The following is a 56,033-nucleotide window of genomic DNA, read 5'->3' on the forward strand; positions in this document are numbered from 1 at the left end:
CCATGCCGCTAATCAAATAAAGGGAGACCTTCCGCTTCTTTGCAACCTCCCAGATGTGAAGTTCACCCCAGGCCTTCCTTTCAACCCGCCCAAGGCTTCGATCCATACCCGCTGCTTCCAGCCATTGGGCGACGTTCGCTTCGGCGTTGCGCGGATTGACAACCTTGTCACCAGTTCCTTGCCAAATGCTCATGGGCGGCCACGACGAACCTTGGTCGGACAGATCTTCTACAAGGCTTCCCCAGCCGGCCACAGGGACTGGTGCTCCGGATTTCATTGCCCGGAGGGCGGACATTGCATCGCGGACTGAGCCGAACGGCATGCCCGCCACAATTGCCGCGCCTGCAAACAATGCCGGATAGTGGGCGACAAGCGCCGCGGTCATGGCGCCCCCAGCGGAAAGCCCAACAATGAATACACGTCGTCGATCGACCCCGTAGCGGCTACATGCTTGCTCGATCATCTGCCTGATGGACAGAACTTCCCCGCGGTCTCGGGCGACAGCGCTCGGCCGAAACCAGTTGAAGCAGCCGTTCGGATTGTTGCTGCCTGTCTGTTGGGGATACAGGAGAACGAAGCCCCGTTCGGTCGCATAGCGAGAGAACCCGCTGGCAGCGTCCAGGCTTTCGGGTGTCTGATTGCAGCCGTGAGGCACGACGACAAGCGGCGGCTTTTTCCGCAACTTTGTGGGCGCGAACAGCTTCATCACGAGCCCTGCGGGATTGCTTTCGCACATTGCAATAGTCTGAAGTGTGGTCCTCCGCGAAGGGGGCGATTTGTGACCCGATGGTCCTAGCATTGCGTTGACCAGTTTGCTGATGCTGCGATGGACCCTGAATGACTTCCGAAGCGATTTATGAATAGCGGGCCTCATTGTGTGACGGCCTCCACTTTTGGCTGTAGTGCTGGTTCTGACCACGCGGTCGGAAAACCGCTTCTCACTCGATAGCAGCAGCTAAGGGAATGTGGCGTCCTCGTGCACGAGGGTGCATCGTCTGTCAGCATCTTTTCGACTTCCTGCGAAGTTTCGTGAATGTGGGTCTATCATTCGTTCGTGACATCAACCCCCGGACGCCGTCGCCTTGCCAGGCCGGGCTCATGCGCACTGAAATCCGAGCCGCTAATGATAAAGACCTGTGCGCTCCAATCTGTACCCAACGAGAACGCAATCCAGGCGGCACGCCTTCCTGGCGCTGATTTTCGCAAACACCTGGCTGCCTCGCGCATTCAGCCAGACCGCAATCCCAAAAGACCAACTTTCGTGGAACACTTCGCGGAATTTGCCGTTCTCTTTGAGGATAGCAAGGAGAAAGAGTGATGGACTGGAATCGAGTTGAAGGTAACTGGAAGCAGGTTAAAGGGAAGGTCAAGGAACAGTGGGGGAAGCTCACGGACGATGATCTCGACGTGATCGCCGGTAAGAGATATCAGTTGGAGGGCAAGATCCAGGAGCGCTACGGCTACGAAAAGGATCAAACCAGAAAAGACATCGACGATTGGTATGGACGTCAGACCTGGTAAACCTTGCTGCAACCGCAGCGACCGCGACGCCCTGGAGGTTGCTCCAGGGCAACTCGGGGATTGTGAGTACCGCCGGCTGGCTTCTCCAATCAATTGGAGCCGTGGTCGGCAGGCCATGTACCACTTCGGGCGCAATCCAATCGCCGGCGGGGATAGGATGACACGGCGTTTCGGCGGGACTTCAAGACCCTTTCCTAAAGAAATGACCGCTTTCACACCTCCGGCCGATTGGCCGAAAAATTCCAGCAATCTTTGCGTTGGAGGAGCTGGCAGCTCGAACCCGCCTCGATCGGGGCAGGCACGCTGAAGGAACGCCGAAGGGATCCTGTGCGGCTGATCCGCCTCTTCGGCAGGGCCTTCGGATGTCATGTGGGTCTCGCTCAGATTCACTGTAGGCCTGGTGCCGGCCACCCGTATGAGTAGAGGAAATTTTCAATGGCTTTACCGCGAAGGTCGGAGATGACCAACAAACTTTTGCAGATCCTTCCCGAAGCGGATTACGCGGGGATCTCAACCGACCTTGAATACATTGAACTTGCAAGAGGTACGGTCCTTGCAACTGCGGGACGCCCGATCGACCATATCTACTTCCTGACGTCGGGTATCGGGTCGATCATTGCAACGACGCCTGAGGGGAACCGGGCCGAGGCAGGGATTTTTGGCTATGACGGTTACGTTCCAACGTCCGCGGTCGCTCGCGCGGATGACAGCCCGCATGATGTGGTCGTCCAACTAAAATCGGAGGCCTATCGTATGACTTACGCCCAGTTTCGGCGCCTGATGGACGACAACCGCAATTTCGTCAGGGTGATGATCCGCTCGATCGAAGCCTTCTCCGTCCAATTGACCTACACGGCGATTTCAAATGCGATACATGACGTTACCGAGCGGCTGGCGCGTTGGTTGCTCATGTGTCACGACCGTGTGGAAGGCAACGAGATTGGCCTTACCCACGAGTTCATCTCCTTGATGCTGGCGGTCCGACGCCCCAGCGTGACGACGTCATTGCATGTTCTTGAGGGCAACGGGTTCATCAGGTCCGAACGAGGAAATATAATCGTTCGCAATAGAGCGGCGATGGAAGATTTTGCGCATGACGCTTACGGCAAGCCGGAAGCGGAGTATCGCCGACTGATGAAGGATCTATTCTGAGCATTGGCATGCTTTCTAGACTGCATACGAGTGGATCGGCTTAGATGTCGCCAATAAGCCTTCGATATTCCTCCTCCGGCTTGCCGTACGCATCGCCGGCAAATTCTTCCATCCCCCGTCGGTCCCGGATGGTAATTCGGCCGCGCTCCGAGAGGATGAATTTCCTGCCTTCCAGAACGTGAAGCGCCGTCGTCACGCTTGGCCGCCGGACCCCGAGCATCAGCGAGATAAAATCATGTGTCAGCGCGATCTCGTCGCCATCGACACGATCATGCGACATGAGCAGCCAGCGCGCCAGCCTCGTATCGATCTGACAGTTGACATTGGACAGCGCCGTATAGGAGATCTGCGAAGCGAACGTTTGGATGAACCGTGCTAACAGGTTGGCAAATGTGGGGTTCCGCGACAGCGCGGTCAAATTAGCGTCCAGGCTCATCCGGTAACCCCACCCCGCGACCTGCATGAGAACTTCATGAACACTGATCGTGCCGCCCACACCCGCAGACGTCGGCGAAAATCCTTCGCGGCCAAACATGCCGGCCTCGGGCTGGTGCCGACCCGACGACACCGTAATCACCGAGCCAATTCCCGAACAGAGAAAATAGACATGGTCTATCGGCTTGTTGGCCTCTACGACGACAAATCCCTGTCTGAGGTCGATCGGTTCAAGCATGGATGCGATGCTGCGGAATTCCTGATCAGGCAGGCGGGCCAGAAGCCGATTTTGCATTGTCGATTGATCGGGAAGGGCCATCGAAACTCAAGGGTACGCTTTACGTGAGGAAGCGAGTCGTTGCCGTCCCACTGAAGAATGTCGGCTATATAACATCCTGTTGTTGTGCGTGTTCTTGGGTACGGTGGCGGACCGTTTTCGTACGCGTGAGCTTTCGAAGGGAAACTTGGGGGCACAGACAGGCAATTTGGAACAACGCTTCGCAGCGATGCGTGAGGGCGCAGGGAACAACTATTGCCTCACGCCAGTTTAGATAGGTCGGTCCGATTCGAATGTATCAAGCGATGCTTCTTCGGGTCGGGATTCATGACAATCGCCTCCCGCAAGAGCGGTGTTTCGCAAAGGTGGCACGATGCAGGGATCACAGAACCGGGACGGCTGGATGTCTTTGGAAGACGACGACTTGCAGACCCGCAACCCGCCGTCACGCGCACGATTTGAAGAGGCTGGCTTGGAGTCCGCACTCTCCTATTCCCAGGAGGAGCTCGCGCGACTGCGCGTTGAAGTCGACGAGATCGCGCATATCCTGGAAATGGGAAGGGCCATCGAGCAAAAACCGTCTGCCGGGCCACGCCTGGTCTCTGGTGGCATCCTCCTTGCCTTGATTTTATTGGTGTATTCGACCCGTTGAGGCCCGAAGTTTTCGCACCGGTTTGCAACCCCTGTCTTGGTCACCCTCTTCTGTCCCCGAGAGCGCTCGCCGACGTCATCGCAAGATGTGGCTGGTTCACGACGCTGTCGCAGTGGGCTTCGTGGAAGGGCCACCTCCGTCGCGTACCGCCATTGATCGGTACGATGGCAGACCAAATCGCAGGGTGCCCAATAGTTAGTGTACAATCAGTATCGGGCCGGATTTCATCTGCAGGACTGCTTTGAGAGATCATTTGGGCTCCTGCCGTAAAAGCGGAGGGCTAGTCATGTTTCAATATTTGACGACGCTGGAGGAAGGCGACTTGGCCGCTATCCTCGATGCTGTGCAAGCTTGGTGCCGGGCTCACCAGGTAGACGTGGAAACTTCGGAGGGTCACAGTGTCCTGGCGGCGGCGATAGACCAGGTGCAAGCAACCGGAAGCTCGACTGACCTGCGTTCGACGCTGTTCGATGTTCTGGATGCCAGGGCCAGGTCGATCGAGGAAGCATCAGATCACATAAGCTCTCAGGACCAGCAGTGAGGGCGGCGATAGCGGTAGCGCAACCTTCAGGTCGAGAACATGCGTTCGTGGAGCAGACAGTGCGCATTATCAAGATGGTCTGTCGCCTCTTCGTCACGCAATTGTAAACGCCATTCAGCAGATGGCCAATCCTTCTATCGCTTTAACAGCAGCGTGATCGGTAGATGCTTCGCCCTGCCTGCCTGTGTCGGCAAACACGCAAAATAGCGTTTCGCTCGGGGCCTTCCGCAACGAGCTCTATTCCCAGCGCCTCCAGACTTGGCTTTGCTTTGGCCAGGATGTTTCGATCTTAAAATTCGCTCGCCTGTTCGACTGGAACGAGGAAAAACGAGCGGTACGCTGGGGCAGTTTCAAAGAACGCATCGGATGGGGCCGATCGAAGAGCACCGCCCATGGAGCGACACAAGTTCCGGTCCCGTATCGTTGAGAGATCGAAAGGGCTGCGATGGGAGATCTCTCCATGCTGACAAGCTCCCGCTCACTTGAACGGCTTCGGCAGCGCCGGGAACTTTGTGTGCGAGAGGTCGTTTTATCCTGAGATACCAAGCAGGAGTATCCTTCCATGACCAACCTCGACAATAATCGCTCGGGTGCCCTAGTCGCAAACAGCGCTAGGAGTTCGCTGACAGCTCTCTTCGATCGTCGAAGCGAGGCTGAAGCGGCCATCGAACGGCTTGAGAAAGCGGGTGTTGCCGATGTACGACTGTTGCCGGGCTACGAGGCCGAGGGGACGCCAGTCGCTCCAGACAGCACCGGCTTCTGGGTGAAGCTCGGAGACTGGCTTTTCCCAGATGACGACCGGTCGCTCTATGCCGAGGGTCTTCGTCGCGGCGGCTTTCTCGTTTCTGCCTCCGTTGACGAAAAGACCTATGAAACAGCGCACGAGATTCTCGATGACGAAGGCGCCATCGACCTGGACGAGCGGGCCGACCTTTGGAGGACAGAGGGCTGGGGTGCGCGTGAACAACAGGCCGCTGCATCTCGCGAAGATGTATTCGATATTGACGCAGCCACGGGCACGGCGACCGGCGATGGACGATACGTTCGCAAGACCGAGCCGACCTCTTCGGGAGTGCGTTCATATGAACTGCGCGAGGAACTCCCTGATGATATCGTGGATGACGTGCTTCCGACCGGTCACCAGCGGACTGTTGATGAACGCCACGATCCGCGCGAACATAGGACAGACCAGAGCCAGGAACTCGATGATCTGCGACAGAAGCAGAGCTTTCCCGGCGGTCGGTAAGCACGACGTTCAGCTCGACGCCAATAGGCTTGCCGTGTCTCGTCGCAGCTTTTCGCGTTTGAGCAGTTGGGCCGCAAATGCAGCATGCCAACGCCTTCGTGGTCGACTTGGCGACGTCGTCGCAGGACGCCCATGAAGATCGCGACCTACAACGTCAACGGCATCAATGGCCGATTGGCAATCCTCCTTCGATGGTTGGCAGAGGACGACCCCGATGTGGTGTGCCTTCAGGAACTGAAAACCGAGGACGCGAATTTCCCGATCCGGGAAATCGAGAGGTCTGGATATGGCGCGATATGGCATGGCCAGAAGAGCTGGAACGGCGTTGCGATCCTGGCGCGCGAGACTACACCGATCTTGACCAGGCGGGGGCTGCCAGAAGGGCCGGACGACAGCCACAGCCGCTACATCGAGGCCGTGGTAAACGGCATCCTCATCGGGTGCATTTACCTTCCCAATGGCAATCCGGCGCCCGGACCCAAATTCGACTACAAGCTTCGATGGTTCCGTCGGCTCCATCACTATGCGGCCGAACTCCTGGCACTCGAGGTCCCAGCCGTCCTTGCTGGCGATTTCAATGTCATGCCGAACGAGCTCGACGTATATAATCCTGCGCGTTGGCGAGATGACGCACTCTTCCGACCCGAGGCCCGCAGTGCCTATGCCAAGCTCGTCGCGCAGGGATGGACCGATGCCGTTCGCCATCTCCATCCAGGCGAGCGCATCTACACCTTCTGGAAATACTGGCGTAACTCCTTTGAGCGGGACGCTGGACTGCGAATTGATCATCTCCTGCTGTCGCCCGACCTCGCGCCGATGCTTCGCAGCGCAACCGTGCGCCGGGAGCCTCGAGGCTGGCCGCGCACGAGCGATCACGCGCCCGTCCTCATCGAACTCGACCTGGGGTGAGACGACGACGGACGGGCCCCCATGGGCAACCCCCTCCGGCGTTCAGCGAACGTCCAGTGCGGCGGACACTCAGACGGGTCGCGGGTACTGTCTGAGGAAGCACCAGGGCGGTCGAGCGCTTTTTGAGCCAACGATTAGCGGGTCGTTGCGCAGTCACCCTCCCCTCGCGTCCCGGACCGCCGCCAATTGTCAAGGACGGCTTGCCTCGCAATCCGCTACGCCCTAGTTCTCGCGGTGCTGGTTTCGGCGGCCTGACCGCAGCGCCAGTTTTCCGACAGGGCGCCCAATCTGAACATCGAGTGCTGGTAATGCGTTGGGAAAGATGGCGTTGCCAAGTTGGAGGAAAGATTGACCGGTAATGAACGACGCTTTGCACTCAGGAAACGTACGCAGACGGCACACGAGCGTTTGGACGCCGTTGTCGGGGGATTCGATACGATTGACGACTATCGGCGCTATCTGATCGGACTGAGCGCGTTCCGAGCCGCGATGGATGGAGCCTTGCGGCGTGTCGCCTGGCCCGCGGGCTGGTCGTGGCGGCCAACAGCGCTTGCGCGATCGCTTGCCGGCGATGCCATCGATCTTGGGTTACCTGCCATTCAACAGATTCGCTGCGATATGGACCTGAATGACCGTAGCGTCCTTCTCGGCGCACTCTACGTCCTTGAAGGCTCCACGCTTGGCGCGCGGCTGCTCCGGCAGCGGGCCGCAAAAATCGGCCTTGACGAGGATTTCGGCGCGCGCCATCTCGCCACTATGTCAAATGATATAGCGCATTGGCACTCGTTTCTCGTACTCTTAGACGAAACTGCGGACTTTGACGTCGAGCGAGCAGCCGCGACAGCCAATGCCGTCTTTGCCCTCGCGATACAATGCTTTGAAAGTGAACTGCTCTTTGTCCAATAAACATGTCGATCTTAATACTTGCGACCGTGAGCCAATCCACATCCCAGGCAGCATTCAGTCTCATGGATGCCTGATCGCATGCGACAGCAACCTGACAAGGGTCGAAAGGGCGTCCGAAAACGCGCCGATGATTCTGGGGCACGACGCCAACCCGGTCGGGCGCAGCGTCGCGGACGTGGTTGGACATAAACTGTTGCACGACCTGCGAAACGCCTTGATGACATCTTCGACCGCGTCGCGACCTGCCCTGCTGCTGGACATGACATGTAACGGGCATGCCTTCGACATCGCCATCCATCATTACAAGTCCACCGTCATCATCGAGTTCGAGCCGGCCCCGGCGGTAGGCCAGCCGCTGCATATCGCGCGCGAGATGATCGGCCGCATCAGCGACATCGCCGACGTCGATCGCCTTGTGCAGCGAGCGTGCCGGATCGTTGCCGGCGCAACCGGCTACGACCGCGTGATGATCTATCGCTTTGAGCAGGATGGCTCGGGCAAGGTCGTTTCCGAGACAAAACGCGCCGACCTCGAGAGCTTTCTCGGCCAGTATTTTCCGGCGAGCGATATTCCGCAGCAGGCGCGAATGCTCTATCTGAAGAATACGATACGCATCATAGCCGATGCCAGCGGCGAGCGCGTACCGGTCAATCCCGTGCTGGACGCATCAGGCGAACCGCTTGATCTGAGCTTCGCGCATTTGCGCAGCGTTTCGCCGATCCACTGCGAGTATTTACGCAATATGGGCGTGGCTGCCTCCATGTCGATCTCGATCATCCTGGACGGTAAGCTGTGGGGGCTGATCGCCTGCCATCACTACTCGCCGCGTGCCCTGCCCATGGCGCAACGCGTGGCGATGGAGGTGTTTGGCGAATTCTTCTCGCTGCATCTCAAGTCCCTGAAGGAGCGCCGGCGCGTTGCCGCGGTTGCCGGCACCCGGGAGGCCCTTGACCGTTTCCTGATCCTTTCGTCTCATCACGATGATGTCGGCGAATTGTTGCGCCAGAGCCTACGGGAATTCTCCCGCCTCCTGCCGAATGACGGTCTTGGGCTGATGTTCGACGGACAGTGGACCGGTCTTGGCGTTACCCCGCCGGACAACGAAATTCCCCTCCTTCTCGATTTCATCGGCACCGTCAGCGAAGGCCGGATATGGGCAACCCATGCATTGTCCCAGAGGTTGCCCGCAGCCGGCGCCTATGGCGACCGTGTGTCCGGCCTGCTCGCCATTCCGCTCTCGCAAACGGGCTCGGATTGCCTTCTAGTATTCCGGAGAGAACTCGTGCAGACCCTGGACTGGGCGGGTAATCCCGACAAGACTTATGAGACAGGCCCCCTTGGTGATCGGCTTACCCCACGCAAGAGCTTCGCGATCTGGAAGGAAACGGTAAAGGGTCAGTCCCAGGCCTGGACGGAGGCTGAGCGGGAAATTGCGGAAATAGTACGGGTTTCCATCGTCGAGATCGTGCTGCGCCAAAATGAACTGATGGCCGGCGAACGGCACAAGTCCGAGGTGCGGCAGCGCATGCTGAACCAGGAGCTCAGCCATCGCGTCAAAAACATCCTGGCCGTCATCAAGTCGCTCGTGAAAAGCCCGCAGCATCACAAGAGCACGCTGGAGGACTACGTCGCCACCCTGCAGGGCCGTATCGAGGCCCTTTCGGTTGCCCACGATCAGGTCGTTCGGGGCGATGGCGGCGGCATTTTGGCTGATCTGCTGGAGGCTGAACTTCAGCCCTATAGGGTGAAAGCATCGACCGTCCGCCTTTCCGGGCCGCCGGTCTGGCTCGACAGCCGCGCTTTCTCCGTCATGGCGCTGGTCGTTCACGAGCTCGCCACCAATGCCGCCAAATATGGCGCCCTCTCCGTGGCCACGGGCGCGGTGGAAATCGCCTGGACGATGGTCGGGGAAACTGCTTGCGAAATCCGGTGGCTCGAGCACGGCGGCCCCATCGTACATGTTCCGTCCCGCAACGGCTTTGGCAGTGCCCTGATCGAGCGGAGCGTTCCCTACGATCTGAATGGCGAGAGTTCGATACGTTTCGAACCCGCTGGACTGGAAGCAACTTTTAAGATCCCGGCGCCGCATATCAAACTCGCCGCCTCAAGCCCAGCCGCAAGAGCAGGCATGACGGACTATACCGCGCGGACGAATAGGCTCGGTGCAATTGATCCGTCGATACTCATTGTCGAGGACCAGATCCTCATCGCCCTCGATCTGGAGGGAATGCTTGCCGATGCAGGCCTTTTGAAGGTCGCTACCACCAGTTCCGTCAAACAGGCAATAGCGCAGATCGAAATCAGTCCGCCGGACCTTGCCGTCCTCGACATCAACCTCGGCCAGACGAACTCCTTCGCGGTCGCCGAGGAGCTGCGCAAGAGGGGAACGCCGTTTGTGTTTGCAACCGGATACGGAGAAGGGGCGGACCTTCCGCAAGAACTGGCAGGCGTTCCGATCGTTCGCAAACCCTTCAGCCGAGACGCAGTCGTCGGAGCGCTCTCATCGCTGATGGACAATCGACGTTCGGGCTCGAAAGGGACATTGTGAGCTGACGACAAGCCGCGCGCCCGCAGACGGAGGGGCAAGTGGGGGTGTGGCGACTGCGAACCGCACACGAAACAGTGTCTGGTGCTACCAAAATCCCGGATTCGCACTTTCGAGGCTATCGATGCCTGCTTCTGCATCCCGTCGCTCGTGCGGCAACCGCTTGATCGCGGTCCCATCCCTTTGATCGCCCGCTGTGTTAAATAAATCGTACGGCAGGCCATCCAATTTGCGCCAGCGCCCGTATCAGCCAGACTGTTATCAGATCACAGCCGCAGCCAGTCCCGTGCATGAAGCACTCGCATCGACAGGAAACAATTTGCGGATGCCCCGAATGGCGGTTTGGCAAATCAAGGAGGTCCCCTTGCAAAGGATCGCTATTGTGCTTGCAGTTTTCATCATATGCCCCGGGTGCTCCACCGAGAGCGCATCCACCGCACGATCGGTTGCAGTCCAAAATGCTTCTGCTGATAAAAACTCGGCTGAAAGAGAAGGATGTCGCAGCAAGCCAAATTTTGAAGGGATGCTGCGCACGCTATGTTACTAGTGTCGGAGGATCACTACCACAGGCCGTTTGAACCTCATCTTGACGTGATGGGTTGTGTTACGTCGGAGAAAGCCGACGTAACAGAGATGGTGATGGCGACATGCGTCATAGCAGACGTTAGCTTCATGTGGCTCTTGCTGCACCCCTTGCGACCAATGAAACCGAAGTGTCCTCGGCCCTCCCCAGTCTCTGCGGGCCCGGAACATCCACGATGTCTCAGGGGAGGCTCAGGTCCAAACCCAGCATCCTGCTAAGGACGAATGCCAAGAGCCCGACGCCGAGAAGCAATAGCGCGAAGGCTGCGGCCATCTTGCCGCCCGTGCGTAGCACCGCGCCTGTCTTTGCCTTCCCCCGTTGATCGTAGTGCCACTTGATGGCGAAATACATGCCCGTGCTTAATACGAGAGCCTTGAACGTAACGAAGACTATAGGGACCCAATCCATAACAAAGATCCTGATTGCATCAGCTCCGCGCCTTATGATCCTGTTTTGGGCACACGCATACGACTTGTTATGCAATGCTGATATGTTATCGCAGGTGGGGTTCGGGGCTGCAGGGGTTCGGGCATGGCCGCATGTCTAGTCGGCATTGGAGCAATGCTCTTTCTCCTGGTCGTTAATGGCCTGTTCGTTCGTATCCATCAGGCTCTCACGCCGCCGGGCAGATGATTTCGGCTGATCCGCCATGATGCGTTCGAGCCCTTCTCGATCGCATTGCCCGAGGAGGAGGAGTTGCCGGACGCCGCCATGCGAGGTCCTGGATCGCGACGAGAAACGCCTCCAGGCTCCCGACGCGTCTTTCGATCGAGCTGGTGACACCCTCGCCGCTTCCGTCGGTATGGAACATTCCCCCGTCGTCGATGACGCCCGCGGGGGAAACGTTTAATCAACACTGAAACACGACACAGACCCAACTAGAGGTCAGGGAGGCGCGTGCAAGAATGTTCGATCGGAGCAACCGTATTGTCGCCTTGACGGTCTGGCGCAGATGTCACGATCCCAGTGCGGCGAAGGACACCGTGACGGGCTTGTTACGAAAGCACCAAATGCTGACCGGATCTTTTTGCGCGACGCAAGGTCAGCATTTGGAGAACATTCCTCCAAGCCCATCTGTCGTCTTCACCCGACTGGCTGTCGAGCCGGCCAGCACACCGAGCCCCGGGCCAGACATCGCCTCGACTTCAGATACCGTATCGGCGGTCAAGTTCCCCGAGCGCGGCCTGGACCTCATCGATCGTGACCGGTACCGGCGTTCCGGGAATCCGACGCAGAGCAGGCTTGGATTCGATGGCATAGAGGTCCGACGCCCAAGCCGCCAGTATTGCACGTTTGTCATGGGCGGACAGCGAATGCAGGTTGACAACGTCGAGTGGCCGCCGGAACCGGACGTTTGAGGGCAGCAGAACGGCCGGCCCCTTTGCTGCAACATCGTTGACGACCCGCGTTAAAACGTCGTTCATCATCGCCACACCTCAGCGCACGTGAGGATCTCGGTCACGTCCCAATCGAGAGGCCGCAACAACCCCTGTGTCAGGCGCGAGCAGATCATGCCTTTCGGCGAAGACAGTGAAGAGACTCCTTGCGGTCTCCGCCTCGATTTCACCACGCAGCGCCGCAGAACACGCCTTCAGGGCGATCGAATGGGCGGTATCTCTCGACGAAGAAGGCCACTCGCACAAATAGCGGTATGCGTCGAGGACAGAGCGGATCTCCGCCGGAAAGCCAAGACCGACGAGAATCGATACGGGTTTTCTGAACATATCGGGTTTCATGACACTCTCCTTTCCAACCCGGACTGTTGGCGGGCGCCGCGGCCACGGCGCCCCCTTGACCGCAGCTATGCTGCCTTGTGCGCCTTGATCTGCGCAGGGGATGTAGGCTTTTCGACTAGCGTCGCGCTCTTGATCAGAATCTTGCGAGCCTTCATCTCCTCTGGAATTTCTCGAACGAGCTCGATCGACAGCAACCCGTTGCTGAGATCAGCACCATCTACCCTGACGTGGTCGGCCAGCTCGAAGCGGTGCTCGAACGGGCGATAGGCGATACCGCGATGCAGATAGGCTTCAGCTTGCCCTTCAGGCTTCTTGCCGGCCACAGTCAGGAGATTGGACTGGAAAGTGATGTCGATGTCATCTCGCGTGAAACCGGCAACAGCGATCAATATCCGGTAGTTGTCGTCACCGGTCTTGACGATGTCATATGGTGGCCAATCGTTGGTCGAGCGAGCCCGCTGGGCGTTTTCCAAAAGGTCAAAGACCCGGTCGAAACCGACACTCGAGCGGAACAACGGTGCGTAGTCATAAGATGTTGCCATAGCCATATCCTCCTTGAAGCAACATGGGTACGGAGCGCCGAAAGTTGGCGCTTCCAGCGTAGCCAGCCCCGTCCACAGCGGCCGGCGGGAAACGATTTGGTTTTGGAAATCCCGGTTTCAAGACCGCCCAGAAAAAATTTTTGCGTAGCCTCGACGGGCGTTTAATCGCAGAAAGTGACTTGCCAGAACCGGAGTGAGGTGGCGGTCTAGAGGAAGAAGAGAAAGTTCTGCCACATGTCGTTTCAGACCCCATTCAGTGTCGGTGAATTTCGCCGGCAGATCTTCTCGGCGACGAGGTCCCAGCCGTCGAACGGGTTTGTGAGACCCGATGGGACGAGATGTCTCATCTGCATCTCGTGACGACTGGAGGGCGACGCGAAAACTTTTGGCCGCCAGCGGACATCAGCACAGTCAAATTTGTTTTATTGCTACTTTTCAAACGGTTACCGGAGCAGAGAGCGGACTGATAATTTTTTTCTTCTCGCCTCTTGAAATCGAAAAATCGCAAAAATAAATTTTCGCCGCGAACGCTCGATCGAGGTTCGCACCCGCCGGGACCTCGTGGGGCCCGGTCAGGGATCAACGTCATCTTTTTTGTCCAACGGAGGAAAACATGTCGTTCCGACCGCTTCATGACCGCATTCTTGTCCGCCGCGTCGCATCTGAGGAAAAGACCAAAGGCGGCATCATCATTCCAGACACTGCCAAGGAGAAGCCGCAGGAGGGCGAGGTCATCGCCGTCGGCCCCGGCGCGCGCAATGATGCCGGCCAGATCCAGGCGCTCGACGTCAAGGCTGGCGATCGCATCCTTTTCGGCAAATGGTCCGGGACCGAGATCAGGATCAACGGCGAAGATCTGCTGATCATGAAGGAAAGCGACGTCATGGGCATCATCGAGGCCCGGATCGATCAGAAAAAGGCCGCCTGAACAGGCCGCGATCACCAACGATCAGTCAACAATAGCTGCCTATTGAGGAGTTAAGGAAATGGCTGCGAAAGAAGTCAAGTTTCATAGTGACGCCCGGGAACGCATGTTGCGTGGGGTTGATGTGCTTGCAAATGCCGTGAAGGTTACGCTTGGTCCGAAAGGACGCAATGTCGTGATCGACAAGTCCTTCGGTGCGCCGCGCATCACCAAGGACGGTGTGTCGGTCGCCAAGGAAATCGAGCTGGAAGACAAGTTCGAGAACATGGGAGCTCAGATGCTGCGCGAGGTGGCATCGAAGACCAACGATCTGGCTGGCGACGGCACGACGACCGCAACGGTGCTTGCCCAGGCAATCGTCAAGGAAGGCGCCAAGGCGGTGGCCTCGGGGATGAACCCGATGGACCTGAAGCGTGGCATCGACCTTGGTGTCGATGCTGTGGTCAACGAACTCAAGGCCCGCGCACGCAAGATTACCAGCAACTCGGAGATCGCCCAGGTCGGCACCATTTCGGCCAATGGCGACGAAGAGATCGGCCGCTATCTCGCCAAAGCGATGGAAAAGGTCGGCAACGAGGGCGTCATCACCGTCGAGGAGGCCAAGACCGCTGAAACCGAACTCGAAGTCGTGGAGGGCATGCAGTTCGACCGCGGCTATCTCAGCCCGTACTTCGTCACCAATGCCGAGAAGATGCGCGTCGAGTTCGAGGACCCCTATATCCTCATCCACGAGAAGAAGCTGTCCAACCTCCAGTCGATGCTTCCGGTTCTCGAAGCCGTGGTGCAGTCGGGCAAGCCGCTCCTCATCATCGCTGAAGACGTCGAAGGCGAAGCTCTTGCAACGCTCGTCGTCAACAAACTGCGTGGCGGCCTGAAGATTGCTGCCGTCAAGGCTCCGGGCTTCGGCGATCGCCGCAAGGCCATGCTGGAAGACATCGCCATCCTGACGGGCGGCACGGTCATTTCCGAGGACCTCGGCATCAAGCTCGAGAACGTGACGCTGAACATGCTTGGCCGCGCCAGAAAGGTAGCGATCGAGAAGGAGAACACGACGATCATCGATGGCGTCGGCTCCAAGGCCGAGATCGACGGTCGCGTCGCCCAGATCCGAGCCCAGATCGAGGAGACCACCTCCGACTACGATCGCGAGAAGCTGCAGGAGCGCCTTGCCAAGCTTGCTGGCGGTGTCGCCGTCATCCGTGTCGGCGGCTCGACGGAAGTCGAGGTCAAGGAGAAGAAGGATCGCGTCGACGACGCTCTGCATGCCACGCGTGCCGCCGTCGAGGAGGGCATTCTTCCAGGAGGCGGTGTTGCGCTGCTGCGTGCGGTCACCGCACTCGACAATCTTGATACGGCCAACCAGGACCAGCGTGTCGGCATCGACATCGTGCGGCGCGCTATCGAATCCCCGGTGCGCCAGATCGCCGAGAACGCCGGCGCGGAGGGGTCGATTGTCGTCGGCAAGCTGCGCGAGAAAACCGACTTCGCCTACGGATGGAACGCGCAAAGCGGGGAATATGGCGATCTCTACGCCCAGGGCGTGATCGATCCCGCCAAGGTCGTCCGGACCGCACTTCAGGATGCAGCGTCGGTGGCCGGCCTACTGGTGACGACCGAAGCCATGATCGCAGAAAAACCCAGGAAGGACGCCGCACCGGCAATCCCCGCCGGCGCCGGCATGGACTTCTAAGGCAATCGAGCGGCCCCGCCCTGACTAAAGAGCGGGGCCGCACAGCAAGACGAATGATGAGTACGATATCGTTTCCCTCAAAGGACGAGGCGCGGCTATGTGCCAGTGTGGTGAGGAATATAGCCAGTGACCTGAACCTTTCAGGTGATCCTGCCTCGGTCGGCAAGCTGACCGTCGTCGTCGCCCGGCTCTTCAACAGCGGACTGCGCACCCACGAAGAACTGATGTCGGCCGCGATGCAATCGAGCGACTTGCCGGGCAGGCAGTTTAAGGCAGGGTTGCAACGCTAGCTCAGGAAATTGCGGTTCGCAGACCTCACGGCTCTGCGAACCGTGGGGTCTCCTTCTCTCACGCTTTTTGGAGTCCATGCCGGGTGAAGGGCTTCTCCTGCTTGACCGAGCCGTGCCGTCTCTGGGTTGCGTTAAGCCTCGCAATTATGAGGCCAGCACGACGGGACAGATCGCCATACAGCGTCAGCCACGTATCACCCTGCTGTCCGCTTCACGCGGATCGCCGCAGCGATGAACACGCGTGACAAACCGTGGTAGAGCGGCTCGTGGGAGAGAAGTTGTGACGTCACATAGCTGATCATAGACACCGCCATGATCGGGATCACCGCATGGTGATCGCCGGTCATTTCGAGAATGATGACGAAGGCCGTCATTGGCGCCTGTACCACGCCTGAGAAATATCCCGCCATGCCCGGAATGGCTGCAAGTCCGATGCTGCTACCGAGCCAACCGTGCTGCCGAGGCCAGCGCCAACAGCGAGCGATGGGGCAAAGTGCCGCCGGGTAGAGACGGTGACGGTAATGGACTTCATGAAATTGCTTAAATTGCTCGAGGAGCTTCTCTATGAGATGGTGTCGTGGCTTGTCTTTTATCGGATCACGATGTGGCGTTCGAGCGTCGGCCCCTTCCGGATGATGCAATATGCTGATGACGAGCTCGCCGATCGTCCTGAATCTCCTTCTTACCCTTCTGATCGCACATGCGGTTTCCAGCGCCCTTCCCTCGATTTATGCGGACGCAGCCCTTCCCGCGCTCCTTTCATCAACCGCCAATCTCCTGCTGCACGTGGCGTGATTTCCGGCGTCTTGCCCTTGGTAATGGCCGTCACGCTGGTGAAGAGGAAGAAAATCAGATTGACCAGGGAGACATTGCGACCTCCTTTCTACAGCCAGTGTTATGTTGCATCGCTTTTCGTGCTGTTCGCGGGCTTCGGTTTGGACCTTATCCTCATTCCTCATCAATCTGGTTTGGCGGCGGGGATCGGGGTGGTTGCAGTCGCTACGATCTGGTATGGCCTGGCTCAGGTCCGATGGTTCAGGTACGATCTGGCCATTAGCACCGCTGCGGGTGTGGTGCTGTTCGTTGGCAGGCTTTTAGTCGCGATTCTTGTGATCATTGCCTTGGCTTTGGTAATTGCCTGGCACTGAGAAACTGGAAACGAGGGCGATCGGCTGCGGCGCCACCCAAGCCGTCCAGTGGACGAGACCTGATGACACCGCCCAAAGCAATGCTATACTTGGGTAGCCAACCGAAATTCTTCGATCTCGACGCAGAGAGCGTCCCGCGCCAAGACGAACGGTCTTGGCCCTGACTTCCTACTAATATCATCAAGCGCGATCATCATCCGCTTTTCCGCATCGTCCAGCCGTCCCAATGCTGCGGAAATTTCACTGTCGGTCGCCACTCAACCTCGTAGCCAGCAAGATCATAGCCCTTCAGAGCGCGTGTCCGCTTCAGAAGTCGTGCCACTTGTCGATCCAGTTCTTATCGAGAGCCCATGTCGCAGCCACCCTAGAATCTTCAGGTTGAAGGTACCGCAGGTGTTTGCTAGCAAGATCCCAGCGACCTTTTCGAACGACAGTCCAGTCCCGATAACCGTCGGCACGGGGCAATCCTCTACAGCATGCGATCCGGGGCCTCTTCCCGAACGCATTTTGCAGCAACGCTTTGCGTGGCTGCTAACCCGCCGGCCTCCTATCTATGCAATCACTACATCCCCTTGGAACGGTCATTATGAATTGACACAAAGACGAATGAGCCATGACAGGACGGCTCCGACAATACGGAAGGGGTTTGCCCGCGTATCCTGTACCGCGACCGTGACGGAGGCGAGGTCCTCCCGCTCCTGGCTTTCAAGTCTTCGGCGATGCTTGTCGAGCGCATTGACGACAGTACACAAGTTTGTGGCCGTCCGCTCATCCAATCCCTGAAGCGGGCGCCCCATATGCTCGGCAGGCCAGCCGGTGAAGACATCCGACACCATCCAGCTACCTTCGACCTCGCAACGCATCGCGAACCGGTCCGTCTCGCGAGCCATGAACGTGTATGACCTGGCCATTGAGCGTTCTCTAGCAGAAATCGGTTGTGGCGTCACGATTGAGATCGCCATTTCGGGATGTGTACGCGCGTCGTATCAGTCGTCTGGGGGACTTCGCTTCTGACAGGGGATCTGGCTCAACCCGGCCAGTGTTTGTTGGACGAGGCCGGTGGGATCACGCTGCAGGCCGGCTTGGACAAGTCCTTCAGCAGGATCTCCCATGCCCTTGATTTCTTGGAGCGAGACTGGCCGATGCGCTCGAATGGTTGTCACGACGCCGCAGTATCAACCTGCCGTCGCGCTTGAAAGGTCGCGACCTAGGCCAATCGCAAGCTCACGCCTCGGGTTAGGGAGAAATTCGAACGACTCGTAAAGATGGTGGTCGCTGGCCGCCGACACGAGAAGCTGCGACGCAACACAAATGCAGCTCCTCGCAATTTATACGTCCCGGTATCTCATCCCCGTGACATTCAAGAAAATACTAGAACATCGTAAACAGATTGCTGTCGCGTTCGAAGGCTCTTGGGAGGAGCGGCCCAGTGCAGGTCGAAGACGTGAACCGATCATTCAAGTTGACTTCATCGCGCGATTGCCGCTGCGCGCTCATGGTCAACAGCAATGGCACACCCTGCGGCTCCATAGTCCTAACCACGACGCGGGCCTTGATTTCTTTCGTCGCCGGGTCTCTTTCTTACCTCGATAGACCAGGTGCCGCGCAACGCACCGGAAAACGTTACGTCGGAGAATGTCGGTTTCTCGGCCGCAGTGGAAGCAGCCGTGATGACCGCGCTTTGCCGCCAGTCAACTCTCCTCACCCGGTTTCGCGCGATTTACTGTCGCAGCAAAGCCGGGATTTTTGTACTGGTATAGCAGCGTCTCGTCGTTAGCTGCTCGGTCAAAAAGGCTAACGCCATGGAAAACGAGTTTCAGTCTTTGTCGGAGCAGCCCTCAGCATCCTCGTGCCAGGAATGTTATGAGATACCACTATCCCGGGCTGGAAGATGCCGAATGAACTCGAAGGCAGCAACACAGCCAACACGACGACGATCGATGAGCTCGAGCGAGCCATCGCCGACGCACATGGAGCGGCCTTCAACCCACAACAACCGTGAACTGATGGTCAAGTCCGGGCACTCCTGCGCAGATACTGGCCCTGTCCCAGGGTGCCCGCCAAAGCGCCGCCGCTGACGATCGCCCTGCCCCTGAGCATCGTAAGGACCGGCCACCCAATGACCTCTAGCCCCTCATAAGGCGTGTAATCTGCACCATGGTGCAAAATGTCGTTCGTGATCGTCACGTTCCTGTGCGGGTCCCAGAGAGCAATATCAGCGTCAGAACCAATGGCAATAGTGCCCTTCTGGGGATAAAGCCCATACTGTTTGGCATGGTTTGTCGACGAGAGCGCCACGAAGCGATTGATATCAATGCGGCCTTTGCTCACCCCTTCCGAAAACAGGATGGGGAGCCGAGTTTCCACTCCAGGGATACCGTTTGGAATCCAACGATAGTGCCGTTTTCCCTTCTCGTTCAACTTGCCGCAGTCGTCCTCATATCTGAAAGGGCAATGGTCGGACGAGAAAAGCTCAAAAGTACCGCTCTGCAGCCCTTCCCAACAGGCCTCCTGACTTTCCTTGTCGCGCGGTGGCGGGGAGCAAACGAACTTCGCGCCCTCAAGTTCCGCGGCATCGAGATCATCGGCGGTCAGAAGAAGATACTGCGGGCAGGTCTCGCCCGCGACCTTGCCGCCCCGCTTGCGTGCGCGCTCGATCTCTTCCATCGCCTGCCGGTTCGACACATGCACAATTACAATCGGCGTACCGACGATCTCGGCAAGCGAAAGCGCACGGTGGGTCGCTTCGCGTTCAGCCGCCGCCGGTCGGCTGAGGGCATGAAACTTCGGTGCGAAATCGCCGTTTTGCTCGTGATTGCCGATCAGGTAGCGGATCGCGTCTTCGTTCTCGCAGTGAACCATTACCAACGCGCCGGACTGTCTGGCGCTGTCCAGCGTATCGAGGATCTGGTCATCCCTGAGACGAAGATTTTCATAGGTCATGAAGACCTTCAGCGACGTGTATCCATCCTCGACGAGAGCAGGCAATTCCTGGCCCAGCACGTATGGCGTCGGGTCGGTAACGACGAGGTGAAACGAAACATCGATATAGCATTCGCCCTCGGCCTTGGCATGATAGGCCTTGAGAGATTGGCGCAGCGTAGTCCCCTTCTCCTGCATGCAGAAGGTCAGTAGAGTCGTGTTGCCTCCGAAAGCTGCCGAGCGCGTGCCGCTCGCAAAATCGTCGGCCATCACAATGCCGTCGCCAGACGGCTGGGCGAGATGGACGTGACTGTCGATCCCGCCCGGCATGACATAAAGACCGGAAGCGTCGATGATTTCGTCAGCGTCATCAAGAGACGTTGCAAGCGCGGTGATCTTCCCGTCGCGAATGCCGACATCGCTCTTGAAGGTGTCGCTGGCGGTAACGACGGTGCCATTCTTGATGATCGTGTCGAAATTCATTCAGGCAGCGCCCCGTTTCTGGTCGGCATCATTGCTGCCGAGTATTTCGTCAAGCGCGGCGATCAGACGGTCGACCTCGCCAATGGTGTTATAGTGAACCATGGAGACGCGCACGGCGCCGTTATATTGCGGCAGACCGACATGATCACCGAGGCGCCGCGCATGAAAGTCACCGAACCGGATCGCAATCTTGTAGGCGTCCATCGCCTTGCAAATATCTTCCGAATTGCGGCCTTCGATAACAAAGCTGATTGTCGGTATGCGCCTTCCATCCCTGTTCGCCGTCTCCCCGATGATCCGGCAGTCGTTGCGGCTGCGCAGGTAGGAAAGCAGGCGATCGGTCAGGGCATTCTCCTGCACGGTGATCGCCTCAAAGGCAGCAAGGATCAACTGGCGTTGCGAACCAGTTCCACCCGATTTCTTGCCTAGCTCGCACAAGTAGTCGACGATCCCCGTCACGGCGTAGGCCAATTCGTAGTTCGGATTGCCCGGCTCAAGCTTGCCGGGCACCTTATCGCGTCCGTAGAAGAAATGATAAAGCGGATCGAGCTCCAGAAGGCAATCGTACTTCCCATACATCATCGCGTAGTGGGGACCGTAGGTCTTGTAGAAGCTGAAGACGTAGTAGTCGACGCCCATAGCTTGGACATCGACCGCGCGGTGCGGTGCGTAGGCCACGGCGTCGACGCAGATGCGAGCGCCATGAGCGTGGGCGACAGCGGCGATCTCGGCAATCGGGTTGATCGCTCCAAGGATATTGGACACGTGCGTCACGCAGACAAGTTTGGTTCTCGCCGTCAGAAGTGGCTTGAGATCGGCGAGGTCGAGCTGGTAGGTCGTGGTGTCAAGCGGCCAGAACTTGATGACCACGCCCATGTCGCGCAGGCCGTCCCAGGGCCCAATGTTGGACTCGTGGTCCGAGATCGTCACGATGATCTCGTCCCCTGCTGAGAGTTGGCTGCGCATGGAACGGGCGAGGTTTTGAAGCAGCACCGTCGTGGAGCTGCCGAAGACGATCTCCTCCGGCCGGGAGGCGTTGACAAGGTGCAACGCTGCAATCCGGCTTTCCATCAACGCCCTGGCAGCCTGCTGCGAGACGTCGTAACTTCCCCCGATCTGGACGTTCTTGTCGTAGAGAAATGTGTTTATCCGCTCGACGGCATGCTTGAGAATCTGGGAGCCGCCGGCGTTGTCGAAAAACACCCAGCCGTGCTCAAGCCCAGGGAACTGGCTCCGTACGAAATCGATGTCGAGTTGGCGTTGCGTTTCCATGGATCCTCCGAAAAACTTTGTCTTTTCTTGTCAATGATTGAGAACGGCGCGCAGGAAGCTCTTCGTGCGTTCCTCGCGCGGATTGTCGAAAATCTCGGTTGGCGTGCCGACTTCGACAATTCGGCCGCTGTCCATGAAAATCACCCGGTCCGCGACCTGACGAGCGAAACCCATTTCATGGGTCACGACGATCATCGTCACGCCGGTGCCGGCAAGCTTGCGCATGACGTCAAGGACTTCCCCCACCATTTCGGGATCAAGCGCGGATGTCGGCTCGTCGAACAGCAGGACGCGAGGTTCCATGGCGAGTGCACGAGCAATCGCTACACGCTGCTGCTGGCCACCCGACAGTTGTTCGGGATACTTGTCGGCCTGCGCGGTGATGCCAACACGGGCAAGCAGTTCCCTCGCCTTTCGGGCCGCTTCCTCGGGCGGCGTGCCGCGCACGCGCATCGGTGCGATCATGATGTTCTTCAAGACGCTCAGATGCGGGAACAGATTGAAGGACTGGAACACCATGCCGACTTCGGCGCGAACCTGGGGAAGGTTTTTACCCCGCTCGACCTTGATGCCATCAACCTCGATCCGGCTTTGGCTCGAGAAGCTTTCGAGGTGATTGATACAACGGATCAGGGTCGACTTGCCCGAGCCAGACGGGCCGATTACACAGACCACCTCACCTTCGGCAATCGCCAGATCGATGCCGTGAAGCACCTGGAAATCACCATAGAACTTGTCCAGGTTCTGAATGTTCACGATGGTCTTCATCTGCGCCTCCCTGCACTGAAGCGTTTTTCGAGATGGGCGACGACGGTCACCATCGGCCACAGGAACGCGATATAGATGACCGCAGCGCCGATCAGTGGCGACGGGTTGGCCGCCAGCGCCTGCGCTTGTGTTGCCTGCTTCAGGAGATCGGGCATCGCCACCACGGACGCGAGCGCCGTATCCTTCATCACGTTGATGCAGTTGTTGGTGAGTGGCGGTATTACGATCTTGATCGCCTGGGGCAGAATGATCTCCACCATCATGTGACGATAGGACAGGCCAAGCGCCTCGGAAGCCTCAAACTGTCCACGAGGAATGGCCTCGATTCCGGCCCGGAATATCTCCGCGGTGTAGGCCGTCGAGACCATCATGAGGGCGCTCACCGCCGAGACGAACGGCGAAAGCCGGATGCCCACGAATGGCAGTGCGTAGTAGATGACGATCAGCAGCACGAGCAGCGGAATGGACCTGAAGATGTCGATGTAGATCTTCGCCAGGGTCTGCGCCCACAGCGGGCCGTACAACCGAAGCAAAGCAAGGACCAGGCCACCGACAAGGCCGCCAACGATGCTGACGACGCCCAGCTCAAGCGTCACCCAGAGTCCGGAAAGCATCAGCGGAAACGACCGTTCCAGCACCGCCACATTGAAGAAAGTCGAGAATATGTCCATGAAATCACCAGGCTGGCGTTACGGGACGGATGGCAGGCGCCCTGGCCTGCCATCCGCAACCTTGGCCAACCGACTTACTTTGCCGTAGGCATATCTGCGACCTTGACCGTGGTGGTCGTGTCTTCGGCTTTCGCACCGAACCACGTCTGGTGAAGTTTGGCGATAAAGCCTTCACCCTTCAGCTTCGTGATCACGTCGTTGACCTCCTTTGCGAGAGGGTCACCCTTGTTGAACATGATCGAATATTTCTCACCAGTGGGGATGCGTTCAACGACCTTGATGTCGGGCTTGTCCTTGACGTAGTACTGGAGCGCCGGGATGTCGCTGATGTAACCATCGACACGACCTGCAGCGAGATCGAGCATGGCCGGCTGAAGGCCCTCGAAGCGCCGAATCTCACCGAGACTGTATTTGGCAGTGTTGTTGGTTGCCCACATGTCGCCGGTCGAGCCCGTATCGACGCCCACGACCTTGCCGCTCATCCCCTTCAGATCCTTGATGCCACTTGACGCCATGACGGTGAGCGACTGATCGCTGTCGTAGTAGGGTTGAGCGAAGCTCACCGACTCGAGGCGTTTGTCCGTTATGGTGATCGACGAGACCGCCATGTTGATGCGGCCGGACTGCACGGCCGAAAAGAGCCCGTTGAACGGGATGTTCACAAACTCCACTGACTTATTGAGGCGCTTTGCGATCTCGGTGACGAGGTCGACTTCGAATCCGACGGTCTTGCCGGTTTCGTCCTGAAATTCCCATGGGACATTGCCGATATTGGCGCCAACGGTGAGATCGGCCGCGTGGGAGGCCACTCCCACCAGCGCCATAACGCCCGAGAGTATGACAGTCTTCAAAATCGAAAAACGACGCATTGTAGGTTCCCCTTGTTTTGTCGCGCGCATTTTTGCTATTGGTCTAACCGGTCTGACCAGTCAGGCCAAATCAAGCACGGTCTATTGAAATATGCAAGCGACTGATGATTAAAATGCGATACGAGCCAACGCGGGCCTCATTCCGCTGAAAGACGACAGCATGCTGAACAGGACACTGGTGCCGCAATCTGCGGCGCGGCTGATACAGGACATGATCCAGAGCGGTGAACTCGCCGCCGGCCAGAAGTTCCCGTCGCAGCGCGAATTCTCGACAAGGCTCGGCATCAGTCGTGCCTCGCTGCGCGAAGCATTGCTGACGCTGGAGACGCTGGGTTTGATAAAAACGGAAGCCGGACGCGGGACATTCGTTGCCGACCGGGCCAGGACTTCCAGGAACGATATGGCGCCCTGGCGCTACTCCAGCAGCTACTCGGTGTTTGATGTCTTCCAGACACGCATCATGCTTGAGGGCAGCATCGCGTCCCTGGCAGCCGGCCGCCTGACCGGCAATCAGCTGCAGGCGATGGAGGCGGCTACGAAACAGATGGAAGAGTGCTGGGCAAAACAGGATCTGCTTGCAAATGTCGAAGCGGACCTCGAGTTTCACGCGATCATCGCGTCGGCATGCAGCAATGCGATGATGCGGGCGCTATACGACGTAATCCGCGCGCAATTGACCGAGACGCAGCGCCAGCCCATCCCAATCACCGAGCCAGCGCGCATGCAAGCTTCGATCGCGGAGCATCGGCGGATCATCTCAGCCCTTCGCGACAACGATCCAGAGCGCGCCCGCAAGGAAATGGAAACTCACGTTCTGAATACGGCACGCTGTGCCGGCCTCAACCCCTGAGGCTTCCACCAAGGAGCCTCGCGCATTCATACCCGAAAGGCCCGACCGGATAATCCGGCGCCCGGCGGTGAAAACAGATCGATTTTATTATCAGTGCCTTACCGATGATATTTAACTTCGACTATCATTCGTGGATACAGATCAATGGCGTTGATCATATGCCAAGAAGGGGCTGAATGAGCCGCAGAAGACGGCTGCTGAACCGCAATGGAGCGTCCGTCACAGCCAGGCAGATGCAATCCTGATCTTTTCCTGCACGCGGCGTGTGCAGCACGTCAGCGTCTGCCATCTCCACATCACCGCGCCCGAAAGTGGAGATCTCGTCCGAAAAGCTTCCGGACAATACGAGCGTCAGCTCATTGCCGGCGTGAGTGTGCTCTGGAACGGGCTGTCCGGCGGGGATCTTAAGCAATCGCACCGTGGTGGTCATGTCGTCCGTTCGCACGATCATCTGCGCGGCACCGCCACTTCCGAGGCGACGCCAGTTCAACCCACCGGCTCGATCAACATAGGATCGAAGAGGTTCAGGCAAGAGATCGTCGGCAGGTTTGGGCCGGAGCGGCACGATGTTATCAATCTCGCCGGCATCTATGCGGCGCTTGAGCTGTTGCCAGCTCTCGTCGAGGTCTTCGACGTCAACAGCCTCTTCCTCGAGAAAATGGCCGCCTAGCGCCTCGAAAACACCAAGACGTTCCCGGCATGACGGACACAAGGCCAGATGGGTAGCGACGCCTATGCTCCATCCTTCACCCAGCTGTCCCGCAGCGTAGCGCATCAGCATCTCGTCTTCGATGTGATGACGGATCATTTGCTTGTTTCCTGCAGCGCCCATCTTAGCTTCTCGCATGCCAATCGTATCCTCGACTTCACAGTGCCCAAGGGTATCCCCAATGCCGAGGAGATTGCCGCATGCGGCATCTCCTCAAAATACGACATCCGTAGCACAGCCAGATACTCTTCCTTCAGTTTGCCGAGTGCCTCCGTCAGTGCAGCAGTGTTCTCGGCGGCGATCATCAGTTCGTCGGCGGGTCGCTCAGCGTCAGGAACGAACGCGGGATCGTTTTCATCGAACTGAGGGGCCCGGCGCCGCAGGGAATCGATGTACAAGTTGCGGGCGATCGTGAAGATCCAGGTAGAAACCTGTCCCTTCTGTGGGTCGAATTGATCCGCCTTGCGCCAGACCGACAACATCACTTCCTGCGAGAGCTCGTCGGCGGCCACGACGTTCTTCGTCAATTTGCGCATGTGCGATCTAAGTCGCGGCAAGAAGTGCATATACAGGGCCTCGAACGCGACCACGTCTCTCGCTGTCGCCACAGCTGACATCAACGCCTTCAGTTCAAGCTGTCTCTCCGTCGGATCACTGAATTCCATCGATTTAGTTCGCTTCCTCACGCTTATGCGAGGCAGACGCGCCTTTACCGCTCCAGCAAACATCTTGGTCACTTCGTTACGAGTTCGGTCGAATGCCTATACGTGGGTCGACGGGGTTCGGATCAAAATTCGCCCCGCTTGCCGACCTGATACACCTGCAATAACGGTCTTGCCCGCGTCAGAGTTCGCTCGGCGCTCGTTTGAACTGCCGTTCTCCGGACAGGGCACCGCCCCTCGCGCGAACACAAGCGCATCGCCGGTGCTCTCGGAACAAGCGGCTTGTTCGGCGAGATTGCGGCGCCCTAGCTGCGACAAACGCAGGTACCACGTAGTTGAAGCCAAAGTTTCCTGATTGGCCGTTCAAGCGCTCAGGGATATCCAACAAGCCGAAACGCGATGACGCGGACGACGGTACGCCGTGGAAACGCCGCATCTCGCAGCAATCCGACCGTCTAGTCAGACGATTGCAGTACCGACCTTTGAACGCGAGACTGCTGAATAACCGCCTGGACTTGATCGATGGGCACTGGCCTCCCAAGTAGATATCCCTGACCAATATCGCAGCCGAGTTCCTGGAGACGTTGAAGCTGGGTCTGCTTTTCGATCCCTTCGGCCGTGATCTTCACACTTAAGCCCGTTCCCAGCGAGATGATCGCCCTGACGAGCTTCTCCTGCTTTTCACTGCTCTCGAACGTTGCCACGAAGCTTTTGTCGATCTTGATCTTGTCGAACTGATAGTTGGACAACTGCGAAAGACTGGAAAATCCCGTGCCGAAGTCGTCCAAGGCGATCCTTATCCCCGCCTCTGTCAGACCGTCGAGCACCTCTCGCGCCGTTTCCGTATCCTGTATCAACGCGCTTTCCGTCACTTCCAGCTCGACGCGATGGGTGGGAAGGCCGACCTCCCCCATGATGTTCAAAAGACGGAGGCCGAGCAGCCGGTCACTGAGTTGCACAGGCGAAATGTTGAAAGAAAGTGCGATGTTCGACGGCCACGACAAGGCGTCGTGACATGCCGTCCGGAACAGGTGATCGGTGATTGCGACGATGAGGCCCGCGTCTTCGGCAACGGGTATGAATTTGCTGGGAGGAACATACGTCCCGGCTTCCGTTTCCCATCTGGCGAGTGCCTCGAAACCGACGATTTCCCTTGTGTTCAAGTCCACGAGCGGCTGGTAGTGAGGACGGATCAATCCATCATTGAGCGCATTCTTCAAGGCGGATTCCATTTTGACGCGCGCCACCAAATCCTGCTGCATTGACGAAGCAAAGATCCTTGCGTTGTTCCGGCCCGCTTTCTTGGCCGCGTACATTGCGCAATCCGCATATTGGAGAACGGCGTTCAAATCGTCACTGTCTTCGGGGTAACGCGCGATGCCAACGCTAGCGCCCATATCAAGTGTCGCCCCGTTGGTAGCGATGGGTTTGCTGATACTTTCGATGATGTGCTGCCCCACAGCAACCAGATCCTGAGCTCCGTGCCTCGTGGTTACAACGGCAAACTCGTCCCCTCCCAGGCGATAGACCTCACCTCCTGGGAAGATGTTCGACAACCTGTCGGCAACCGTTCGCAATGCCTGATCGCCGTAGCCGTGTCCAAAAAGATCATTGATCTTCTTGAAGCCATCAAGGTCGATGCTGAACACCGTATGCCGCGTATTCACACCACCAGACGTCGGACGTGCCGAAATTGCGTCAAGCAATCGCCGATTTGGAAGTTCGGTCAGGGGGTCGTGGCAGGCAATCCAGTCGACGTTCTTCTCCGCCGCAATTCGCCGCTCGATCTCCGTCGCCATGTCCTTAATCCTGATCAAGGAGTAGATAAGACCAAGCACGCCAGCAATGCTGAACGCCGTGAAGACCTCGTCCAGGTTATATTCCTCATAAGATATGAAGAAGCGATCGAGCGCTTCATGGCTGTTGAAATACAGGGCCAGTCCAAAGAGAAGAACGAAAAGCCCAGACCAGAGGAGGAGTTCAAATTGGGCACGGTTATGCTTGATCAAAGGAAGTGCGTCTCCACAGGACAGGACGGGCTTCATGCCTGGGTGACGGGCTCCATCGCCCTCCAGTGAGCAGAGTAACAATTTCTTGTTATCAGGCCATTAAGGCAGATGTTACTAAGCGATTGTTTAAATTGGATTTTTTCACGCTGTCGTTGTGATCGAGACGAAGCCCTGCACAGCGGTTGCAGCTGCTTTCGGCAGCAGTCCTCCCTGGGCAGATTGCCCTTGGCTTGACGCCTGCCAGTTGATCCAGGCGCAGCCGAGCTTTGATCCCTGCTGAGCCAGCCGGTCAGACCAGATAGAAGCATTTTACGAAAATCCGAGTTCGGCGCGGCTGGAAAAGCGGTTACCGGCCAATTCCGCTTTCGATATCTGATCCAGCCGTTTGGCCAAATCGGTGCCCGTGTGGACATTGGCACAATTCGTAGACGCGTCGCCTCGACACGTCGCCGAGGCGACTCGACAAGCCAAGGCGAACCGGTGCGAGGGCATCAAGAAGCCTGGCTGATTTCGGTTGCCAAGTTATGGCCCTTCTTCTGGCAATGAATTTTTATCTTTTCGCCAATCTTCATCTTGTGAAGATAATTGGATGTCGCGAAGAGGTAGGCATGCACAGGATCGAGGTGTGTATCGATCGAATCGCGCCTACCGAGTAGGCGGCGAACGCTGCAGGCGCGCTGAGCGGAAGAGCTGTCGAGATGGCTATATAGAATACGTGTTTCGCGACGTTTTCTCCATTGCGAGAGCGGCATGATTGCCGAGCAACACGCACAGGTTCCTTCCAATTGTCCTCGAGAACATTGAGCTACATCAAACATCAGCGATCTCGTTCATCGCCACCTCTCAATCGCCCAGTCCAACGTCGTTCAGGTCCGAGCGGTCCGTGATGAAAGCGTGGCAAGCTCTACCACGATTGAGCACTCACCTTCGGTCGCTTGCAATTGGGACCTGCTGACGGGCCGAATGACACTTCATGCATGCCGCGCGTTAGCCCCCGGAACATCCCTGTTAATCTTGTCGGATCACCAGATCCTCAAGAAACGCCCGATATCAACAATCGTGTCCTACGGTCCCACAAACGCCTCCAACCGGGCGCTCGATCTCTGAAAGCGAACTGAAAGCTTGGCCGGCATAAGAAGGAGGCGGCATCGTGGAGGAGACGCGATCACCGTAAATCGGAAACGATGCGGATATTCAATTTGGAGGAAACCTGATGCGTTCTTCGCGCAGCCTATTTTACACCGTCGCTTTTTCCACATTTGTTGCCGCGGCGTCGCTTGCCTCGCATGCAGCGCAAGCCGCCGACAAGATCACCATCATGGTCGGTGGATACGAGAAGCAGATCTATCTCCCGGCAAAGCTCGCTGAATCGCTTGGCTACTTCAAGGATGAAGGCCTCGACGTCGAGTTGTTGAACGAGGCCGCAGGGGTTGATGCCGAAAACCAGCTTCTCGCCGGAGCCGTACAAGGGGTCGTCGGCTTTTACGATCACTGCGTCGACCTGCAGGCCAAGGGCAAGTTTGTCGAATCCATCGTTCAGTTCAGCCAAGCTCCGGGCGAAGTGGAAATGGTCTCGTCCAAGCACCCGGAGATCAAATCGCCTGCCGATTTCAAGGGCAAGACCCTCGGCGTCACCGGCCTTGGCTCGTCGACCAACTTTCTCACGCTCTTCATGGCATCCAAGGCCGGGTTGCAGCCTGGCGACGTCGTGACCGTCCCGGTTGGTGCCGGCGGCACCTTCATCGCCGCCATGCAGCAGGATCAGATCCAGGCGGGCATGACGACCGAGCCGACGATCTCGCGGCTGATCAAAACAGGAGAAGCGAGCGTTCTCGTCGACATGCGTACCGTCGATGCGACCCGCAAGGCGCTTGGCGGCACCTATCCTGCCGCTTCCCTCTACATGGAAACCTCCTGGGTAGACGCCCACAAGGACGAAGCCCAGAAACTTGCCAACGCCTTCGTGAAGACGCTCAAGTTCATCAACACGCATTCGGCGGCCGAAATCGCCGACAAGATGCCGAAGGACTTCTACGTTGGCGACAAGGACGGCTACATCAAGGCGCTCGATGAGGGCAAGGGCATGTTTACGCCTGGTGGCGTGATGCCGGAAGATGGCCCGAAGACGGTTCTCGCCGTGCTGTCCGAGTTCTCCAAGAACGTCAAGGGCAAGCAGATCGACCTTACGAAAACCTATACGACGGAGTTCGTCAAGAACGCCAAGTAAGGCCATCGTGCCGCTTCCGATTGGACGTGGAGGCGGCACGGATCGATCCATGGGCACTGCGTGCACGCGCCCGAAAAGCACGCCTTCAGGTATTCAAATGGTACAGGATAACAACGCAATCCCGGCGATCGAACTGATCAACGTCAGCCGCCGCTTTGTCTCGCCGACAGGCAAGTCGCTGACTGCGTTACGTGATTTCAACATGACGGTTGGGCGCGGCGAATTCGTGGCCGTCGTCGGACCGACGGGATGCGGCAAGTCGACGACGCTTAATCTGGTGACGGGTCTGGCACGGCCGAGCGCCGGGGAAGTCCGACTGATGGGAGGACCGATCACCGGGATCGACCCACGCGTCGGTTTCGCGTTCCAGACCGACGCTCTCTTCCCCTGGAAGAGCGTGATCGACAACGTCATGGCAGGTCCGCTTTTTCGCGGCAAGAGCAGGGCCGAGGCAGAGAGAAGCGCGCGAGACTGGCTCGCACGTGTAGGCCTGTCGAAGTTTCAGCATCACTACCCACACCAGCTTTCGGGCGGAATGCGAAAGCGAGTTTCACTGGCTCAGACGTTCATCAACGAGCCGGAAATCCTCCTCATGGACGAGCCCTTTTCGGCGCTCGACGTCCAGACCCGTACCGTCATGCATGAGGAACTTCTGAAGTTGTGGGCCGAACGAAAGGCCTCCGTGGTCTTTGTCACGCATGATCTCGAAGAGGCAGTCGCACTTGCCGACAAGGTCTATGTGCTCACGGCGGGGCCGGCGACGGTCAAGTCGGTCTATACGATCGATCTGCCCCGTCCTCGCGTCGTGTCCGAAATCCGCTACGAGCAGCATTTCATCGATTACTGCAAGACGATCTGGGAAGATCTTCGCGAGGAGGTGGAGACAAGCTACCGCCGCGCGAGCGAAGCAGCCTGAGGAGGAGACATCATGGCGAACACAACCCTTTCGGCCGGTTCGGCCACCATGTTCCGTCCGGGTACTTCGGATGCGGAGATCGAGACATCCGCAATGAGGGCGATCCGCCGGCGCAGCCTGATGGTGCGCTTCTGGCAGATTGCGATCCTGGTCGTCGGTATCGGCACGTGGGAGCTCGCCTCCAACATGAACTGGATCGATCCGTTCTTTTATTCAAGCCCGAGCGGGGTCGTCCTGCGTCTTTATGAGTGGGCGACAGAAGGAACCACGGAAGGCTCCCTCTGGTACAATCTTTGGGTGACGATGGAAGAAGCGCTCATCGGCTTTTTCGCCGGCTCCATCGCGGGTGTCTTCGTTGGGATCGGCCTCGGCCGCAACCGCTTCCTCTCCGACATCTTCTCGGTCTACATCAAGGCGATCAACTCCATTCCGCGCGTTGTGCTCGCGCCGATCTTCATCATGATCATGGGGCTTGGGCTGCCATCCAAGGTGGCGCTCGCGTTCATCATGGTATTTTTCGTCGTCTTCGCGAATGCCTTTCAGGGGGTACGCGAGGCTGACCGCAATCTGATCGCCAACGCCCGCATCCTCGGTGCTTCCGACTGGCAGGTCACGCGAACGGTTGTGATCCCTTCGGCCATGAGCTGGATTTTCGCCAGCCTGCACGTTTCGTTCGGCTTTGCCATTATCGGCGCGATTGTCGGTGAATTCGTCGGCGCCCGCTTTGGGATCGGCCAGTTGATATCCATCGCCAAGGGCACGTTCGATGCCGCTGGCATGTTTGCGGCCATTCTTCTCGTCATGGTCGTGACCCTGGTCGCAGAATTTATCATGACCCTCATTGAGAACCGCCTGGCCAAATGGCGTCCCCAGCAGCACATGGACAGCCAGTAACTCGGTCCACGTCCTCCCAAGACTGACCAATGATAAAAGGCTGGGCTTACTGCCCGGCCTTTTATCATTTTGACCGGAGTGTCAGCCGCCAGCTCCAGCCAGCGGCAGACGCACGGTAACAAGCAGGCCCCCTCCCGGAGCGTCAGAAAGAGAGACCGAGCCGCCGGAGCCGTCGACAACTTCGCGAACGATCGACAGTCCCAGACCACTTCCCTCGCTCTCCGTTCCGATAACCCGATAGAACCGTTCGAATACGTGCTGCCGCTCGGCCAGCGGAATGCCCGGCCCATTATCTTCGACCGTGAGAACAGCCATGCCCTCGTTCTTGTGAACGGCAACCGTCACCTGCCCGTTGGCCAGGCAATAGCGAATCGCGTTGTCGACGAGATTGACCAGCATCTCCCGCAACATCGTTCCGTCGCCCGCGACCAGGACAGGCCCATCCGTTTCCAGTCCAACATCGATATGACGCCGCAGCGCTTCCTCTGCCTGGGCAGCCAGAATGTCGCTGGCGGCAGTGGCAAGATCGATCAGGTCGTGACGCGGCCTGCGGCTCCCGGGCTCGGCGCGCGACAGGGTCAGAAGCTGGCTGGCCAGGCGTGACGTCTGGCGCGTGCTCGAACGAAGGGCTTGCAGCGCCTCGTCACGTCGTGCGGTGTCGGGTTCACGCGCAGCAAAACTCGCCTGCATCTGGATCAGGGCCAGGGGGGTTCGCAACTGATGGGCGGCGTTGGAGACGAAGCGCCGTTGCGCGGCCATCTGGTTCTGTACGCGTTCCATATGATCGTTGAGCGCATGAACGAGCGGCCGCAACTCCGTCTGGACCATCTGTGGCGGCAAGGGATCCAGGCGATCGCGTCCGCGCTCCCGTACCGCGTCACGCAACCGAAGCGCTGGCGCAAGACCGCGCTGCAGACCGATAATGGTGACGAGACCTGCGAAAAAAACCAGTATGAACTGCTTGGAAAAATCGGAGAGCCAGAGCTGACGCCGTAACGCGTGCTGGCTCCCGTGGGTTACGGCAACGGTTACGGAAATCGCACCGTCATCTGGCAGGCCGACGACGGGATGATCGAGCGTGATGGCTCGCACGCCGTCGGCACGGAAAATCAGGTCTTCTCCGGTCCGCTGCCTTGCCGGCAAGGGTAGATCAGGAAATCCGCTGATGAGAGTGCCCCATGCGGTTCTCACCTGGTAGAAAACCCTGTCACCAAAGCCGGTGTCGAACATTTCCAGCGCAGCCGGGGGAACATCAACCTGGGCGTTGCCGCCGTCGTCAACACTAACGGCTTCTGCGATAACGCGGGCCGAGGACAGGAGCGTCCTGTCGGTGACGAGCTTCGAGGTCGCATCCGCGGTCTTGAAGCTGTCGTAGAGATTGAAGCAGATTGCTCCAACCAGTGTCAGCACGACCCAGCCGAGCAGCTGCACCCTCAGGCTCTGGCTGAGACGAACGGCGCCAGTTCGTACTTTTTCCAACAGACTATTGGGCATGTCGAAGCAGATAGCCGAGCCCGCGCAAGGTTGCGATTTGCGCAGTACTGCCCTCCAGTTTCTTGCGAAGACGATGGACATAGATCTCGATGGAACTCGGATCGGCATCGTCGTCAAACCCGAAGACACTGTCGGAGAGCGCAGCCTTCGAGACTGTTGTCCCTGCCTTCATGACGAGATGCTGCAGGACCGCATATTCCCTTGGCGTCAATTGCAGGGCGTTGCCGGCAACGAAGAACTGTTTCGTACCCCCGGAAAAACGCAGATCACCAACGACGATCTCGGACGATGCCCTGTCCTGTCCACGCCGCACTACCGCTCGCAACCTGGCTTCGAGTTCGGTGATTTCGAAGGGCTTGGCAAGGTAATCGTCGGCGCCGCTGTCCAGGCCGGTCACCCTGCCGTCAAGGCTCGCGTTTGCTGTCAGGATGATCACCGGAACCTTGTTGCCTGACTGCCGCAGACGCTTCAGCAGGGTCAGGCCATCGAGCTTTGGGAGGGAGAGGTCGAGAACCACGGCAGCATATTCGGCTACCTTGAGCAGGTGATCGGCGTCCTCGCCGTCATGGGCGATATCGACCACATATTGCGCTTGCCGCAGGGCTCTTCCAAGCCATGCCGCGAGATCCTTGTTGTCCTCCACCACGAGCAGTCTCATCCATATTTCTTAGCATGCTCGAAGCGCTCCTAGGAAGCGTCGCAAAGATATCATTGATGCTCGGTCGACCGTTCGTCGCACAACGACCGCCACGCGACCGGAACACAATCGGAAGGAGTCAGAGCCTGCCGGTCACAGCAATCCGATAGAATTTACCGCGAGAGGCCATCGACGGTGGACGTGGTACCAGGCAAAAGATCAAAAAATCAGATATTGCCTCACTTATTTAACGTGCCATGCGAGCTTGAGATATGCCAGCCCCTATTGAACCCATCGCCGATCTCGGCCTGATCAACTCGGCTCTCAAGATCCTCTGCCGCGAAGCTGGCATCGAACGGGATCGGCGCGAGGTCTTGCAGGTGGCGACCTTGCTGATGTCGCTCTGGAAGCAAGGCGTTCGCGACCAGGAAACCATGGTTGAGCTCGCCAGAAGGGCCCTTGCCGAAGTGGCGCCACCGGCCAGTCCTGGGATGCGCGAAGATGCCAGCCCCGACCCCTGCTGAAATCAGCCGGCCGCTCTCCGATCCGGTCACGAGTCCTCGTCTCATAACTGCGATTGCGACGCCAGTCAGCGCGCCGCGCGTACCATGGACTTTGCAATCTCGACGATGTCGTCGCGTGATGCGGTCGGATCTTCCCTGTTCCAGGCAATGCCAAGCCCGATCCTGAATTCGATCCCCCTCACCTTCTTCAACACGAAGATGCGGTTGGGAATGTCCTTCGTCCATTCCGGCGCAAAGCCGATACCGAGACCGGCGGAGACGAGTGACACGAGCGAATAGGTGTCATCGCAGCTATAGGCGATGTTTTTCGTCAGATCGTATTCCTCAAACTTCTCATTGAAATAGCGCTCCGTGAAGGAAAGGTTCTGACGATTGAAGGCAATGATCTTCTGGTCGCGCAGATCCTCGATCGAGATCTCGTCGCGAAGAGCCAGTGGACTGCTCTCTGCCACGGCCAGTAGGTACTTCTCATGGGCAACCGAGAAAAAGCGCAGCGAGCCGATGTTTTCGACGGGGCGGATGAAGCCAAGATTGATCTGCCCTGTCTCCAGACCACGGATGATGTCGCTGGTATTGCCCGAGGCGATATGGATGCGGACATCTGGAAACTTGTGGGCGATCTTGCCCAGGAACACCGGCAGCATGCCCATGGTGGCGGGATAGACCGTTCCGATCTTGATCTGGCGAATCCGACTGCCGCCTGCGGCCCGTGTCAGTTCTGCGGTCAGGTCTATCTCGCTCAAAATCCGGACCGCCCGATCATAGAAGGTGGCCCCTGCCCTCGTCAGCTCGACCCGGCGGGTCGAGCGGATGAACAGCGGGCAGCCCAGTTCCTTTTCCAGCGCCATGACATGATTGCTCAAAGCCGGCTGGGCAATGCACATCTTCGCCGCCGCACGACCGAAGTGCAGTTCCTCGGCAACGGCTTTGAATAGTGATAGCTGGCGAAGTTCCACGTACCCTCCACCTGAAAATGACCGGACTACAGTCTGCGATTCACGGCAAGATTGCTTTCATAGTTTTATATTACGTGGTTTCATAGAATGTCAAATGTTGTGTTCGTCCCCTATGGATGCACGGCAAAGAGTTTCTTTGAACCTCAGACGCTTGCGGGTTGCCAAGGGCATCTCGCAAGACGATCTCGCGCTGGCCGCCGAGATCGAGCGATCGTATGCTGGTCATCTTGAGCGTGGCGGGAAGAACCCCACCGTTTTGACACTCCAAAAGATTTCAGCGGCGTTATCCTGTGACATTTCGGAGCTTTTCGCTCCAATTCCTGACGATACTGAGCCGGTTGAACCCCTGCGAAGCGGGCGCCGACCACCCTTGCGACGATGACCACCCCGAGTTTCGGGCGGCTTTGTATTTCCAGATACCGACCGCGTCATGTTTGACCATCCGTTCAAATGGGACAAGCCGCCGAGGCATCAGGAAAAGCCGATAACGACCTTCGGCCAGAACTCAAATCAAGAGGCTCTGTAGAATGCCATGCGCCGAGGTTGATGGCATTGTAAATGAAAGAGACCGTGCTGAACGCCCACACCCAGCGATGGCAAGGCCACGTGCAGCTGAATCCAAACAGAACGTTTGACGAAGCCCAGACGACCCCCGGTGGCGTTAGCGGTCCAGTGTTCAGGAAGACATTGGTCTCGATGCTGGAGCGGGCCCGACCGATTTCATTCGATGCCTGCGGTCGTGAGTTAGGGTCCCATTTTTTTGGAAAATGCCCTGTGAAAGCAGAGATCCGAGCCAACAAGTTTTCTTGTCCTCTTGGACAGTGGCGAACGCGTAAGTGCTGCCAAGCTACGCGACAACAATCGGCGCGGTTGAGCGGCAAGGCGGCCCACGTCGGCAGATTAGATCGCAATGACTTATTGTGATGCACGTATCCCGTTTATTATGTAATGCAAACTTAATATGTTCGCATGTACGCTTTGGTTGTTCTCACCCAGCTCAAGCTAGCTCAAGGGGTAGTGCAGATGAAGCGCATGAGGCATCTTCTTTTCAACACCCGTGGCGCGGCCGCAATCGAGTTTGCAATTGTCGCACCACTCTTTCTCCTCGTTGTCCTGACGCTGATCGCCTACGGGATCTATCTGAGCGCGGCGCATGCCTTGCAGCAGTTGACGGCCGACGCGGCACGCACTGCTGTCGCGGGCCTCTCCGAACAGGAACGGACCCAGCTGGTCAACAACTACATCACTATTTCCACACTGAACGACCCGCTGATCGATCGAGCAAAGCTGCATGTGTCGGTCGCGACGGACGCGCAAAACAGCAATCAGTTCACGGTCACCACGGAATATGATGCCAGCGCATTACCCATCTGGAATCTCTATAGTTTTCCACTCCCAGATACCAAGATCCGTCGTTTCGCGACTATCCGTATGGGTGGCATATGAGCCGAAAAATGAGCATGACCCTGTCGCGCCTTGCAAGTTCAAAGGATGGCAATATCGCCGTCGCCGCCGCAGTTTGCGCACCGCTGATCCTCTATTGTCTGGCGCTTGGGGTGGACTACGGCATGATGACGCTGCAGCAGCGTCGGCTACAACAACTGAGTGACATCGGCGCGATCGTCGCTGCGTCCGATATCAACAACGCCGCAGCCAACCTTGTTGCGAACTTCCAGAAGAACGGCCTGAATGTTGCCGTGAAGACCGGCGCCGGTTACACGACGCCAAGCGGTAGCCAGCTCCTGAGCAACCAGCAGCTCAGCCAGTTCGATGCTGTGGTTCAGTACACGCCGGGCGTTTATGCCGCCGATCCATCCATTCCGTCCGGTCAAAGGTTCATCGCCGGAAGTCAACCCTATGATGCCGTGAAAGTTGCAGTGCAGCAGAAGGCCGAGCTGACCTTTGCCGCAACTTTTGCGACGCCTCCGACTTTGAGCGCGGTCGGCACCGCATCGGCTGCCAAGATTGCCGCGTTTTCCGTTGGCTCACGTCTGGCGAGCATCAACGGCGGCGTCCTCAATGCCCTCCTGGGTAGCCTGCTTGGAACCACGGTATCACTGAAGGCGGCCGACTACGACGCATTGCTATCGACGGACGTTGACCTGCTCTCCTTTCTTGACCTGCTTGCCACCAACCTGAACCTCACGGCGGCGAACTACGACGAGCTGCTTGCGACGCAAATCTCCTACCCTCGCCTGCTGAATACGCTCGGCAAGACGCCCGGCCTCTCAACGACGGTTACCAAGGCTCTGTCGTCGATTGAGAAGGGGCTTGGGCAGACGCAGCTCAAGATCAAGCTGGAGGACTTCCTGAGCCTGGGTCCCATGGGCGAGCGGCTGGTCGGCACCGGGTCTCACCTCCAGGTCGACGCGAGTGTCATGGACATACTCTCTGCGACAGCGCTCGCGGCCAACCAGAAAAACCAGGTTGCCGTCAATCTCGCCGGCGCTGTGCCGGGGCTGACCAATGTGACCCTTAAGCTTTCGATCGGTGAACGTCCGAAGGGTGTTGCATCAAATGCCGTCGGCGCGACCGGCGCCGCGGTAAGGACAGCTCAGATCCGGCTTGCGATTGAAGCAAGCGTTCCCGGGCTTGGCGCTGTTGCCGGCATGAAGGTGCGGGTCCCGGTTTATATCGAGGCAGCCTACGCCGAGGCGAAACTCTCAAGTTTCAGCTGTCTTGGTGGAAATCCGAGAAACGCCAGCATCGGCGTCGATGTTGTGCCCGGTGTCGCTGAAATAGCGCTCGGAGATGTCGACCCCACGGCAATGGCGAATTTCGGCAGCAAGCCGCGTGTGACGCCAGCGATGCTGATAGACGCCACACTCCTGAAGGTCAGCGGGATGGCCGATGTGAACTTGACCAACACCGCAAAGACGCGCCTGACCTTCCAAAGCAACGACATTACCGCCAAGACCGTGAAGAACGTATCCACTCGTGACAGCCTGACGTCGGCTGTACAATCGCTACTGAAGAACACCGATCTTGAAATACAGCTGCTTTTCATCACGCTCGGGACCAACAAGGTGGTCCTGGCGGCAATCGCCGACACGCTGTCCGGTGTCACCGCCCCTCTCGACGAGTTGCTTTACAACACGCTGTTGATGCTGGGCATCAAGATCGGCGAAGCCGACGTCCGCTTCACCGACGCCCGCTGCCAGCAATCGGTTCTCGTCCAATAAAAAAGCCCGGCGCTGGCCGGGCTTCTCGAACTCAGGATCGATGGATCGATCAGCCGTTGACGGCCATCCGCTTCTCGTCGCGGCCGCTCTTCATGCGCTCGGACAGCAGGAACGCCAGTTCGGGGGCCTGATCGACGTTGAGGCGCGGATCGCAATGTGTGTGGTACACGCCTCCCGATCATCGCTCACCCGTCACGAACCAGGATGAAGTCAGATCGACGCGCGACTTAGCACCAATCATCCAGCCTACGATAGCGACATCGCCAGCGGTGCCGTCAAGCGGCTTCTCCTGATCGCTCCACCGCGCACGATGGGGTTCTTGCGATCACAAAAGACTTCACAAAAATGCCGGTCCCCGAGATCGAGCCGCGATAGTGGTCCTTCAACCAATAGGATTAATCGCCCGGATGGTTGCGATGAAATCTATGGCAATGCCGATTACTGGCGAGCCGTCTACACGCCGGTCCCCGTTACAGCGTTCTCGGAAATGGCAGGTCTTGGCACTGGTTGGGAATGGCTAAAGGCCCCCCCGCAAGCGCAAATAGTCCTGCCGACTTGCCGACCCCTTGCTGCAGCCTGTTGTGAAGATCCGAAACGGTTCGTTCACGTGGAGGAAAACGACGGATGCATAGGCGTCGCGCGCAAATGAAACAGCATTTCCTCCTGCCACACGGCGAGCCTTGAACCATTGGTTGGGATGAGGATCTTCGAAGACATTGCTACGTTGCCTCTTGGTGCAAACGTACAAACAACCGTGGCTCGCGCGTTGACCCTCGTCAAACTCCGCCAGTAACGGTGGCAAACGCAGGGACGAGGTGTTTGGGAAAGTCGACCTCGGCACCTCCCTCGTTCCTGCACCCAAGACCAGCGCAAGCTTTATCGCGTCGATCTTGAACGTCGCCGCTCACTCTGTCGCAAGCTGAGGGGCACTGTTCGTCGGCCGGTGAATGTTGAGCGAATTCAGCCGGAGATGTCCCGGGTAACGTTTGCGCCTCCTGGAAGCCCACTGTGCAACCGACCATCATCGCTGACGAGGGCTCCGCCTATTCATTTGGCAATACCTACACTGCAAGCAAGCTTGCAGTTGACGGTCGAAAGAGGCTGCAGCATCAAGCCAACGGGCCTGCTGGTAAACCGCATGCGGTACTGGCCCACGAGACAATACCAATCCTCTTGTTTGTTCGCGGGGGTTGCATGGGAATATGCCGTCACCATCTCGGATCCGAAGGCTCGGAGGGCGGCACCCACCAAGCATCCCGCTCCGCCACACAATCTTATGGGTCGACAAGCGCACGGTAATTTGCGGGCTACCACCAACAGCAAGGAGGTTCAGGCGGCCCGGGGCCTGTCGCCATGGGGGAGGATGATCCGCGAAATCCGATGTGGTTCGTCATCTGGCCAATCGGCCACGTCTTCTGCAGGGGTAGAGCCCGCTTGATGCAGCTCAACTCTGTCGCGTCCGCCACGCTTGGCAATATAGAGAGCCTTGTCAGCCCGCTCGCGCAATTCCAGCGCATCGAACTCACCGTTCCATCGAGCCGCGCCCACACTGACAGTCACCTTTATCGTGCCTTCACGGGTCGCCACTGCCAGGCCGGCAACTGCCATTCGAACCTGCTCAGCCGTCGCTATCAATCCCTCTTCGGTCTGGTCACGCAGGAAAAGCGCGAACTCCTCTCCTCCCAGGCGGCCGACCCAGCCAGGGGACTGACTGGCGAGGGCTACTCTCTCAGCGACTGCGACGATCACCCGATCGCCCACCTCGTGGCCATATCGATCGTTCACGCTCTTGAAATGATCGATGTCGATCATGAGGAAGGCATCTGCCTGAGACAGCGCCCGAGGAAGAGACGCAAGAAAATGTTGGCGGTTCGCAATACCTGTCAGCCCGTCGGTATTGGCGCGTGTTTCCAGGCGACCCTGCGCCCGTTCCTGCACCAGAACGACGACAAATAACGCGATCGAGAAGTGGCAGATGATGAGCATGAAGAAGGCGTAGCGAGGCTCGATTGGACCGTGTCCCGGAAAAACCATTCCCTGCGCGACGAGTGCGGAAAAAGCCGTTGCAGCCCCGATCGATAAAAGCAGACCGAGCCGAGCAGGGATGCGGTCGACAAGGAACCCTCGCGCAATCGATGTGCCGGAGATGATCAAGAAAGCCGCCGCGTTGGCATTGAACAGGGCTGCGCGAAGGTGGTTATCCATGTACCACTGCCTGGCGCCCACAAGGGCGACGAGGGCCACGGCAGCAATTATCAAATACCAATCCGCCAGCTTCCTGCGCTGGCCGCTCAGTTGGATCATTCCCATCGCCATCGCGCCGTATCCGATGGCCCCAATGGAAAAGCTGCCAAGCGTCCAGACCTCGTATCTCAGCCCGCCCTGCTCTCCGATCCCAGCAAGCGTAGACGCGATGGCAAGAAGCCCGTAGCCAACTGCCAGGAGATCCAGTCCTGGCTCCCGCGAACGCCATTTCACGTAGAAGAAGCACGCCGCACCGACAATGAACGAAGACTTATGAAGAAGCAGGACTGTAGCAAGATCCATCGTCAAACCGAAAACCAACCATGACGGGGGACCCATAACCGCCAAGCGCTACTTTTGAATGAACTTTCATGATGGTGTGTAACGCAACAGCAAATTCTGGGCTCCTACCGATCGCGGTCCGTTTCTCAATACGGGGTGATCGGGATCTCAGGTGGCACCATTCCCTGCGGAAGATCGATAGCAGTGACAAGGCCGGATTTCGGGTCTGGCCGAAGACAGACCGATCCGCCGTAGTGCGCAGAGAGTTCCTTGGCGATGCTGAGGCCCAAGCCGTACTCTGGATCGGTCTCATCGAGCCGAACGCCCGGCTCCAGAGCCTCCCGGCCGCTTTCGTCCCATCCTGAGGACGACGATGGCGGCACTGCTCGGCGGCGTTCCCCTTGCGCTCGGCCATGGTACCGGCTCGGAACTGCGACAGCCTCTCGGCTACGCAATCGCCGGCGGACTGCTGGTCAGCCAGCTGCTGACGCTCTATACGACGCCCGTGATCTATCTTCTCCTGGACACGCTTCGCATCTCGAAACCAGCCCCTCGGGGTAGCCGGACCCCGGTTGACGCAAACGCAGCCCCGAAAACGATCTTCCAAGGAAACGCATGACCGCCACCCTCTATACCTGCGCGATCGCAAGTCTCTCGGCCGCCGGGGTCGTGACGCGACCGTTTCGCCTGCCGGAAGCGATATGGGCGGTTGGAGGGGCTGTCCTTCTATTGGCTGCCGGTCTGCTGACCGAAGAGCAGGTATGGGCCGGCGTCGCCAAGGGGCGAGACGTCTATCTGTTTCTGATCGGCATGATGCTCCTGTCGGAGCTGGCGCGCCGGGAGGGGCTGTTCGACTGGATGGCGGCAATTGCGACCACGCGGGCAAAAGGGTCCCCTCGCCGCTTGTTCCTGCTCGTCTACGGTATCGGGACGGTGGTAACGGTCCTCCTGTCCAATGACGCCACGGCGGTCGTACTCACCCCGGCCGTCTATGCGGCCTGCCGTGCTGCCAAGGTAAAGGACCCATTGCCCTACCTGCTCGTCTGCGCGTTCATCGCCAACGCTGCGAGCTTTGTGTTGCCGATCTCCAACCCTGCCAACCTGGTGATCTTCGCGGGTGGTGAGATGCCATCTCTTTCGCGATGGATGCAGACGTTTCTGGTCCCCTCCATCGCGGCGATAGTAGCGACGCTTGCCGCGCTTTATTTCACCCAACGCAAGGCGTTGCGTCACGATGAAATCGCCCTCGATGTCGACAAGCCGCACCTCACACTTCCCGCGAAGCTGTCGGGTTGGGGCCTTCTGGTGACCGCGAGTGCTCTTGTGGGATGTTCGGCAATGCATGTCGACTTGGGCATCCCGACATTCGCTGCCGGCGTTGCGACCACGGCGGCAGTCCTTTTGATCACCCGCCAGAATCCGGTCGGAATCATCTCGGGCGTGAGCTGGTCGGTTCTTCCGCTTGTCGCGGGGCTTTTCGTGATCGTCGAGGCGATCAATCAGACCGGAATAACCTCGACCTTCGCGACCTGGCTATCGCATCTGGCCGCGCAATCACAGGGAATGGCAATCGGCGTAGCGGGCTTGGCGGTCGCACTCGGATCAAATCTGGTCAACAATTTGCCAATGGGGCTTTTCGCGGGAAGTGCGGTGCAATCCGCGCATGTTTCCGACGCCGTCGCCGGTGCGGTCCTGATCGGGGTGGATCTTGGCCCCAATCTTTCGGTGACAGGGTCACTGGCGACCATCCTGTGGCTGACGGCGCTACGTCGCGAAGGCATCGACATGGGTGCTCTTGCGTTTCTGCGACTGGGAGCCGTCGTCATGCTACCCGCCCTCCTTCTGTCGTTGCTGAGCGTTGCTTTCCTATCCTAACAGTGGCGGGCGGAAGGCTGGAGCAAGCCGAAAGGGCGCGGCCTTAACGGATGCTCGCGTAAGCGGTACTGTCACTCAAACGGTGCCTGCGCTCCCACATCGTTCCAATATTTGCCCGGGTGCAGTGACGAGGCGAACAGGTTCACCCACTTAGATTCGATCAGGCAAAGCTGTTGAAGCACCAGGCTCACTCCCCATCGCGCGGAACCATGGGCGGCCGTTTATGATTTCCAGGTTGAGAAGCCCTAGCGACAAGCCGTTTGGCCAAGCCTGTCAGGCCGAGAGGCGGCTTTCCTTCAGCCTCAACGTTACCACCACCCCACCTTCCACCCAGTCATGGCTGATCGAGCCACCAAACTGCCCAGAGATCGTCCGATGTAGTAATTTGCTCCCGTAGCCTTCGGTTGTTTCAGGCCGCTCGTTGCGAATGCCACCCTGCTCGTTCCAGATGATCTCGACGCAGTCTTCCACCAGAGAGCCGGAGACGTCGAGCAAGCCTGCATCATCCGATAGCGCGCCGTATTTGAGCGAATTGGTCGCCAGCTCATGAATGGCGAGCGCGAGGTTTGTCGCGGCTTTCTCGCCCAGTCCCATACGGGGCACTGCGACCCTTATGCGCCCCGCGAACGCACCGACATCATTGTAGGGGGCGAGAAGCACGGTAATCAGGTCACCAAGCAAGGCCGCGCTTCCCTGCCCTTGCGGAAGAGGGCGTACCAGTTCATGGGCGCGCCCGAGAGCAGCCAGCCGCTCAGTCAACTGCTGCACCATCTCCTCCTTGGTCGCAGCAGTACGTGACGTGATGTTCGTCAGACCGGAAGCCAGCGCAAGAAGGTTCTTCACGCGATGACTCATCTCTCCCGCAAGAAGCTCGTTGCCTTCCTCGGCCTGCTTGCGTCCCGTAACGTCAAGGAAAATGCCCGTCATCTTCTTCGTTGCGGCGTCGCCCTCGTTACCCTCCCCGCGCGCGGAGATCCATCGAACATCCGATGTATTGGTGAGGATGCGAAAGTCGATTTCGAATGGGCCATCGATTGCACGAGTGGCGACAAACGCCGCTCTGACCCGGTCCCTGTCCGCAGGATGGACCTTGGCAGACAGATGCTCGAAGGTAAGTTCCGTCTCGACGGCAATGTCCCAGAGCTCGTAGGCTTTGGCGTCCATCACGAATGTATCGTCGTCAACGATCCAGGTCCAAAGAGCGACCCCTGCGGACTTGATAGCCCGTCTCAGTTCGTCTGCACTCCATTCAGGCTGCGACTGCGCGTGGTTCATCGTCAAATTTCTCCACCGGTATCAAAACTGCGCTGATGCAGAACTAGTGGGCTGGACAAACGTTATCAATGGCCTAACTGCGTCCTGCGATGTTCGGATGGAAATGCGATGACCCTTCAGTTTTCACAGTACGAGGATATTTTCGTCGGCGACGGCGAGATGGCGCAACTGATGCGTCAGCATGATTGGGCGAGCACGTCCCTGGGCACGCCCGACGACTGGCCCGAGCCGTTGAAGGTGGCCTTGCGGCTGCTGCTCACGTCGAAGTTCGAAATGTGGCTGGGATGGGGTCCGGACATCGCCTTTTTCTATAATGACGCTTATCGGCCAACACTGGGAAACAAACATCCCAACGCTCTTGGTGTACCGACCAGGATCCTGTGGGCGGAAATCTGGGATGACGTAAAAGATCGGCTGGCGACGGTCTACGAGACGGGCCAGGCCACCTGGGACAGGGCCCTTCTTCTTTTGCTCGAGCGTAACGGTTATCCGGAGGAAACTTATCACACCTTCTCCTATAGCCCCCTGATCGGTCGCGGAGGCAAGGTCGAAGGAGTTTTCTGCGCCGTTACAGAGGAAACGGAGCGGGTTATAAGCGAGCGTCGTATTTTGACGATGCGAGCGCTGGCGTCGGGATTGGCCGCGGCTGAAACGGCAAGCGAGGTGATCCACGCGTCACACGCAGCTCTGGCCCAAAACCTCCAAGACCTGCCCTTCAGCGCGTTGTACATGTTTGACGACGACGGCGATGCGCGACGTCAATGGATTACCGGCGCGTCAACCGACCATCCGCTGTTGCCTGCCGCGATTTGCCGGGGACAAGGGACCTGGAACCTCGGAAACGCCTGGGAGCGACAGTCCGTCGATCTTGTCGATCTGTCGGGCTTGCCCGACGTACCCGCTGGACCATGGCCGAAGGCGCCGACACTTGCGGCGATAGTCCCTTTGATCGGACAAGGTGGTGACAAACCGAAAGGCGTCCTGATCAATGCACTCAATCCACACCGCGTAGCCAGCGATGACTATCTGGATTTCCTGAAGTTGATCGGGGGGCAAATCGCCTCGCGGCTTGCAAGCGCCCAGGCCTTCGAAATGGAGCGGCGACGGGCTGCCGCCCTGGCTGACGCGGCAGAATTGCGAGACAAGGCAGCTGTTGCGCTTGAAAAGCTCAATGGGCAGCTCGCTTCGGAGGTCGAACTCCGGACAGCCGAACGGGATCGTATGCGGGCCCTCTTTCAGCAGGCGCCCAGTTTCATGTGTATCTTGAGTGGACCCGAACATGTTTTCGAACTCGTCAACGACGCTTATCTTCAATTGGTTGGCGATCGACGGCTCGTCGGCCTCACCGTTCGCGACGCGCTGCCCGACGTTGCCGAGCAGGGGTTCTTCGAATTGCTGGATGGGGTTTTTCAATCCGGAAAGCCCTACATCGGCCGATACCTGCCGGTCACGCTACGACGCGAAGGGGAAAAGGAGCCAGATCAGCGTTTCATCAATCTGATCTATCAGCCCATTTTCGATCAGCTGGGTAAAGTGACGGGAATATTTGTGGACGGTTTTGATGTTACTCACCAGAAGCGCGCCGAAGATCAGCTGCAAGGGCTCAATCATACGCTCGAACAAAGGGTGGAGCAGCGGACCCACGAACTGCGATCCGCGCTGCTTGAGCTGGAAAAGGAAACCGCCGAACGAGAGAGCGCCCAGCTTGCCTTGAGGCAAGCGCAAAAAATGGAAGCGCTCGGCAAGTTGACCGGTGGCGTCGCCCATGATTTCAACAATCTTCTGCAGGTGGTAAGCGGCAATCTGCAACTCATGCTTAAGGATATCGAAGGCAACGCGCGCGCGGAGCAACGCCTTCACAACGCCTTGGCCGGTGTTGCGCGGGGGGCGAAACTGGCCTCACAGCTCCTGGCTTTCGGACGCCGGCAGCCGCTCGAGCCGAAGGTCGTCAATGTGCGCAAGCTGATCCAGAACATGGACGACATGTTGCGGCGTGCACTGGGTGAGGAAATCGAGCTTGAAACCGTTGTCTCTGGCGGGCTTTGGAACACGTTGATCGATCCCGGCCAGTTGGAGAATGCCATTCTGAACCTGGCTATCAATGCGAGGGATGCAATGGAAGGCCGTGGGCGCCTCACGATCGAGGCCGCTAATTCGGTTCTCGATGATGATTATGCCCGCACGCATGATGACGTGCGCCCAGGTCAGTACGTTCTTGTCGCCGTCACTGATACGGGATCTGGCATACCGCCGGACATTATCGAGCATGTGCTCGAGCCGTTCTTCAGCACCAAGACGGAGGGAAAAGGAAGCGGGCTCGGCCTCTCGATGGTGTATGGCTTTCTGAAACAGTCTGGTGGCCACCTCAAGATATACAGCGAAGTCGGTCATGGTACCACGATGAAGCTCTACATGCCGCGCACCATGCGAGTAGAGGATAGTCTGGCCGATGCAAACGCCATTCCGGTGAAGGGCGGCACGGAAACGGTACTCGTCGTGGAAGATGACGAGGGCGTGCGGGAGACGTCGGTCGCGCTCTTGACTGATCTCGGCTATCGGGTTCTCAAGGCCCATGATGCTCAGTCGGCATTCGCCATTGTCAATGCTGGTGTGCACATCGATTTGCTTTTCACGGATGTCGTAATGCCAGGACCCATGCGCAGCACCGAACTTGCAAGGAGAGCCAAGGCACTTTTTCCCAGCATGGCCATCTTGTACACGTCGGGATACACCGAGAACTCGATCGTTCACGGTGGTCGACTGGACGCAGGCGTCGAGCTGCTCTCGAAGCCGTATACGCGTGAAGCACTTGCTCGTAAGGTTCGTCACGTCCTGAGCAATGCTCGGCAACAACAAATCGCGGTGGAGCGGCAGGAGCACCAGAAGCCGGTGGCCATTGTGACGCACCAGGCTCCCCAGGCTGCCGCGACAAGCGTTCTTGTCGTGGAGGATGAGCCGCTCATATTGATGTCGACCGCCGATATGCTTATCGAACTCGGCCATACGGTTCACGAAGCTGCCTCAGCCGAAGGCGCACTCACCGTTATGGAAACCGAACGAGTGGACATCCTTCTGACGGATGTTGGGTTGCCCGGAATGTCCGGTATTGATCTCGCCCAACAGGTCCGGGAGCTCTGGCCGACTGTCAGGATCGTGTTTGCCAGCGGTGACGAGCGCGCGAAAATGGCCTCAGGCATCACCGACGCACTACAGCTGTCAAAGCCGTTCACGCTAGATGGGCTGCGCGCCGCGCTCGCCGAAGCGAGTACCAGCGCCTGATGTGGCTGACGGGGCAATTCAAGACCAGAAGCGGCGCGAAGACGACGAGCTCCCTCGCGCCAATTGAGAGGTGATGACAATTGTGGCTGGCGAAGCGGCCGTCTTCACCCGATATTGCCTGAGATGAACCATCGCTATTGCCAAAATTGAGAGTACACCCATTGCGATCGGCCCCAGTGCTAATGGCGGAGGTCGCTTGGGAGTTACTCGTTGCTCTTGCCGTTCAAAGAGGAGCACCCAAGATGTTCCATACCCCTATTTCCTTATTGGAAGACATTGAACTCGTGATTGGTGCGGTCACCCAGTGGTGCGCGGAAAACGGCTCCGATATCGATAGCGCCGAAGGACGTCGCGCCGTCAAAGCGGCCGTCGATATAGTGCAGACTTACAAAGATAAGGCTGCTGTCCTTCGCGAGTTGGAGATCAAACTGGCGTTCTAGGGCTAAGCTAAAGCAACCGCGGGATTGGCTGCGTAGTCATCAGTCGTGCCGTCGCATTCTAGCGACTTGATCAAGCGGGACCGGGCACCGTTTCGTAAAAATCCCTATCGGAAGCTGCACGACGGAATTCCAACCTGGGCTGCCTGAGAGCACGCAGCCGCCTTAGCCCAAATCGTGGGCCCTCTTTGGATGACGAGCACGCTTGTACGTCCCATTGGGAATTGACGGAATACATACATCTCCCCGGGGGTCGAGAAAGAGATCTACGCCTGATCTGCGATGCCTAATTCATCGCTACCGGAACAAAGACCCCGCGCGTCATTGACGGAACGCAACACCGTATTTCCGTCTTCGTGGTTAAGGAGCTCGCCCTCCGCTGGCCTTCCCGGGCTGAGCAGCCAGGTCGAGCCGGCCTTCATCAACATGGCGAGACTTCGGGCATGTTCGCCGCCTCCGCAACCCTCTTTCTCAACTCCTGCGGCGCTAGCGAAATGCAGATATCCAAGACGAACAGGCGCGGTTATAACAGCGTAAGTATTTCCGCTCGCGCGACGAGGCTTGTGATCGCCGCGGGCCTCTATCGTCTCACTTGTGCTTCAGCAACCACAACTTGCCAGCCATGGTAATCTCATGTGGGGAAAGGTCCAATCCCACCTCCGGCTCGACAGCCTTCAAAAAGCCGCCTTCCCTCAGCTCACCAAGGGTATCCGTTGTAGCGAACTTGACCTTGATCGGCCGCTCCTTGAAACGATCGGTCCTCGCGTAGGTAATCGTTGCGTTGAGAAGCGTCCATCTCTTCCCACCCTGGGGATGCAGATCTCCCTCCTTGGTAAGTTTTAGCCCTCTGATCTGGGCAGGTGTCAATGTAGTCATCAATGCCGCGGTGTTCGGCTCTTTCTGTTGGTCGGAGTCATCGTGGATCCTGACTGTCAATCAATTGTCTCGGGTGGGGAGGCGTAAACCCATGCCTGGTGGACTGGAGTCATCCTAGCCTCCTTGAAGGAGACTAGCTTTCCCATCTCCTCATCCCACAGGGCGAGCCGGACGCACCTCAGGCTTTGCCAAAGCGTGATGCGTCCGATGCACGCGAGGTCTGGATGATCGCGAAGAACCTCAGGAAGCCGGTAGTAAGGGATTCGGCTTGAAAGATGATGGACATGGTGCACGCCGATGTTACCCGTCAGCCATCGCAGCACCACGGGAAGATCATAGTGCGATGCCCCATGGAGTGCAGCGCGCGGAAATTCCCACTCTCCGGTCTTCGACCAGTGAGTGTCTTCGAACTGGTGCTGAACGTAGAACAACCAGACGCCGGCCGCTGCGGCCAACAAGACGACGGGTATATGCACAAGCAGGAATGGAGCGAGCCCGACCAACCAGATCATCAACGCAGCAGCTGACGCTATCCCCAGATTGGTGCCCATAGTGGACATCCAGGGCAAGGCCTCGGCTCCCATCATACCGAATGGAAGACGCTGCTTGAACAAGAACAGCCAGGCAGGCCCAATACCAAACATGACGAGCGGATGCCGGTAAAGCCGATAGCTGAGCCGACCACCCCAAGAGCGCGAGTTGAATTCCGCGACCGTTATCGTGGTGATGTCGCCGGTCCCGCGTTCGTCAAGATTGCCGGCTGACGCATGATGGGCAGCATGTAAGCGCCGCCAATAGTCGTAGGGTGTCAGCGTAAGCACGCCAAGAACGCGTCCAATCCATGTGTCGAGACGTCTTTGCGCGAAGAAAGATCCATGGCCGCAATCATGCTGTATCATAAAAAGTCGAAGCAGAAACGCCGACGCTGGCAGAACCAGGAAATAACCGGACCAGAGCCCATTTATCACGCAGGCATAGGCAGCAACCCAAAGGGCGACGAACGGCACAGCCGTTACGGCAAGCTCGAAGATGCTTCGCCCAAACCTTGGCTGCCGGTATTTTGCGAGTATCCTGAGCCACTCGCCCGGTTTGTCTTTGTCCGATGCCGGCTGTTGTGGGGCTTGGTCTTTGATCGAAAGCATGGGGTCCTTTTTCGGGTGTGGCCTCGCGAAGGCTGGCCTGTTTTGTTTCGACGAGCGGTTGTGCCGCTCCTTGGGTAGCAAAGGGACGGCGCCGCCCGGCATCGGTACCGGTTATCGCGACCTCAGACCTTAGCGGCCACACTTGCTCGTGGAGATCCCTTCAAGCGGCCCGAATGTGGCCGCAGGACATTTTTGCCCGACTTGTCGCCTCGCTGCAGAGCTTCTTGCCGCCAAGTTGAGGTCATGACCGCCCGTTCGACCGCCGACCCGTCAACCGGGTGAGCGCGGCATCGCCGGGCCGGATGAAGCGAGTGCATTTCGGAGCATTGAACAGTGCCCATGATCATTACTTTCCCATCCAACCGTCTCTCACCGGGCCACGGCGCAATGCACGCGGCTTTCGAATTTTGAAGGGAGAGTTGATCAAGAGGCGCCAAGCGCAGCCAGACAAATATCGTCGACAAGCATCGATGACTGATTTCCATACATAAGGCACCAACCCGCGTCTACTTTTGTTATCGACGCGCGGATTTTCAATCAGACAGAGCAGTCGCGAATGATGCATCATTCACAAAAAAGTCCAGTCATCAGAAATAAAATCCAAGTCACGATGCCTTGGCCTGAGGAAGGCCGAGAGCAGCTTGCCGCTCACAACCGCCATAGTGGCTCTTTCGTCGCCCGAAACTTGCGGCTGCTGCGAACTTGATACTTGGCCATATCGCCTTCCGGGGTCAGGCTGAGATGTCTGCAGCTAGGCTGGTGTTGGTGACGCAGGCCAGCCTTGGCTGACACCCAGAAGCGAAACCAGCAAACTCGAAGACCCCGCAATTGTCATAGATGTGGTCGCTCGCGGCGCCGACCCATCGGACGGGCCGCACGATGTGATGCGCTTGCCGATAATCCCGATACCAAGCTTGCGCAAAAGCCCGGGCAAGTCTCTCTTGCTGTCGCGAACCGAACGAGTGGAAATATTCTCACGATAGCCGAAGCTGCTGACACGGCTCAGGTTGCGGGATGTTATCTCGGAATTGGTTTCGGAAGACATCACGTCCTCCTTTCATTGGGGCCAGGGTAAACCCCTGAGCAGCAGCGCCCTTAAAATGGCTACCGAAGCATCCAGCATGCGCTCTTGTTGCGGCAAAGGCAATGCCACTCATCTCGCGCATGCACACCAGGAATGCCTAGGTTTTCACAGAGGCTTTGAAAATTAACGTCCTTCAACGGCTTGATTAAGTCAGCATCCTGATTAAGTATGTGTCATCGGATTTTGCTTTTTGAGCTTTGCTTTGCGCAGCAGCGCAGCTGGCGAACCTTTTCTTTCAGACATCGATCATTGACTGCCGACGACGTGCGTCGGGCAGCGACCAGTCGTGCGATTGAAAGGGATAGTCGTCATGAACACCGGTATCATCAAATTTTTCAACAGTGCCAAGGGCTTCGGGTTCATTCAGCCTAGCGACGGCTCGAAGGACGTCTTCGTCCACATCTCCGCCGTTGAGCGCTCTGGAATGAGCTTCATCTCGGAAGGCCAGAAGGTAAGCTTTGACATCGTCGAAGACCGCCGCTCCGGGAAGAGCGCCGCCGAGAACCTCCAGGTGGCATGATCGTTTTCAGCTCACTGGTCACGGCCGAGCTGGCATAAGCCTGATGTTTCCATGTCGGGACTGGTTCCCGACCTTCTTTCATTTCCCAAGGAAAAATATCCATGAAAAAGACAAGCGCCGAGCAACAGATTCAGCGGGCGGTACGTCAGGTGAAGAACACCAGCGGCGGCGGCCATCTCGGGGGCACCAACTTCGGGCAGGCTTATGATGCAAAGACGTCTTCTGCCAAAGGCAAGAATGATAGCAGTCGCCGGAACTCTCGAAAAAGCTGACCGGGGTATCTGAACCAAAAGGAGTGCGACATGGAACTTTCCGAGTTCGCCAATAGCAGCAGCGGCGACCGGTGGTTCCTAGACCGCGGCGTGGGAGGGTGGGATTTTGTATTACACCGTGCTAACGACGCCGCCGGCGCAGGCGAGACACGCTATGGGATCGAGCGATTTCTATCGCTTGATCCCCAGGGTCCAGAGCACGCCGCACTGCGGATGCTGATCGCGGACAAGCAACCGTGAGATAAATCATGATCGCAACCAAACAAAACTTCTTCAAACCCGAGAAACTCTCCTCGGACGCAAAGGCCGCGCAAACGAAGGCCAGCGTTCGCAGCATCCTCGAGGCTGAAACGGCGGCGCGTGACAAGAAAACACAGAGCTTGAGGACACCCAGGTTGGCTCGGACGGGCGCGGAACTCTCGCACGTATCCGGCAAAATCGAGCCTCATCGAGATTAAGACTGAAAGCCCGCGGTTTCCTAGGCGGTTGCTTTCGGATTGCCCGCTTAAGTAGCTAACCGCTGCTCCAGATTGGGCACCTTGCGAAGCCGACCAAGATGCGTCGCGAAGACATCTTTCAACAGACGCGAACCTCTCGGTTGGGCGTTCGATGCCTGGCAATTCGCGAAGCGACACTGATTGGACGATTGGTCGCGTCATTCATTCCGGTCCAAGTATTCGACAAGCCGTTGGGTGGTCCAGAAACCTGCTGCAGCGGCGACCGCAGAAAGCAATGCCCCCCAACTCAGGTCCGCGATCGTGAGGAAGGTCGACCAGTTGTTGAGCGTCGACTGATTGGTCAGATCGTATGTGGCATAGGATGTAACGCCGACCACGGCGCCATGAAGCGCAGCGGTTCGTAGCGAACCAGACATGAGGCCTGCCCTTACGGCAAGGAAACTCAACCCGGCAGCATAGAGAAGATAAAAGGCAATAGCGGGAGCCACACGGAAGTCCGGGGCCAACAAGTCTCCGAGGATCGGACGGTAGAGCCGGTCCGCCATGGTACTCAGCCAGACAAAGTCGATCGCGACGAAAGCGACAAGTGTGGCAAGATAGGCGATTGAATATTGCTTCATCGTCATTCTCTTCAAGATCGGCCGCATCAGTTCATCCGCGTCCAGTCGATAGCCTTGCAAAGGATGCCAGCAACGATGCAGCCTCGCGTGGTCATCTTGTCGCCGGTAACTGTCACGGTGAGGTTATAAGTCAGCTCGCGCTGAGGATCGTAGGCCCTACCGGAATAGACCCCATCGGCACCCGACTTGATCGTCATGACGAGCTTGTCACCCTTCTTTTCCTTGGGCGTTCCGGGCTTGATCCAGGTGTTGACGGCACAAATGTCGGAACCACAGGGAGCGATGATGACCGTGGCGTTTCCATCTCCCCTCGCCCACTGACCATCGATCTCAGCAGCAAGCGCGATACCGGCGTGGCCCCAAGCGAAAACGGCGGCTGTCAGGATGCATGATTTCATGTGCTTTCTCCATTGTCCGTGCGGTTCGATGGTGTAAAGCCCGACATTGATCCTAACCCATTTGATGCCGAACTCGTGGTGGGCGGTGGTGCCGGAAGTGGTTGGAGCGCTCTTCGAAACCTGCGCAGCGATCGCCACCTGTCGCGCGTTCAACCGCGGCTCCTTTCGGAGTACGGGTACAAGAGTGCCACTCATTGCTTTCGATCCTGCGCACCCGCAATCGGCAGGACGACGGAACTCCGCCGTTTTCCGCTCGCTGCCACGTCGATTGACGCCTGAGGGAAAGATCAATCTGGTATCGCCGCGAAAACATCGATATGGGCTCCTCTGACAGCCGCGGAGGCGAGCGCAGGCAAACGGCTTTTACCCCAATCTCGTGCCGTGCCGGTGGGACGTCCCTCATGCCAGCTCCTCCATGACCGAAAGATCGACAGGCGCAATCATCGGCTTGCGGACAATACGGGAACTTTCATTCGCGACCTGCCAGGGCCGCCTCGTGCCGCCGAGATCCTCGGCAACCGCTAGCCCGGCCTGAATCCCGTCCTCGTGGAAGCCCGCGCCGAAATGCGCTCCGCAGAACCAGGTGTTGCGCACGCCCTGGAGCGACCAGATTTCCTGTTGCGCGCGTTCCGTGGTGAGATCGAAGATCGGATGTTCGTACACGTCACGGCGAATGACGGTCTCTTCACGGGGACCGCGACGCGGATTGAGTGTGACAAAGGTCGGGGGGGCGGCCCCGAGCGGCTGCAGTTTGTTCATCCAGTAGGTGATCGAAGGCTGGGTCGAGCCCTCCCTCGTCTCCGCGAGGTAGTTCCAGCAAGACCAGGCGGCACGGCGCTTCGGCATGAGTGCCGTATCGCCGTGCAGCACTGCCTCGTTGTGCGAATACCGGAAAGCACTAAGGATCCGTCGTTCATCCGCGCTCGCGTCGCAAAGCATGCTGAGCGCCTGATCGGCATGGGTTGCTATCACGACCTCGTCGAAAGCAGAGTGGCCGCCACGCATGTCGCGGATTTCCACACGACCGGGCAGACGATGGATGGATTTGACCGGCGTGGAGGTAAGGATTCTGTCGACAAAGCGAGCGGTCATGCGCGCAACATACTCGCGGCTTCCCCCCTTTACGGTGCGCCAGACCGGTCGATCCCAGAGTTCGAGCAACCCATGGTTGGCGCAGAACCTGACGAAGGCCGACGCCGGATAAGAACCGACTTGCATGGCCGGCGTGGACCAGATCGCTGCCGCCATCGGATACAGGTGATCGTTGCGGAAGGCCCTGCCGTAGGCGTTGCGGTCGAGGTAATCGTCAAGCGAAATCCCGCCCATGATCGCAAGATCACGCCGCGCGCCGCGATAAAAGCGAAGGAGATCACGCATCATCGACCAAAAGCGCGGATTAAGGAGATTGGACTTCTGGGCCAACAACCCCAGTCCGGTCCCCCCCGAATATTCAAAGGCTCCGTCGTTGAGCGATACGGCGAATGACATATTGGAAGCCACTGTCGACACGTCTAGCGCTTCAAACAGGGCCGTCAGGTTCGGATATGTAACCTCGTTATAGACAATGAAGCCCGTATCGACCGCAACAGGTCCATCGAGGCTCTCGAATTCGACGGTATTGCTATGTCCGCCCATGCGGTCCGCTGCTTCGTATACGGTCACGTCGTGTCGCTGCGACAGCAGCCATGCAGCCGAGAGCCCCGATATTCCGCTTCCGACGATTGCAATGTTCATGCGCTTCGCGCCCGCGGTCCGCTTGTAGAACGTCATCAATTCCCTTGACCCATCATCTGCATGACTTTGTTCGTCTTCTACCGAGGCGTTACGAGAAGTTGTCCCGGATGGTTTTGTGCGCGGCGAATTTTTTTGGATTTTTTTCAGTTCAGCCAGAACCGACGCGTCGACAGCGCCGTAGACGCCAGTCAGGTATGGTTTGAAAATCGAGGGACATCTTGGACTTGACTCTGATAGTGGTTATTGCCGTCTGGGTATCGATCGCAATGTCGATCGCCTGGGCGGTCCAGCGTGCCACTGGCATGAGCGGCTGGATCGATACGATCTGGTGTTTTGCAATTGGCGGCGGCGGCTGGATCGCGGCGCTCTATTCCGATGGCGATATCGCAAGGCG

The 56,033-nt window shown here is 58.1% G+C and carries 57 protein-coding genes and 2 pseudogenes (2 of these 59 only partly in view); 30 read left to right on the forward strand and 29 right to left on the reverse strand.

Features of this window, described 5'->3' with window-relative positions:
• Positions 1–874, reverse strand: partial view of an extracellular catalytic domain type 1 short-chain-length polyhydroxyalkanoate depolymerase gene (locus QTL94_RS23415; protein WP_065691664.1) — the 5' portion only. Its footprint begins 128 nt before the window's first position; only the first 874 of its 1,002 coding nucleotides appear in the window; its start codon is at positions 872–874; its stop codon lies beyond the left edge, outside the window.
• 443 nt (positions 875–1,317) lie between these two features.
• Between QTL94_RS23415 and QTL94_RS23420 the strand changes: the two genes are divergently transcribed.
• Complete coding sequence (locus tag QTL94_RS23420) at positions 1,318–1,521, forward strand: CsbD family protein (RefSeq protein ID WP_065691662.1); 204 nt, start codon at positions 1,318–1,320, stop codon at positions 1,519–1,521.
• Positions 1,522–1,956: 435 nt separating this feature from the next.
• The gene (locus tag QTL94_RS23425) at positions 1,957–2,673 is read left to right on the forward strand and encodes a Crp/Fnr family transcriptional regulator (RefSeq protein WP_065691661.1); all 717 of its coding nucleotides are present in this window, start codon (positions 1,957–1,959) and stop codon (positions 2,671–2,673) included.
• Positions 2,674–2,713: 40 nt separating this feature from the next.
• On the opposite strand, the gene QTL94_RS23430 is transcribed toward QTL94_RS23425, so the two are convergent.
• Positions 2,714–3,427: a Crp/Fnr family transcriptional regulator gene (locus tag QTL94_RS23430; RefSeq protein ID WP_065691660.1), complete on the reverse strand. Its 714-nt coding sequence runs from the start codon at positions 3,425–3,427 to the stop codon at positions 2,714–2,716.
• A 361-nt stretch (positions 3,428–3,788) separates the two neighbouring features.
• On the opposite strand from QTL94_RS23430, the gene QTL94_RS23435 reads away from it, so the two are divergent.
• The 6 genes from QTL94_RS23435 to QTL94_RS23460 all read left to right on the forward strand — a co-directional run bounded on the left by QTL94_RS23435 (position 3,789) and on the right by QTL94_RS23460 (position 10,187).
• Positions 3,789–4,037 carry a hypothetical protein gene (locus QTL94_RS23435; protein WP_141683948.1) on the forward strand — a complete coding sequence of 83 codons (249 nt, stop codon included), beginning with the start codon at positions 3,789–3,791 and terminating at the stop codon, positions 4,035–4,037.
• Positions 4,038–4,323: 286 nt separating this feature from the next.
• Complete coding sequence (locus QTL94_RS23440) at positions 4,324–4,578, forward strand: hypothetical protein (protein ID WP_065691658.1); 255 nt, start codon at positions 4,324–4,326, stop codon at positions 4,576–4,578.
• Positions 4,579–5,140: 562 nt separating this feature from the next.
• Entirely contained in the window at positions 5,141–5,824 is a 684-nt protein-coding gene (locus QTL94_RS23445; protein ID WP_065691657.1) for a hypothetical protein, read from the forward strand.
• A gap of 132 nt (positions 5,825–5,956) precedes the next feature.
• Positions 5,957–6,733, forward strand: coding sequence for an exodeoxyribonuclease III (gene xth / locus QTL94_RS23450; RefSeq protein ID WP_289803240.1), 777 nt, complete (start codon positions 5,957–5,959; stop codon positions 6,731–6,733).
• Between the two features lie 336 nt (positions 6,734–7,069).
• Positions 7,070–7,639, forward strand: coding sequence for a biliverdin-producing heme oxygenase (locus QTL94_RS23455; RefSeq protein WP_289803241.1), 570 nt, complete (start codon positions 7,070–7,072; stop codon positions 7,637–7,639).
• Entirely contained in the window at positions 7,581–10,187 is a 2,607-nt protein-coding gene (locus QTL94_RS23460; RefSeq protein ID WP_289803242.1) for an HWE histidine kinase domain-containing protein, read from the forward strand. Before QTL94_RS23455 ends, QTL94_RS23460 begins: the two co-directional genes overlap by 59 nt.
• A 760-nt stretch (positions 10,188–10,947) precedes the next feature.
• Here QTL94_RS23460 and QTL94_RS23465 read toward each other — a convergent pair.
• The 4 genes from QTL94_RS23465 to QTL94_RS23480 all read right to left on the reverse strand — a co-directional run bounded on the left by QTL94_RS23465 (position 10,948) and on the right by QTL94_RS23480 (position 13,045).
• Positions 10,948–11,175: a hypothetical protein gene (locus QTL94_RS23465; protein WP_065691653.1), complete on the reverse strand. Its 228-nt coding sequence runs from the start codon at positions 11,173–11,175 to the stop codon at positions 10,948–10,950.
• Between the two features lie 737 nt (positions 11,176–11,912).
• Positions 11,913–12,191: a hypothetical protein gene (locus QTL94_RS23470; RefSeq protein WP_502944174.1), complete on the reverse strand. Its 279-nt coding sequence runs from the start codon at positions 12,189–12,191 to the stop codon at positions 11,913–11,915.
• A 12-nt stretch (positions 12,192–12,203) separates the two neighbouring features.
• Complete coding sequence (locus QTL94_RS23475; protein WP_065691651.1) at positions 12,204–12,503, reverse strand: DUF982 domain-containing protein; 300 nt, start codon at positions 12,501–12,503, stop codon at positions 12,204–12,206.
• 65 nt (positions 12,504–12,568) lie between these two features.
• Positions 12,569–13,045: an Hsp20 family protein gene (locus tag QTL94_RS23480; protein ID WP_289803243.1), complete on the reverse strand. Its 477-nt coding sequence runs from the start codon at positions 13,043–13,045 to the stop codon at positions 12,569–12,571.
• 613 nt (positions 13,046–13,658) lie between these two features.
• On the opposite strand from QTL94_RS23480, the gene QTL94_RS23485 reads away from it, so the two are divergent.
• Genes QTL94_RS23485 through QTL94_RS23495 form a run of 3 tightly spaced genes read left to right on the forward strand, consistent with a single transcriptional unit; the run spans position 13,659 to position 15,950 of the window.
• The gene (locus tag QTL94_RS23485; RefSeq protein ID WP_113524561.1) at positions 13,659–13,973 is read left to right on the forward strand and encodes a co-chaperone GroES; all 315 of its coding nucleotides are present in this window, start codon (positions 13,659–13,661) and stop codon (positions 13,971–13,973) included.
• 58 nt (positions 13,974–14,031) lie between these two features.
• Positions 14,032–15,660: a chaperonin GroEL gene (gene groL, locus QTL94_RS23490; protein WP_065691648.1), complete on the forward strand. Its 1,629-nt coding sequence runs from the start codon at positions 14,032–14,034 to the stop codon at positions 15,658–15,660.
• 53 nt (positions 15,661–15,713) lie between these two features.
• Entirely contained in the window at positions 15,714–15,950 is a 237-nt protein-coding gene (locus QTL94_RS23495) for a hypothetical protein (protein WP_289803244.1), read from the forward strand.
• A 194-nt stretch (positions 15,951–16,144) separates the two neighbouring features.
• Here QTL94_RS23495 and QTL94_RS23500 read toward each other — a convergent pair.
• A pseudogene (locus QTL94_RS23500) lies at positions 16,145–16,443 on the reverse strand (chloride channel protein); the annotation flags it as partial.
• A gap of 28 nt (positions 16,444–16,471) precedes the next feature.
• Here QTL94_RS23500 and QTL94_RS23505 point away from each other — a divergent pair.
• Positions 16,472–17,098: a permease gene (locus tag QTL94_RS23505; protein WP_244499481.1), complete on the forward strand. Its 627-nt coding sequence runs from the start codon at positions 16,472–16,474 to the stop codon at positions 17,096–17,098.
• 584 nt (positions 17,099–17,682) lie between these two features.
• Here QTL94_RS23505 and QTL94_RS23510 read toward each other — a convergent pair.
• Complete coding sequence (locus tag QTL94_RS23510; protein WP_065691646.1) at positions 17,683–18,009, reverse strand: hypothetical protein; 327 nt, start codon at positions 18,007–18,009, stop codon at positions 17,683–17,685.
• Positions 18,010–18,066: 57 nt separating this feature from the next.
• On the opposite strand from QTL94_RS23510, the gene QTL94_RS28395 reads away from it, so the two are divergent.
• Positions 18,067–18,294 (forward strand): DUF982 domain-containing protein, encoded by a 228-nt coding sequence (locus tag QTL94_RS28395; RefSeq protein WP_083199358.1) that lies wholly within the window; start codon positions 18,067–18,069, stop codon positions 18,292–18,294.
• 814 nt (positions 18,295–19,108) lie between these two features.
• Here QTL94_RS28395 and hydA read toward each other — a convergent pair.
• From hydA to QTL94_RS23535, 5 genes are all read right to left on the reverse strand, one after another.
• Positions 19,109–20,503 (reverse strand): dihydropyrimidinase, encoded by a 1,395-nt coding sequence (gene hydA / locus QTL94_RS23515; RefSeq protein ID WP_289803245.1) that lies wholly within the window; start codon positions 20,501–20,503, stop codon positions 19,109–19,111.
• On the reverse strand, positions 20,504–21,775 hold the full coding sequence (locus tag QTL94_RS23520; RefSeq protein WP_065691644.1) for a cysteine desulfurase-like protein: 1,272 nt from the start codon (positions 21,773–21,775) through the stop codon (positions 20,504–20,506).
• A gap of 30 nt (positions 21,776–21,805) precedes the next feature.
• Positions 21,806–22,543, reverse strand: coding sequence for an amino acid ABC transporter ATP-binding protein (locus QTL94_RS23525; protein ID WP_289803246.1), 738 nt, complete (start codon positions 22,541–22,543; stop codon positions 21,806–21,808).
• Positions 22,540–23,214, reverse strand: a complete 675-nt coding sequence (locus QTL94_RS23530; RefSeq protein WP_065691642.1) for an amino acid ABC transporter permease — start codon at positions 23,212–23,214, stop codon at positions 22,540–22,542. The genes QTL94_RS23525 and QTL94_RS23530 overlap by 4 nt, the downstream gene beginning before the upstream one ends.
• Before the next feature lie 74 nt (positions 23,215–23,288).
• A complete protein-coding gene (locus QTL94_RS23535; protein WP_065691641.1) occupies positions 23,289–24,083 on the reverse strand; it encodes a transporter substrate-binding domain-containing protein in 795 nt (264 codons plus the stop codon).
• 160 nt (positions 24,084–24,243) lie between these two features.
• On the opposite strand from QTL94_RS23535, the gene QTL94_RS23540 reads away from it, so the two are divergent.
• The gene (locus QTL94_RS23540; RefSeq protein ID WP_289803247.1) at positions 24,244–24,933 is read left to right on the forward strand and encodes a FadR/GntR family transcriptional regulator; all 690 of its coding nucleotides are present in this window, start codon (positions 24,244–24,246) and stop codon (positions 24,931–24,933) included.
• 154 nt (positions 24,934–25,087) lie between these two features.
• Here QTL94_RS23540 and QTL94_RS23545 read toward each other — a convergent pair whose 3' ends face one another.
• From QTL94_RS23545 to QTL94_RS23560, 4 genes are all read right to left on the reverse strand, one after another.
• Positions 25,088–25,741, reverse strand: coding sequence for a ChrR family anti-sigma-E factor (locus QTL94_RS23545; RefSeq protein WP_065691639.1), 654 nt, complete (start codon positions 25,739–25,741; stop codon positions 25,088–25,090).
• Positions 25,738–26,370 (reverse strand): sigma-70 family RNA polymerase sigma factor, encoded by a 633-nt coding sequence (locus QTL94_RS23550; protein WP_354666073.1) that lies wholly within the window; start codon positions 26,368–26,370, stop codon positions 25,738–25,740. The genes QTL94_RS23545 and QTL94_RS23550 overlap by 4 nt, the downstream gene beginning before the upstream one ends.
• A 389-nt stretch (positions 26,371–26,759) precedes the next feature.
• Positions 26,760–28,349 carry a putative bifunctional diguanylate cyclase/phosphodiesterase gene (locus QTL94_RS23555; RefSeq protein WP_065691638.1) on the reverse strand — a complete coding sequence of 530 codons (1,590 nt, stop codon included), beginning with the start codon at positions 28,347–28,349 and terminating at the stop codon, positions 26,760–26,762.
• Positions 28,350–28,804: 455 nt separating this feature from the next.
• Positions 28,805–29,131, reverse strand: a complete 327-nt coding sequence (locus tag QTL94_RS23560) for a hypothetical protein (RefSeq protein ID WP_141683946.1) — start codon at positions 29,129–29,131, stop codon at positions 28,805–28,807.
• Between the two features lie 395 nt (positions 29,132–29,526).
• Between QTL94_RS23560 and QTL94_RS23565 the strand changes: the two genes are divergently transcribed.
• The 3 genes from QTL94_RS23565 to QTL94_RS23575 are packed head-to-tail and all read left to right on the forward strand — an operon-like array spanning position 29,527 to position 32,350.
• Positions 29,527–30,540 (forward strand): ABC transporter substrate-binding protein, encoded by a 1,014-nt coding sequence (locus QTL94_RS23565; RefSeq protein ID WP_065691636.1) that lies wholly within the window; start codon positions 29,527–29,529, stop codon positions 30,538–30,540.
• A gap of 49 nt (positions 30,541–30,589) precedes the next feature.
• A complete protein-coding gene (locus tag QTL94_RS23570) occupies positions 30,590–31,456 on the forward strand; it encodes an ABC transporter ATP-binding protein (RefSeq protein ID WP_502944175.1) in 867 nt (288 codons plus the stop codon).
• Positions 31,457–31,468: 12 nt separating this feature from the next.
• Positions 31,469–32,350: an ABC transporter permease gene (locus QTL94_RS23575; RefSeq protein ID WP_065691634.1), complete on the forward strand. Its 882-nt coding sequence runs from the start codon at positions 31,469–31,471 to the stop codon at positions 32,348–32,350.
• 81 nt (positions 32,351–32,431) lie between these two features.
• On the opposite strand, the gene QTL94_RS23580 is transcribed toward QTL94_RS23575, so the two are convergent.
• Together QTL94_RS23580 and QTL94_RS23585 are read right to left on the reverse strand one after the other, a co-directional pair.
• A complete protein-coding gene (locus QTL94_RS23580) occupies positions 32,432–33,844 on the reverse strand; it encodes a sensor histidine kinase (RefSeq protein WP_065691633.1) in 1,413 nt (470 codons plus the stop codon).
• Positions 33,834–34,502 carry a response regulator gene (locus QTL94_RS23585; RefSeq protein ID WP_065691632.1) on the reverse strand — a complete coding sequence of 223 codons (669 nt, stop codon included), beginning with the start codon at positions 34,500–34,502 and terminating at the stop codon, positions 33,834–33,836. Before QTL94_RS23585 ends, QTL94_RS23580 begins: the two co-directional genes overlap by 11 nt.
• A 251-nt stretch (positions 34,503–34,753) precedes the next feature.
• On the opposite strand from QTL94_RS23585, the gene QTL94_RS23590 reads away from it, so the two are divergent.
• Positions 34,754–35,005, forward strand: coding sequence for a hypothetical protein (locus QTL94_RS23590; RefSeq protein ID WP_065691631.1), 252 nt, complete (start codon positions 34,754–34,756; stop codon positions 35,003–35,005).
• 65 nt (positions 35,006–35,070) lie between these two features.
• Here the strand turns inward: QTL94_RS23590 and QTL94_RS23595 are convergent, their stop codons facing one another.
• Positions 35,071–35,961 (reverse strand): LysR family transcriptional regulator, encoded by an 891-nt coding sequence (locus QTL94_RS23595; protein WP_065691630.1) that lies wholly within the window; start codon positions 35,959–35,961, stop codon positions 35,071–35,073.
• A gap of 112 nt (positions 35,962–36,073) precedes the next feature.
• Between QTL94_RS23595 and QTL94_RS23600 the strand changes: the two genes are divergently transcribed.
• From QTL94_RS23600 to QTL94_RS23610, 3 genes are all read left to right on the forward strand, one after another.
• Positions 36,074–36,343: a helix-turn-helix domain-containing protein gene (locus QTL94_RS23600; protein ID WP_083199357.1), complete on the forward strand. Its 270-nt coding sequence runs from the start codon at positions 36,074–36,076 to the stop codon at positions 36,341–36,343.
• 641 nt (positions 36,344–36,984) lie between these two features.
• Positions 36,985–37,407: a TadE/TadG family type IV pilus assembly protein gene (locus tag QTL94_RS23605; RefSeq protein WP_065691629.1), complete on the forward strand. Its 423-nt coding sequence runs from the start codon at positions 36,985–36,987 to the stop codon at positions 37,405–37,407.
• Positions 37,408–37,415: 8 nt separating this feature from the next.
• Positions 37,416–39,143 (forward strand): pilus assembly protein TadG-related protein, encoded by a 1,728-nt coding sequence (locus tag QTL94_RS23610; protein WP_289803248.1) that lies wholly within the window; start codon positions 37,416–37,418, stop codon positions 39,141–39,143.
• A 1,329-nt stretch (positions 39,144–40,472) separates the two neighbouring features.
• Here QTL94_RS23610 and QTL94_RS23620 read toward each other — a convergent pair.
• Both QTL94_RS23620 and QTL94_RS23625 read right to left on the reverse strand, forming a co-directional pair.
• Complete coding sequence (locus QTL94_RS23620) at positions 40,473–41,690, reverse strand: GGDEF domain-containing protein (RefSeq protein ID WP_244499437.1); 1,218 nt, start codon at positions 41,688–41,690, stop codon at positions 40,473–40,475.
• 125 nt (positions 41,691–41,815) lie between these two features.
• Complete coding sequence (locus QTL94_RS23625; protein WP_141683921.1) at positions 41,816–42,052, reverse strand: HAMP domain-containing histidine kinase; 237 nt, start codon at positions 42,050–42,052, stop codon at positions 41,816–41,818.
• Here QTL94_RS23625 and QTL94_RS23630 point away from each other — a divergent pair.
• A pseudogene (locus QTL94_RS23630) lies at positions 42,016–42,288 on the forward strand (efflux RND transporter permease subunit); the annotation flags it as partial. The gene QTL94_RS23625 and the pseudogene QTL94_RS23630 overlap by 37 nt on opposite strands.
• Positions 42,285–43,544, forward strand: coding sequence for an arsenic transporter (locus tag QTL94_RS23635; RefSeq protein WP_289803250.1), 1,260 nt, complete (start codon positions 42,285–42,287; stop codon positions 43,542–43,544). The pseudogene QTL94_RS23630 and the gene QTL94_RS23635, both read left to right, overlap by 4 nt.
• A gap of 273 nt (positions 43,545–43,817) precedes the next feature.
• Here QTL94_RS23635 and QTL94_RS23640 read toward each other — a convergent pair whose 3' ends face one another.
• Positions 43,818–44,819 carry a sensor histidine kinase gene (locus tag QTL94_RS23640; protein WP_289803251.1) on the reverse strand — a complete coding sequence of 334 codons (1,002 nt, stop codon included), beginning with the start codon at positions 44,817–44,819 and terminating at the stop codon, positions 43,818–43,820.
• Positions 44,820–44,978: 159 nt separating this feature from the next.
• Between QTL94_RS23640 and QTL94_RS23645 the strand changes: the two genes are divergently transcribed.
• A complete protein-coding gene (locus QTL94_RS23645) occupies positions 44,979–48,098 on the forward strand; it encodes a hybrid sensor histidine kinase/response regulator (protein ID WP_289803267.1) in 3,120 nt (1,039 codons plus the stop codon).
• 242 nt (positions 48,099–48,340) lie between these two features.
• Positions 48,341–48,538 carry a hypothetical protein gene (locus QTL94_RS23650; RefSeq protein ID WP_065690496.1) on the forward strand — a complete coding sequence of 66 codons (198 nt, stop codon included), beginning with the start codon at positions 48,341–48,343 and terminating at the stop codon, positions 48,536–48,538.
• A 585-nt stretch (positions 48,539–49,123) separates the two neighbouring features.
• Here the strand turns inward: QTL94_RS23650 and QTL94_RS23655 are convergent.
• The 3 genes from QTL94_RS23655 to QTL94_RS23665 form a co-directional block, all read right to left on the reverse strand.
• Positions 49,124–49,411, reverse strand: a complete 288-nt coding sequence (locus QTL94_RS23655) for a hypothetical protein (RefSeq protein WP_065690495.1) — start codon at positions 49,409–49,411, stop codon at positions 49,124–49,126.
• A 56-nt stretch (positions 49,412–49,467) separates the two neighbouring features.
• A complete protein-coding gene (locus tag QTL94_RS23660) occupies positions 49,468–50,553 on the reverse strand; it encodes a fatty acid desaturase (RefSeq protein ID WP_289803252.1) in 1,086 nt (361 codons plus the stop codon).
• Between the two features lie 751 nt (positions 50,554–51,304).
• Positions 51,305–51,598 (reverse strand): hypothetical protein, encoded by a 294-nt coding sequence (locus tag QTL94_RS23665; protein WP_141683919.1) that lies wholly within the window; start codon positions 51,596–51,598, stop codon positions 51,305–51,307.
• A 349-nt stretch (positions 51,599–51,947) separates the two neighbouring features.
• Here QTL94_RS23665 and QTL94_RS23670 point away from each other — a divergent pair, with 349 nt between their 5' ends.
• The 4 genes from QTL94_RS23670 to QTL94_RS23685 all read left to right on the forward strand — a co-directional run bounded on the left by QTL94_RS23670 (position 51,948) and on the right by QTL94_RS23685 (position 52,887).
• Positions 51,948–52,157, forward strand: a complete 210-nt coding sequence (locus QTL94_RS23670; protein ID WP_065690456.1) for a cold-shock protein — start codon at positions 51,948–51,950, stop codon at positions 52,155–52,157.
• A 101-nt stretch (positions 52,158–52,258) separates the two neighbouring features.
• Positions 52,259–52,429, forward strand: a complete 171-nt coding sequence (locus QTL94_RS23675; RefSeq protein WP_198928677.1) for a hypothetical protein — start codon at positions 52,259–52,261, stop codon at positions 52,427–52,429.
• 30 nt (positions 52,430–52,459) lie between these two features.
• Positions 52,460–52,669, forward strand: a complete 210-nt coding sequence (locus QTL94_RS23680; RefSeq protein ID WP_065690455.1) for a hypothetical protein — start codon at positions 52,460–52,462, stop codon at positions 52,667–52,669.
• Between the two features lie 8 nt (positions 52,670–52,677).
• Entirely contained in the window at positions 52,678–52,887 is a 210-nt protein-coding gene (locus QTL94_RS23685; protein WP_065690454.1) for a hypothetical protein, read from the forward strand.
• Positions 52,888–53,084: 197 nt separating this feature from the next.
• Here QTL94_RS23685 and QTL94_RS23690 read toward each other — a convergent pair whose 3' ends face one another.
• From QTL94_RS23690 to QTL94_RS23700, 3 genes are all read right to left on the reverse strand, one after another.
• Entirely contained in the window at positions 53,085–53,507 is a 423-nt protein-coding gene (locus QTL94_RS23690; protein ID WP_065690494.1) for a DUF2177 family protein, read from the reverse strand.
• 26 nt (positions 53,508–53,533) lie between these two features.
• Positions 53,534–53,905 carry a DUF2147 domain-containing protein gene (locus tag QTL94_RS23695; protein WP_065690493.1) on the reverse strand — a complete coding sequence of 124 codons (372 nt, stop codon included), beginning with the start codon at positions 53,903–53,905 and terminating at the stop codon, positions 53,534–53,536.
• Positions 53,906–54,304: 399 nt separating this feature from the next.
• Entirely contained in the window at positions 54,305–55,675 is a 1,371-nt protein-coding gene (locus QTL94_RS23700; RefSeq protein WP_289803253.1) for an NAD(P)/FAD-dependent oxidoreductase, read from the reverse strand.
• Between the two features lie 230 nt (positions 55,676–55,905).
• On the opposite strand from QTL94_RS23700, the gene QTL94_RS23705 reads away from it, so the two are divergent.
• Positions 55,906–56,033 carry the start of a DUF1295 domain-containing protein gene (locus QTL94_RS23705; RefSeq protein ID WP_065690492.1) on the forward strand. 631 nt of this gene lie beyond the right edge of the window, so 128 of the gene's 759 nt are visible here — the first part of the coding sequence; the start codon lies at positions 55,906–55,908; its stop codon lies beyond the right edge, outside the window.

Origin of the sequence: Rhizobium sp. S96 (assembly GCF_030382195.1) — a bacterium.
Lineage (GTDB): Bacteria > Pseudomonadota > Alphaproteobacteria > Rhizobiales > Rhizobiaceae > Rhizobium.

Coding starts and splice junctions, on each gene's coding strand:
- QTL94_RS23685 (WP_065690454.1), top strand. CDS start 52,678: ATGATCGCAACCAAACAAAACTTCTTCAAACCCGAGAAACTCTCCTCG.
- QTL94_RS23645 (WP_289803267.1), top strand. CDS start 44,979: ATGGCGCAACTGATGCGTCAGCATGATTGGGCGAGCACGTCCCTGGGC.
- QTL94_RS28395 (WP_083199358.1), top strand. CDS start 18,067: ATGTGTACGCGCGTCGTATCAGTCGTCTGGGGGACTTCGCTTCTGACA.
- QTL94_RS23440 (WP_065691658.1), top strand. CDS start 4,324: ATGTTTCAATATTTGACGACGCTGGAGGAAGGCGACTTGGCCGCTATC.
- QTL94_RS23555 (WP_065691638.1), bottom strand. CDS start 28,349: ATGAAGCCCGTCCTGTCCTGTGGAGACGCACTTCCTTTGATCAAGCAT.
- hydA (WP_289803245.1), bottom strand. CDS start 20,503: ATGAATTTCGACACGATCATCAAGAATGGCACCGTCGTTACCGCCAGC.
- QTL94_RS23575 (WP_065691634.1), top strand. CDS start 31,469: ATGGCGAACACAACCCTTTCGGCCGGTTCGGCCACCATGTTCCGTCCG.
- QTL94_RS23585 (WP_065691632.1), bottom strand. CDS start 34,502: ATGAGACTGCTCGTGGTGGAGGACAACAAGGATCTCGCGGCATGGCTT.
- QTL94_RS23445 (WP_065691657.1), top strand. CDS start 5,141: ATGACCAACCTCGACAATAATCGCTCGGGTGCCCTAGTCGCAAACAGC.
- QTL94_RS23565 (WP_065691636.1), top strand. CDS start 29,527: ATGCGTTCTTCGCGCAGCCTATTTTACACCGTCGCTTTTTCCACATTT.
- xth (WP_289803240.1), top strand. CDS start 5,957: ATGAAGATCGCGACCTACAACGTCAACGGCATCAATGGCCGATTGGCA.
- QTL94_RS23505 (WP_244499481.1), top strand. CDS start 16,472: ATGGACTTCATGAAATTGCTTAAATTGCTCGAGGAGCTTCTCTATGAG.
- QTL94_RS23435 (WP_141683948.1), top strand. CDS start 3,789: ATGTCTTTGGAAGACGACGACTTGCAGACCCGCAACCCGCCGTCACGC.
- QTL94_RS23680 (WP_065690455.1), top strand. CDS start 52,460: ATGGAACTTTCCGAGTTCGCCAATAGCAGCAGCGGCGACCGGTGGTTC.
- QTL94_RS23695 (WP_065690493.1), bottom strand. CDS start 53,905: ATGAAATCATGCATCCTGACAGCCGCCGTTTTCGCTTGGGGCCACGCC.
- QTL94_RS23535 (WP_065691641.1), bottom strand. CDS start 24,083: ATGCGTCGTTTTTCGATTTTGAAGACTGTCATACTCTCGGGCGTTATG.
- QTL94_RS23550 (WP_354666073.1), bottom strand. CDS start 26,370: ATGTTTGCTGGAGCGGTAAAGGCGCGTCTGCCTCGCATAAGCGTGAGG.
- QTL94_RS23485 (WP_113524561.1), top strand. CDS start 13,659: ATGTCGTTCCGACCGCTTCATGACCGCATTCTTGTCCGCCGCGTCGCA.
- QTL94_RS23425 (WP_065691661.1), top strand. CDS start 1,957: ATGGCTTTACCGCGAAGGTCGGAGATGACCAACAAACTTTTGCAGATC.
- QTL94_RS23600 (WP_083199357.1), top strand. CDS start 36,074: ATGGATGCACGGCAAAGAGTTTCTTTGAACCTCAGACGCTTGCGGGTT.
- QTL94_RS23670 (WP_065690456.1), top strand. CDS start 51,948: ATGAACACCGGTATCATCAAATTTTTCAACAGTGCCAAGGGCTTCGGG.
- QTL94_RS23675 (WP_198928677.1), top strand. CDS start 52,259: ATGAAAAAGACAAGCGCCGAGCAACAGATTCAGCGGGCGGTACGTCAG.
- QTL94_RS23570 (WP_502944175.1), top strand. CDS start 30,590: ATGGGCACTGCGTGCACGCGCCCGAAAAGCACGCCTTCAGGTATTCAA.
- QTL94_RS23665 (WP_141683919.1), bottom strand. CDS start 51,598: ATGTCTTCCGAAACCAATTCCGAGATAACATCCCGCAACCTGAGCCGT.
- QTL94_RS23470 (WP_502944174.1), bottom strand. CDS start 12,191: ATGAACGACGTTTTAACGCGGGTCGTCAACGATGTTGCAGCAAAGGGG.
- QTL94_RS23660 (WP_289803252.1), bottom strand. CDS start 50,553: ATGCTTTCGATCAAAGACCAAGCCCCACAACAGCCGGCATCGGACAAA.
- QTL94_RS23430 (WP_065691660.1), bottom strand. CDS start 3,427: ATGGCCCTTCCCGATCAATCGACAATGCAAAATCGGCTTCTGGCCCGC.
- QTL94_RS23465 (WP_065691653.1), bottom strand. CDS start 11,175: ATGGATTGGGTCCCTATAGTCTTCGTTACGTTCAAGGCTCTCGTATTA.
- QTL94_RS23460 (WP_289803242.1), top strand. CDS start 7,581: ATGCCGTCTTTGCCCTCGCGATACAATGCTTTGAAAGTGAACTGCTCT.
- QTL94_RS23420 (WP_065691662.1), top strand. CDS start 1,318: ATGGACTGGAATCGAGTTGAAGGTAACTGGAAGCAGGTTAAAGGGAAG.
- QTL94_RS23640 (WP_289803251.1), bottom strand. CDS start 44,819: ATGAACCACGCGCAGTCGCAGCCTGAATGGAGTGCAGACGAACTGAGA.
- QTL94_RS23590 (WP_065691631.1), top strand. CDS start 34,754: ATGCCAGCCCCTATTGAACCCATCGCCGATCTCGGCCTGATCAACTCG.
- QTL94_RS23690 (WP_065690494.1), bottom strand. CDS start 53,507: ATGAAGCAATATTCAATCGCCTATCTTGCCACACTTGTCGCTTTCGTC.
- QTL94_RS23700 (WP_289803253.1), bottom strand. CDS start 55,675: ATGACGTTCTACAAGCGGACCGCGGGCGCGAAGCGCATGAACATTGCA.
- QTL94_RS23635 (WP_289803250.1), top strand. CDS start 42,285: ATGACCGCCACCCTCTATACCTGCGCGATCGCAAGTCTCTCGGCCGCC.
- QTL94_RS23655 (WP_065690495.1), bottom strand. CDS start 49,411: ATGACTACATTGACACCTGCCCAGATCAGAGGGCTAAAACTTACCAAG.
- QTL94_RS23610 (WP_289803248.1), top strand. CDS start 37,416: ATGAGCATGACCCTGTCGCGCCTTGCAAGTTCAAAGGATGGCAATATC.
- QTL94_RS23560 (WP_141683946.1), bottom strand. CDS start 29,131: ATGTTTGATGTAGCTCAATGTTCTCGAGGACAATTGGAAGGAACCTGT.
- QTL94_RS23475 (WP_065691651.1), bottom strand. CDS start 12,503: ATGAAACCCGATATGTTCAGAAAACCCGTATCGATTCTCGTCGGTCTT.
- QTL94_RS23580 (WP_065691633.1), bottom strand. CDS start 33,844: ATGCCCAATAGTCTGTTGGAAAAAGTACGAACTGGCGCCGTTCGTCTC.
- QTL94_RS23480 (WP_289803243.1), bottom strand. CDS start 13,045: ATGGCAACATCTTATGACTACGCACCGTTGTTCCGCTCGAGTGTCGGT.
- QTL94_RS23620 (WP_244499437.1), bottom strand. CDS start 41,690: ATGGATCTTGCTACAGTCCTGCTTCTTCATAAGTCTTCGTTCATTGTC.
- QTL94_RS23540 (WP_289803247.1), top strand. CDS start 24,244: ATGCTGAACAGGACACTGGTGCCGCAATCTGCGGCGCGGCTGATACAG.
- QTL94_RS23545 (WP_065691639.1), bottom strand. CDS start 25,741: ATGATCCGTCATCACATCGAAGACGAGATGCTGATGCGCTACGCTGCG.
- QTL94_RS23650 (WP_065690496.1), top strand. CDS start 48,341: ATGTTCCATACCCCTATTTCCTTATTGGAAGACATTGAACTCGTGATT.
- QTL94_RS23495 (WP_289803244.1), top strand. CDS start 15,714: ATGATGAGTACGATATCGTTTCCCTCAAAGGACGAGGCGCGGCTATGT.
- QTL94_RS23510 (WP_065691646.1), bottom strand. CDS start 18,009: ATGGCCAGGTCATACACGTTCATGGCTCGCGAGACGGACCGGTTCGCG.
- groL (WP_065691648.1), top strand. CDS start 14,032: ATGGCTGCGAAAGAAGTCAAGTTTCATAGTGACGCCCGGGAACGCATG.
- QTL94_RS23525 (WP_289803246.1), bottom strand. CDS start 22,543: ATGAAGACCATCGTGAACATTCAGAACCTGGACAAGTTCTATGGTGAT.
- QTL94_RS23520 (WP_065691644.1), bottom strand. CDS start 21,775: ATGGAAACGCAACGCCAACTCGACATCGATTTCGTACGGAGCCAGTTC.
- QTL94_RS23605 (WP_065691629.1), top strand. CDS start 36,985: ATGAAGCGCATGAGGCATCTTCTTTTCAACACCCGTGGCGCGGCCGCA.
- QTL94_RS23530 (WP_065691642.1), bottom strand. CDS start 23,214: ATGGACATATTCTCGACTTTCTTCAATGTGGCGGTGCTGGAACGGTCG.